41 protein-coding genes and 1 pseudogene (1 of these 42 running past the window's edge) are annotated in these 40,389 nt (G+C 67.9%); 13 read left to right on the forward strand and 29 right to left on the reverse strand.

Going from position 1 to position 40,389, the window contains the following annotated elements; all coding sequences use genetic code 11:
- From ASC67_RS04620 to fba, 12 genes and pseudogenes are all read left to right on the forward strand, one after another.
- Positions 1-229 carry the final stretch of a form I ribulose bisphosphate carboxylase large subunit gene (locus ASC67_RS04620; RefSeq protein ID WP_056315792.1) on the forward strand. It extends 1,238 nt beyond the left edge of the window, so only the last 229 of its 1,467 coding nucleotides appear in the window; the start codon falls outside the window, past its left edge; it ends in the stop codon at positions 227-229.
- A gap of 32 nt (positions 230-261) precedes the next feature.
- Positions 262-681 carry a ribulose bisphosphate carboxylase small subunit gene (locus ASC67_RS04625; protein ID WP_056315643.1) on the forward strand — a complete coding sequence of 140 codons (420 nt, stop codon included), beginning with the start codon at positions 262-264 and terminating at the stop codon, positions 679-681.
- A gap of 26 nt (positions 682-707) precedes the next feature.
- A pseudogene (locus ASC67_RS04630) lies at positions 708-1,542 on the forward strand (AAA family ATPase).
- A gap of 1 nt (position 1,543) precedes the next feature.
- Positions 1,544-2,347, forward strand: a complete 804-nt coding sequence (locus tag ASC67_RS04635; RefSeq protein WP_056315648.1) for an HAD-IA family hydrolase — start codon at positions 1,544-1,546, stop codon at positions 2,345-2,347.
- The gene (gene rpe / locus ASC67_RS04640; RefSeq protein ID WP_056315652.1) at positions 2,347-3,051 is read left to right on the forward strand and encodes a ribulose-phosphate 3-epimerase; all 705 of its coding nucleotides are present in this window, start codon (positions 2,347-2,349) and stop codon (positions 3,049-3,051) included. The genes ASC67_RS04635 and rpe overlap by 1 nt, the downstream gene beginning before the upstream one ends.
- Positions 3,048-3,740 (forward strand): HAD-IA family hydrolase, encoded by a 693-nt coding sequence (locus ASC67_RS04645; protein ID WP_056315655.1) that lies wholly within the window; start codon positions 3,048-3,050, stop codon positions 3,738-3,740. The genes rpe and ASC67_RS04645 overlap by 4 nt, the downstream gene beginning before the upstream one ends.
- A 10-nt stretch (positions 3,741-3,750) precedes the next feature.
- Complete coding sequence (locus ASC67_RS04650; protein WP_056315657.1) at positions 3,751-4,824, forward strand: class 1 fructose-bisphosphatase; 1,074 nt, start codon at positions 3,751-3,753, stop codon at positions 4,822-4,824.
- Positions 4,825-4,870: 46 nt separating this feature from the next.
- Complete coding sequence (locus ASC67_RS04655) at positions 4,871-5,749, forward strand: phosphoribulokinase (RefSeq protein ID WP_056315661.1); 879 nt, start codon at positions 4,871-4,873, stop codon at positions 5,747-5,749.
- Positions 5,750-5,816: 67 nt separating this feature from the next.
- Positions 5,817-7,895: a transketolase gene (gene tkt, locus ASC67_RS04660; RefSeq protein WP_056315666.1), complete on the forward strand. Its 2,079-nt coding sequence runs from the start codon at positions 5,817-5,819 to the stop codon at positions 7,893-7,895.
- 51 nt (positions 7,896-7,946) lie between these two features.
- The gene (gap, locus tag ASC67_RS04665) at positions 7,947-8,966 is read left to right on the forward strand and encodes a type I glyceraldehyde-3-phosphate dehydrogenase (RefSeq protein ID WP_056315668.1); all 1,020 of its coding nucleotides are present in this window, start codon (positions 7,947-7,949) and stop codon (positions 8,964-8,966) included.
- 20 nt (positions 8,967-8,986) lie between these two features.
- Positions 8,987-10,168 carry a phosphoglycerate kinase gene (locus tag ASC67_RS04670; protein WP_056315671.1) on the forward strand — a complete coding sequence of 394 codons (1,182 nt, stop codon included), beginning with the start codon at positions 8,987-8,989 and terminating at the stop codon, positions 10,166-10,168.
- A 54-nt stretch (positions 10,169-10,222) separates the two neighbouring features.
- Positions 10,223-11,260: a class II fructose-bisphosphate aldolase gene (gene fba / locus ASC67_RS04675; protein WP_056315674.1), complete on the forward strand. Its 1,038-nt coding sequence runs from the start codon at positions 10,223-10,225 to the stop codon at positions 11,258-11,260.
- A 46-nt stretch (positions 11,261-11,306) separates the two neighbouring features.
- On the opposite strand, the gene ASC67_RS04680 is transcribed toward fba, so the two are convergent.
- The 29 genes from ASC67_RS04680 to ASC67_RS04820 all read right to left on the reverse strand — a co-directional run bounded on the left by ASC67_RS04680 (position 11,307) and on the right by ASC67_RS04820 (position 38,928).
- Complete coding sequence (locus tag ASC67_RS04680; protein WP_056315678.1) at positions 11,307-11,780, reverse strand: CreA family protein; 474 nt, start codon at positions 11,778-11,780, stop codon at positions 11,307-11,309.
- Positions 11,781-11,815: 35 nt separating this feature from the next.
- Entirely contained in the window at positions 11,816-12,811 is a 996-nt protein-coding gene (locus tag ASC67_RS04685) for an HD-GYP domain-containing protein (RefSeq protein ID WP_156466658.1), read from the reverse strand.
- Between the two features lie 80 nt (positions 12,812-12,891).
- A complete protein-coding gene (asd, locus tag ASC67_RS04690) occupies positions 12,892-13,752 on the reverse strand; it encodes an archaetidylserine decarboxylase (RefSeq protein ID WP_056315796.1) in 861 nt (286 codons plus the stop codon).
- Between the two features lie 71 nt (positions 13,753-13,823).
- A complete protein-coding gene (locus ASC67_RS04695) occupies positions 13,824-15,200 on the reverse strand; it encodes a sensor histidine kinase (protein WP_404932832.1) in 1,377 nt (458 codons plus the stop codon).
- Positions 15,201-15,288: 88 nt separating this feature from the next.
- Positions 15,289-17,379, reverse strand: coding sequence for a TonB-dependent receptor (locus ASC67_RS04700; RefSeq protein WP_235566222.1), 2,091 nt, complete (start codon positions 17,377-17,379; stop codon positions 15,289-15,291).
- Between the two features lie 373 nt (positions 17,380-17,752).
- The gene (nikR, locus tag ASC67_RS04705; RefSeq protein ID WP_056315690.1) at positions 17,753-18,223 is read right to left on the reverse strand and encodes a nickel-responsive transcriptional regulator NikR; all 471 of its coding nucleotides are present in this window, start codon (positions 18,221-18,223) and stop codon (positions 17,753-17,755) included.
- 35 nt (positions 18,224-18,258) lie between these two features.
- Positions 18,259-19,716, reverse strand: coding sequence for a nickel-dependent hydrogenase large subunit (locus ASC67_RS04710; protein WP_056315693.1), 1,458 nt, complete (start codon positions 19,714-19,716; stop codon positions 18,259-18,261).
- Between the two features lie 48 nt (positions 19,717-19,764).
- On the reverse strand, positions 19,765-20,784 hold the full coding sequence (locus tag ASC67_RS04715) for a HupU protein (RefSeq protein WP_056315696.1): 1,020 nt from the start codon (positions 20,782-20,784) through the stop codon (positions 19,765-19,767).
- On the reverse strand, positions 20,781-22,229 hold the full coding sequence (locus ASC67_RS04720) for a sigma-54 dependent transcriptional regulator (RefSeq protein ID WP_056315699.1): 1,449 nt from the start codon (positions 22,227-22,229) through the stop codon (positions 20,781-20,783). Before ASC67_RS04720 ends, ASC67_RS04715 begins: the two co-directional genes overlap by 4 nt.
- Entirely contained in the window at positions 22,226-24,007 is a 1,782-nt protein-coding gene (locus tag ASC67_RS04725) for an enoyl-CoA hydratase-related protein (RefSeq protein WP_056315702.1), read from the reverse strand. Before ASC67_RS04725 ends, ASC67_RS04720 begins: the two co-directional genes overlap by 4 nt.
- A gap of 21 nt (positions 24,008-24,028) precedes the next feature.
- Positions 24,029-24,559, reverse strand: a complete 531-nt coding sequence (locus tag ASC67_RS04730) for a hypothetical protein (protein ID WP_056315706.1) — start codon at positions 24,557-24,559, stop codon at positions 24,029-24,031.
- Between the two features lie 23 nt (positions 24,560-24,582).
- Positions 24,583-25,638: a hydrogenase expression/formation protein HypE gene (hypE, locus tag ASC67_RS04735; RefSeq protein WP_056315709.1), complete on the reverse strand. Its 1,056-nt coding sequence runs from the start codon at positions 25,636-25,638 to the stop codon at positions 24,583-24,585.
- A complete protein-coding gene (gene hypD, locus ASC67_RS04740; RefSeq protein ID WP_056315712.1) occupies positions 25,635-26,777 on the reverse strand; it encodes a hydrogenase formation protein HypD in 1,143 nt (380 codons plus the stop codon). Before hypD ends, hypE begins: the two co-directional genes overlap by 4 nt.
- Entirely contained in the window at positions 26,774-27,019 is a 246-nt protein-coding gene (locus ASC67_RS04745) for a HypC/HybG/HupF family hydrogenase formation chaperone (protein ID WP_056315715.1), read from the reverse strand. The genes hypD and ASC67_RS04745 overlap by 4 nt, the downstream gene beginning before the upstream one ends.
- Positions 27,010-28,170 (reverse strand): hypothetical protein, encoded by a 1,161-nt coding sequence (locus ASC67_RS04750; RefSeq protein WP_056315718.1) that lies wholly within the window; start codon positions 28,168-28,170, stop codon positions 27,010-27,012. The genes ASC67_RS04745 and ASC67_RS04750 overlap by 10 nt, the downstream gene beginning before the upstream one ends.
- 11 nt (positions 28,171-28,181) lie before the next feature.
- Positions 28,182-29,216, reverse strand: a complete 1,035-nt coding sequence (hypB, locus tag ASC67_RS04755; protein WP_082535831.1) for a hydrogenase nickel incorporation protein HypB — start codon at positions 29,214-29,216, stop codon at positions 28,182-28,184.
- A 15-nt stretch (positions 29,217-29,231) separates the two neighbouring features.
- Complete coding sequence (locus ASC67_RS04760; protein ID WP_056315725.1) at positions 29,232-29,576, reverse strand: hydrogenase maturation nickel metallochaperone HypA; 345 nt, start codon at positions 29,574-29,576, stop codon at positions 29,232-29,234.
- A complete protein-coding gene (locus tag ASC67_RS04765; RefSeq protein WP_056315729.1) occupies positions 29,569-30,735 on the reverse strand; it encodes a hypothetical protein in 1,167 nt (388 codons plus the stop codon). Before ASC67_RS04765 ends, ASC67_RS04760 begins: the two co-directional genes overlap by 8 nt.
- The gene (gene hybE / locus ASC67_RS04770; protein WP_056315732.1) at positions 30,732-31,265 is read right to left on the reverse strand and encodes a [NiFe]-hydrogenase assembly chaperone HybE; all 534 of its coding nucleotides are present in this window, start codon (positions 31,263-31,265) and stop codon (positions 30,732-30,734) included. The genes ASC67_RS04765 and hybE overlap by 4 nt, the downstream gene beginning before the upstream one ends.
- 2 nt (positions 31,266-31,267) lie before the next feature.
- Positions 31,268-31,504, reverse strand: a complete 237-nt coding sequence (locus tag ASC67_RS04775; RefSeq protein ID WP_056315736.1) for a rubredoxin — start codon at positions 31,502-31,504, stop codon at positions 31,268-31,270.
- 73 nt (positions 31,505-31,577) lie between these two features.
- Entirely contained in the window at positions 31,578-32,453 is an 876-nt protein-coding gene (locus ASC67_RS04780) for a hydrogenase expression/formation protein (protein ID WP_056315740.1), read from the reverse strand.
- A gap of 25 nt (positions 32,454-32,478) precedes the next feature.
- Entirely contained in the window at positions 32,479-32,991 is a 513-nt protein-coding gene (locus ASC67_RS04785; RefSeq protein ID WP_056315742.1) for a hydrogenase, read from the reverse strand.
- On the reverse strand, positions 32,988-33,320 hold the full coding sequence (locus ASC67_RS04790) for a HypC/HybG/HupF family hydrogenase formation chaperone (RefSeq protein ID WP_056315745.1): 333 nt from the start codon (positions 33,318-33,320) through the stop codon (positions 32,988-32,990). Before ASC67_RS04790 ends, ASC67_RS04785 begins: the two co-directional genes overlap by 4 nt.
- A gap of 9 nt (positions 33,321-33,329) precedes the next feature.
- Positions 33,330-34,004: a HyaD/HybD family hydrogenase maturation endopeptidase gene (locus ASC67_RS04795; protein WP_056315748.1), complete on the reverse strand. Its 675-nt coding sequence runs from the start codon at positions 34,002-34,004 to the stop codon at positions 33,330-33,332.
- A gap of 23 nt (positions 34,005-34,027) precedes the next feature.
- Positions 34,028-34,525 carry a HigA family addiction module antitoxin gene (locus ASC67_RS20950; protein ID WP_235566223.1) on the reverse strand — a complete coding sequence of 166 codons (498 nt, stop codon included), beginning with the start codon at positions 34,523-34,525 and terminating at the stop codon, positions 34,028-34,030.
- 5 nt (positions 34,526-34,530) lie between these two features.
- Positions 34,531-35,265, reverse strand: coding sequence for a Ni/Fe-hydrogenase, b-type cytochrome subunit (cybH, locus tag ASC67_RS04805; protein WP_056315751.1), 735 nt, complete (start codon positions 35,263-35,265; stop codon positions 34,531-34,533).
- A 48-nt stretch (positions 35,266-35,313) separates the two neighbouring features.
- Positions 35,314-35,904: a HupE/UreJ family protein gene (locus tag ASC67_RS04810; RefSeq protein ID WP_056315754.1), complete on the reverse strand. Its 591-nt coding sequence runs from the start codon at positions 35,902-35,904 to the stop codon at positions 35,314-35,316.
- A gap of 43 nt (positions 35,905-35,947) precedes the next feature.
- Positions 35,948-37,804, reverse strand: a complete 1,857-nt coding sequence (locus ASC67_RS04815) for a nickel-dependent hydrogenase large subunit (protein WP_056315759.1) — start codon at positions 37,802-37,804, stop codon at positions 35,948-35,950.
- 29 nt (positions 37,805-37,833) lie between these two features.
- Positions 37,834-38,928 (reverse strand): hydrogenase small subunit, encoded by a 1,095-nt coding sequence (locus ASC67_RS04820; protein ID WP_056315763.1) that lies wholly within the window; start codon positions 38,926-38,928, stop codon positions 37,834-37,836.
- Between the two features lie 445 nt (positions 38,929-39,373).
- Between ASC67_RS04820 and ASC67_RS04825 the strand changes: the two genes are divergently transcribed.
- A partial coding sequence (locus tag ASC67_RS04825) for an alpha-hydroxy acid oxidase (protein ID WP_056315804.1) occupies positions 39,374-40,389 on the forward strand: 1,016 nt, incomplete at its 3' end.

Consider the following 40,389-nt stretch of genomic DNA (forward strand, 5'->3'; position numbering starts at 1 on the left):
CCCGCAGGGCATCCAGGCCGGCGCCACCGCCAACCGCGTCGCGCTCGAAGCCATGGTGCTGGCGCGCAACGAAGGTCGCGACATCAAGAACGAAGGCCCGCAGATCCTGCGCGATGCCGCCAAGAGCTGCACCCCACTGGCCGCCGCGCTCGATACCTGGGGTGACATCACCTTCAACTACACGTCCACCGACACGTCGGACTACGTGCCCACGCCGTCGGTCGCCTGAGCACGAACTTCCCGCACACCACGGAGCACCGCATGCGCATCACACAAGGCACCTTCTCCTTCCTGCCAGACCTGAGCGACGAGCAGATCAGCCGCCAGGTCAGCTATTGCCTCGACAAGGGCTGGGCCATCGGTCTCGAGTACACCGACGACCCTCATCCCCGCAACACCTACTGGGAGATGTTCGGCAACCCGATGTTCGACGTGCAGGACGCCGCCGGCGTGATGCTCGAAGTCACGAACTGCCGCAAGACCTTCCCGAACCATTACATCCGACTCACCGCGTTCGACTCCACGCACGGCACCGAGTCGGTGGTGCTGTCCTTCATCATCAACCGCCCCAACGAGGAGCCGGGCTTCCGCCTGATCCGTACCGAGGAGCCGGGCCGCACCTTGCGGTACAGCATCGAGAGCTACGCCGTCCAGGCCGCCCCGGAAGGCGCCCGCTACTGAACGCGCTGCGCATCGAGCTCGCTGCCATGGACGAGACCTCCTCTTCCGCCCCTTCCCCACGTGCGCTGTTCGAAGCCTCGGGCGTGCGCACGCTGCTCGAGCAGCTCGACGCCGAGCTGGTCGGCCTGGCGCCGGTCAAGGGGCGCATCCGCGACATCGCCGCGCTGCTGGTGATCGACAAGCTGCGGCAGCAGCAGGGGCTGCAATCGCAGCCCCCCTCGCTGCACATGTGCTTCACCGGCAACCCCGGCACCGGCAAGACCACGGTGGCGATGCGCATGGCCGCGGTGCTCAAGCAACTGGGCTAYGTGCGCAARGGCCAYCTSGTCGCGGTGACGCGCGACGACCTGGTGGGTCAATTCATCGGCCACACCGCACCCAAGACCAAGGAAGTGCTGAAGAAGGCGATGGGCGGCGTGCTGTTCATCGACGAGGCCTACTACCTCTACCGCCCCGAGAACGAGCGCGACTACGGCCATCGCTGGCTACAAGGACCGGATGGACACCTTCTTCGGCAGCAATCCGGGGATGGCCTCGCGCATCGCGCACCACATCGACTTCCCCGACTACAGCGAGTCGGAGCTCATGCAGATCGCGACGCTGATGCTGCAGGGTCTGAACTACCGCTTCGACGACGAGGCCGAGCCGGCCTTCGCGCGCTACGTCGGCCTGCGGCGTCAGCAGCCGCATTTCGCCAACGCCCGCTCGGTGCGCAATGCGCTCGACCGCATCCGGCTGCGCCACGCGACCCGCCTGTTCGACGACGACAGCGCGCTGACACGCGAGCAGCTCTGCACGCTGCAGGCGCAAGACATCCTGGCCAGCCGCGTGTTCGAAACATCCAGCCCCGCGGGAGACTGACATGGGCATCGACGCGCTCATCTTCGACGTGGACGGCACCCTCGCCGACACCGAGGAGGCCCACCGCGTGGCCTTCAATCTGGCATTCGATCGCTACGGCCTGGGCTGGAGCTGGAGTCGCACCGAATACCGCGGCCTGCTCGACGTCACCGGTGGCAAGGAGCGCATCACCAGCTACATCCAGTCGCTGCCGATCGCGCCGACCGACCGGCGTCGCCTGCTGGAACTGGTGCCGCATCTCCACCGTGAGAAGACTCGCTTCTACAGCTCGATGGTGAACGACGGCGGTATCGTGCTGCGCGACGGCATCGCGCGCCTGCTCGATGAAGCCCTGCATGCCGGGCGGCGTCTCGCCATCGCCAGCACCACCAGCGCGGTCAACGTCGACGCCCTGCTGCAGTCGACCCTCGGCGCTCGAGGCCTCGAGATGTTCAGCGTCATTGCCTGTGGCGACCAGGTGAAGCAGAAGAAGCCTGCTCCCGACATCTACCAACTGGCGCTGCGGACGCTCGGCCTCACAGCCGACCGCGCCGTGGCCTTCGAGGATTCGTCCAACGGCCTGCGTTCGGCCGTCGCGGCTGGCTTGTGGACTGTCATCACGCCGACGTTCTGGACCGAAGGCAGCGACTTCACGAAGGCCGGCCTGGTATTGCCGCGCCTCGGGGACCCCGAGAAACCCCTCAGCGACGAGCCCGGGCGCCAGCTGAAGCAATCCGCGTGGCTGAGCTTCGACGAATTGTGCGCGCTGGCCCGTCCCCCCGCACCCCTGGACGCCGTCCAGGCCCTGTACCGGGGGATCGCCTGATGAGCAGCATCCGCATCGCGCCCAGCCTGCTGTCGGCCGACTTCGCCCGCCTCGGAGAGGAAGTCCGCGACGTGATCACGGCCGGTGCCGACCTGATCCATTTCGATGTGATGGACAACCATTACGTCCCGAACCTGACCATCGGCCCGCTGGTGTGCCAGGCCATCAAGCCGCACGCCACGGTGCCGATCGACGTGCACCTGATGGTCAAGCCGGTCGATGCACTGATCCCGATGTTCGCGCAGGCCGGAGCCGACATCATCTCCTTTCATCCAGAGGCCAGCGATCACGTCGACCGCACGATCCAGCTGATCCGCTCGCACGGCATCAAGGCCGGGCTGGTGCTGAACCCGGCCACGCCCTTGTACGTGCTGGATCACGTGCTGGACCAACTCGACCTGGTGCTGCTGATGTCGGTCAACCCAGGCTTCGGCGGTCAGAGCTTCATCGAGAGCACGCTGCCGAAGATCGAGTCGGTGCGCCGGCTGATCGATCGCAGCGGCCGCGACGTGTGGCTCGAGGTGGACGGTGGCGTGAAGGTCGACAACGCCCAGCGCGTGGGCGCCGCCGGCGCCGACACACTGGTGGCCGGCTCGGCGGTGTTCAACAGCGCCAGCTACGCCCAGGCGATCGCCGGCATCCGCGACAACGCCCGCCTGGGCCAGCGTGCATCGAACCGCATGACGGGTGCCGGAGCAGCATGACGAATTTCGACGCCATCGCCTTCGATCTCGACGGCACGCTGGTCGACAGCGCGCCCGACATCGCGCACGCGCTGAATGCCGGCCTGGACGAGGCCCACCTGCGACGCTTCGACCTCGACCGCGTGCGCAGCTGGATCGGTGACGGCCCGGACGCCCTCATCGCACGCGCGATGAACGCGCAGGATCTCGACGCGTTCAGCACCGCCCTCCTGACGCCTCTGGTGCGCTCCGCCTTCGACAGCGCCACGCTCGCGGCGCCCTTGAAAGACGGACGGGTCTACGACGGTGTCGCGGAACTGCTCGCACAGCTGAAGCCGCAGCGACCGCTCGTCGTCGTGACCAACAAGCCGACCCGCCTCGCCCGCGCCGTGCTGGAGGCTGCCGGACTGCTGGACTGCTTCGCCGCCGTCCATGGCGCCGACACGAAGGCGCAGCGCAAACCTTCGCCATTGCTGCTGGAGAACGCGGCTGACGGACTCGGGATCTCGACGGACCGACTGCTGATGGTGGGCGACAGCATCCTCGACCTGCGGGCGGCTCACGCGGCGGGCGCGCAGGCGGCGCTGGTCCAGTGGGGCTACGGCCACGACGCGGTACCCGAGAGCCTCGAAGCCTGGCGCGTGGCAACGCCCGCGCACCTGGCGGCCCGGCTGCGCGTGCAGACCGACCCTTGCGATCAGAACACCTAAGGAGACCGTCATGCCCACTGGAGGAAAGTCCACCCTCACGCAGTTCCTCATCGAGGAACGCCGCAAGCACCCCGGCGCGACCGGCGAGCTCAATGCGTTGATCTCCGACGTGGCGCTCGCCTGCAAGGCGATCTCGCGCAAGGTGGCCTTCGGCGGCCTCGCCGGCGTGCTGGGCAGCGCCGGCTCCGGCAACGTGCAGGGCGAAGAGCAGAAGACGCTCGACGTGCTGAGCAACACCATGTTCCTGCGCGCCACCGAATGGAGCGGTCACGTGGCCGGCATGGTGTCCGAGGAGATGGAGGCGCCGTACACGCTGCCGCCGCAGTACGCCCGCGGCAAGTACCTGCTGATGTTCGACCCTCTCGACGGTTCGTCGAACATCGACGTCAACGTCACCGTCGGCAGCATCTTCGCGATCCATCGCGCACCGCAGCCGCGCCAGGATCCGCAGCCGCAGGACTACCTGCAACCGGGCACGACGATGGTCTGCGGCGGCTACGCGATCTACGGTCCGTCGACGATGCTGGTGCTGACGCTGGGGAACGGCACGCATGCCTTCACGCTCGATCCGCAACTCGGCGAGTGGGTGCTGAGCCATCCGAACCTGCGCATTCCAGAGCGCACGCGCGAGTTCGCGATCAATGCCTCGAACAGCCGCTTCTGGGAGCCGGCCGTCAAGCGCTACGTCGATGAGTGCCTGGCCGGCAGCACCGGTCCGCGCGGCGACGACTTCAACATGCGATGGATCGCGTCGCTGGTCGCCGAAACCCACCGCATCCTGATGCGCGGCGGGGTCTTCCTCTACCCGCGAGATACCAAGGACCCGAACAAGGTCGGACGGCTGCGCTTGCTGTACGAGGCCAACCCGATCTCCTTCCTGATCGAGCAGGCCGGCGGCATGGCGAGCACGGGCCGCAAGCGCCTGCTGGAAGTGCAGCCGGAGGCGATCCACCAGCGCATCGGCTTCGTGTTCGGTTCGACCGAGGAGGTCGCCCGCATCGAGGGCTACCACCGCGACGAACCGCCGGCCACCTACAGCTCTCCCTTGTTCGGCAAGCGCGGCCTGTTCGCCGAAGCCAGCTGAAGCGGCGCCCGTCACCCGCCCGTCCCTACTCATCAAAGGCGCAGCCATGTCCGCCCCCCATCCCATCATCGCCATCACGGGCTCGTCGGGCGCCGGCACCACGTCGGTGACCCGCACCTTCGAGAACATCTTTCGCCGCGAGGACATTCGCTCCGTCGTCATCGAGGGCGACAGCTTCCATCGCCACGATCGCAAGTCGATGAAGCTCGCAATGGCCGAGGCCGAGGTCGCGGGCAACCTGCACTTCAGCCATTTCGGTGAAGACGCCAACCTGTTCGCCGAGCTCGAGCAGCTGTTCAGCTGCTACGGCGAGACCGGCACCGGCCAGTCCCGCAAGTACCTGCACAACGCCGAGGAAGCCGCCCCCTACAAGCAGGAACCCGGCACCTTCACACCCTGGGAGCCGCTGCCCGACAGTGAGCTGCTGTTCTACGAGGGCCTGCACGGCGGCGTGAAGACCGACAAGGTCGACATCGCGCGGCACGCCGACCTGCTGATCGGCGTGGTGCCGGTCATCAACCTCGAATGGATCCAGAAGATCCACCGCGACCGCAGTACGCGCGGCTACTCGACCGCGGCCGTCACCGACGTGATCCTGCGCCGCATGCACGAGTACGTGCACTACATCTGCCCGCAGTTCACGCGCACCCACATCAATTTCCAGCGCGTGCCGGTGGTCGATACCTCCGACCCGTTCATTGCCCGCACCATCCCGACCGCCGATGAAAGCCTGGTGGTGATCCGCTTCGCCGACCCGCGCGGCTTCGACTTCCCCTACCTGCTGAGCATGCTGCACGACTCCTTCATGTCGCGCGCCAACACGCTGGTGGTGCCGGGCGGAAAGATGGAGCTGGCGATGCAGCTGATCTTCACGCCGATGGTCATGCGACTGATCGAGCGGCGCAAGAAGCGGCTCGCGGCCTGATTGCGGCGCGGCGAGACCTGTCGCCCCACGCTCGACGCGCCCTCTGAACCTCATCACAGGTCCCACCATGAACGAGAACACCGACACCGCGGCCCTGCGCAGCCTATGCGCCAACGCCATCCGCGCCCTCGCGATGGACGCAGTGCAGGCGGCGAACTCCGGCCATCCCGGCATGCCAATGGGCATGGCCGACATCGCTGAGGCGCTGTGGCGCCACCACCTGAAGCACGACCCGGCCGATCCGAAGTGGATCGATCGCGACCGCTTCGTCGTCTCGAACGGGCATGGCTCGATGCTGCTGTACGCGCTGCTGCACCTGAGCGGCTACGAGCTGCCGATCGACGAGCTCAAGCGCTTCCGCCAACTGCATTCACGCACGCCTGGCCACCCTGAGATCGACGTCACGCCCGGCGTCGAAACCACCACCGGCCCGCTCGGCCAGGGAATCAGCAATGCCGTCGGCATGGCGCTGGCCGAGAAGCTGCTGGCCGACGAGTTCAACCGCCCCGGCCACGCGGTGATCGATCACCGCACCTATGTCTTCCTCGGCGACGGTTGCTTGATGGAAGGCATCAGCCATGAGGCCTGCTCGCTGGCCGGCACCTGGCAGCTGAACAAGCTGATCGCCTTCTACGACGACAACGGCATTTCGATCGACGGCGACGTGAAGGGCTGGTTCTCCGACGACACACCGCGCCGCTTCGAAGCCTATGGCTGGACGGTGCTGCGCGATGTCGACGGACACGACTTCGCGTCGCTGGACCGTGCCATCGCGCAGGCCCAGGCATCCGACAAGCCCGTACTGGTGTGCTGCAAGACGCGCATCGGCCAGGGCTCGCCGAACCGTGCCGGCACCGCGAAGGCCCACGGCGAGGCGCTCGGTGAGGCCGAGATCGCGCTGACGCGCCAGGCGCTGGGCTGGACGGCGGCCCCGTTCGAGATCCCCGAGGCGGTCGAGCAGGCCTGGTCGGCGCTGGAGCCTGGTGCTCGCCGACGGCGCGACTGGAGCGACCGTTTCAGCGCCTACGCCAAGGCCTATCCCGATTTGGCGTCGGAGCTGCTGCGCCGGCAGAGCGCAACGCTCTCGCCGAGCAGCGCCACGGAAGCCGCACTGACCGCCGCGATCGACAACGCCGAGACTCGGCGCGCCGCCGTGGCGACCCGCAAGGCCTCGCAGGACGTGCTGCAGGAAGTCGGTCCGGTGATGCCCGAGCTGCTCGGCGGCTCAGCCGACCTGACCGGCTCCAACCTCACCGACTGGAAGGGCCATCGCCCGCTCAAGGGCCGCGGCACCGGCAACCATGTGCACTACGGCGTGCGGGAGTTCGGCATGGCGGCCATCATGAACGGCGTGGCGCTGCACGGTGGCTACCGGCCGTTCGGCGGCACCTTCCTGACCTTTGCCGACTATGCGCGCAACGCCATCCGCATGTCGGCGCTGATGCGCTTGCCGGTCGTCTACGTGTTCACGCACGATTCCATCGGCCTCGGCGAGGATGGCCCGACCCACCAGCCGATCGAGCATGCGTCGAGCCTGCGGCTGATCCCGAACGTCGACGTCTGGCGGCCGGCCGACGCCACCGAGACAGCCGTCGCGTGGCGGCAGTCGCTGCGGCGTGCCGACGGCCCGAGTTGCCTGCTGCTGTCGCGCCAGGCCTTGCCGCATGGCGGCGACGGGCGTGAACGCATCGAGAGCATTGCACGAGGCGCCTACGTGCTGCGCCGTCCCGAGGGCGAGCGCGTTGCGCTGCTGGCCAGCGGCTCCGAAGTCGGCATCGCGTTGCAGGCCGCCGCGCTGCTGGCGGCCGATGGCATTGCCGCACGCGTCGTGTCGGTGCCCTGCCTCGACGTCTTCGATCGCCAGGACGCCACCTACCGCCACGCGGTGATACCCCGTCACCTGCCGAACCTGGCGATCGAGGCCGGCAGCACCGGCCTGTGGTGGAAGTACGTAGGCGAGCACGGCGATGTGATCGGTCTCGACCGCTTCGGCGAATCGGCGCCGGCCACGCAGCTGTTCAAGCTGTTCGGCCTCACCGCCGAGGCCGCTGCCGAGCGCGCGCGACAGCTGGTGCGGCCGCAAGGCGCTTCCGCGGCCGACAGCGAATTCGGCACCGAACCGAACGCCGTGCTGTCGTCCAACTGAGCCGCTCCCGACCTTCTCTCCACTTCACTTCCATCTCACGAAGAGGCTGCCTTGACCACACGCATCGCCATCAACGGCTACGGCCGCATCGGCCGCAACGTTCTCCGCGCGCTGTTCGAATCGCAGCACGCCGGCACGGCCCGCGACATCGAGATCGTCGCGATCAACGACCTGGGCAACGCGCAGACCAATGCTCACCTGACCCGCTTCGACACCGTGCATGGTCGCTTCGGCCTGCCGGTCAGCCACGAGGGTTCGGATCTGGTCGTCGATGGCCACCGCATCCATGTCAGCTCGACCCGCAGCCCCGCCGAGCTGCCCTGGAAGCAGCACGGCATCGACATCGTCATGGAGTGCACCGGCCTGTTCACCAGCAAGGCCAAGGCCGGGGCTCACCTGACGGCGGGCGCGAAGAAGGTGCTGATCAGCGCGCCCGGTGGCGCCGACGTGGACGCGACCGTCGTCTACGGCGTCAACCACGGCGTGCTGCAGCCCGGTCACACGGTGGTGTCCAACGCCTCCTGCACCACCAACTGCCTGGCGCCGGTGGCCAAGGTGCTCAACGACGGCATCGGCATCGCCAACGGACTGATGACGACCATCCACAGCTTCACGAACGACCAGGTGCTGACCGACGTTTACCACGAGGACCTGCGACGCGCGCGCAGCGCCACGCAGTCGATGATCCCGACCAAGACCGGCGCCGCAGCCGCGGTGGGCCTGGTGCTGCCGGAACTGGCCGGCCGCCTCGACGGCTTCGCGGTGCGCGTGCCGACCATCAACGTCTCGCTGGTCGACCTGGTGTTCACTGCGAACCGCGACACCAGCGTGGCCGAGATCAACGCCTTGCTGAAGGCCGCTGCCGCCGAAGGGCCGCTGACCGGCGTGCTGGGCTACACCGACGAGCCGCTGGTGTCGATGGATTTCAACCACGACGCACGCTCCAGCGTGTTCGACGCGAGCTGCACCAAGGTCTCGGGCCGGCTCGTCAAGGTCTGCGCCTGGTACGACAACGAGTGGGGCTTCAGCAACCGCATGCTCGATACCGCCCTGGCGATGGCCCGAGCCTGAAGCCTCACGCGGAGCGCGACATGGCCTTCAAGACCCTGGAACAGATCAACCTGCGCGGCCAGCGGGTCTTCATCCGCTGCGACTTCAACGTGCCGCTCGATGCCGCCGGCCGCATCACCGACGACACCCGCATCCGCGCCAGCATCCCGGGCATCCGTCACGCGCTGGCCCAGGGCGCGCGCGTCATGCTTGCCTCGCACCTCGGTCGACCCGGCGAGGGCGCGCTGTCGCCGGCCGACTCGCTCGCGCGGGTGGCGCGGCGTGTCGGTGAACTGCTCGACCGCGAGGTACCACTGGTCGGCGACTGGCTCGCAAGGCCTTTCGACGTGGCACCGGGGCAGGCCGTGATGCTGGAGAACTGCCGTGCCAACGTCGGCGAGAAGGCCAACTCGCGCGAGCTGGCACTGCGCATGGCCACGCTGTGCGACGTCTACGTGAACGACGCCTTCGGCAGCGCCCACCGCGCCGAGGCCACCACCGAGGCCCTGGCGCGCGTCGCGCCGGTGGCCTGCGCCGGCCCGCTGATGGCGTCAGAGCTGAACGCACTGAGCCGCGCGCTGGCCCGGCCGGCCCGGCCGCTGGCGGCCATCGTCGGCGGCTCGAAAGTGTCGACCAAGCTGTCTGTCCTGAACTCGCTGGCGGCGCAGGTCGAGCTGCTGGTGGTCGGCGGCGGCATGGCCAACACCTTCCTGCTGGCCGCCGGGCAGCAGGTCGGCAAGTCGCTGTGCGAACCGGACATGATCGAGACCGCCGCACAAGTGGCTGCGACGCTCGGCGCGCGAGGTGCCGAACTCTTCATGCCGATCGACGTGGTGACCGCCACCGAGTTCTCCGAGCGCGCCATCCCGTCGATCAAGGGGCTGAGCGAAGTCGCATCCGATGACTTGATCCTCGATTTCGGCCCGCGGTCGATGCAGGCCCTGGTCGAGCGGTTGGCGCCCTGCAAGACCATCGTGTGGAACGGCCCGCTGGGCGTGTTCGAGATCGAGCAGTTCTCCTACGGAACCCGCACGCTCGCCACCGCCATCGCCGGATCGCAGGCCTTCTCGATCGCCGGCGGCGGCGACACCGTCGCCGCGATCAACCGCTTCGACGTGGCCAAGAACATCGACTATGTCTCCACCGCGGGCGGCGCTTTCCTCGAGTTCCTCGAAGGCAAGACGCTGCCCGCCGTGAAGGCGCTCGAAGACCGCGCTGCCTGAAGCATCACACCGCCCTGCCCTGCCCCCGAAGACCCCAACAACCGGAGCTGACCCATGGCCATGATTTCCCTGAGACAACTGCTGGACCACGCGGCCGAGCACGGCTACGGCGTGCCCGCTTTCAACGTGAACAACTTGGAGCAGATCCAGGCCATCATGCAGGCCGCGCAGAAGACCGACAGCCCGGTGATCCTGCAGGCCTCGGCCGGCGCACGCAAGTACGCTGGCGAACCCTTCCTGCGCAAGATGGTCGAGGCCGCCGCCGAGATGTACCCCGACATTCCCATCGTGCTGCACCAGGACCACGGTGCCAGCCCGTCGGTGTGCATCCAGTCGATCCGCTCCGGCTTCACCAGCGTGATGATGGACGGATCGCTGCTCGAGGACGCCAAGACGCCGGCCAGCTACGAATACAACGTCGACGTGACGCGCCGCGTAGTCGATATGGCGCATGCGATCGGCGTGTCGGTGGAGGGTGAGCTCGGCTGCCTGGGGTCGCTCGAGTCCGGCATGGCCGGCGAGGAAGACGGCGTCGGTGCCGAAGGCGTTCTGACCCACGAGCAGATGTTGACCGACCCGGAGCAGGCGGCCGACTTCGTGGCCAAGACGGGTGTCGATGCCCTGGCCATCGCCATCGGCACCAGCCACGGCGCGTACAAGTTCAGCCGCAAGCCGACCGGCGACATCCTCGCGATCGACCGCATCAAGGCCATCCACGCGCGCATTCCCAACACGCACCTGGTGATGCACGGCAGCTCCTCGGTGCCGCAGGAGTGGCTGGCGATCATCCGCGAGCACGGCGGGGACATCAAGGAGACCTACGGCGTACCGGTCGAGGAGATCCAGGAAGGCATCCGCTTCGGTGTGCGCAAGGTCAATATCGACACCGACATCCGGCTGGCGATGACCGGCGCGATGCGCCGCGCGATGAGCAAGGATCGCAGCGAGTTCGATCCGCGCAAGTTCTTGAAGGACGCCACCGCCGCCGCCCGCGACGTGTGCGTCGACCGCTTCCAGGCCTTCGGTTGCGCCGGCATGGCCTCGAAGATCAGGCCGGTGTCGCTGGAAGCCGGGGCGAAACGCTACGCCTGAGCCAAACAGGCCCGCGCCATCACGGGGTGCCCAAGGCACCCCGTTTTCATTTGACCGGGATGGTCAGGGCCCGGTCGATCGGCACCGCCGTGACGCTGTTCTGCGGCGAGCCTTCGATCACGCGGTCGGAGTAGGTCAGGTACACCAGGGTGTTGCGCGCCCGATCGACCATGCGCACCACATGCAGGCGCTTGAACACCAGCGACTGGCGTTCACTGAACATCTCTTCCTGCTCCGGCAAGGGCTTCGAGAAGCCGATCGCCCCCGTCTGCCGGCACGCGATCGAGGCCTCCGACTTGTCCTCGGCCAGCCCGACGGCCCCCTTGATGCCGCCGGTCTTGGCGCGCGAGACGTAGCAGGTCACGCCGGCGACTTTCGGGTCGTCGTAGGCGTCGACGACGATCTTGTGGTCCGGCCCGATCAGCTTGAACACGGTATCGACCTCACCGACCTGCTGCGACCGCGCGATCGCCGCAATACCGAGCCCGACAACGCACAGAAGGAACGCCTTCGTTCTCATGGGTCTCCTCGGAAAGCGTGCACCGACCCCAGCGACTACAGACGGTCGGACACACCCACGCGCACCGGCGGCACCGGCCCCCGGACCTCGGCCGGCCGCACGATACCGGTGACCGCATGGCTGCGCTCGGCCGTATCGCGCGGTGTGGCAGCGGCCAGCGGCCGGCCGTCGCGGCCGACGAGGCTCGCCACGACCGGTTCGTTAGCCTTGATCCCACGCCGCGTGACGACGGCCACTTCGCCGCTGGCCAGCTTGACGTAGCTGCCGGGCGGGTACATGCCGAGCGACTTGATCACCGCCGCGCCCACCACATCGGGCCGCCCATCGGGCCCCAGGCAGGCCGCACGCGCGGCCAGGGTGGCCGGCATGCCGGCCCGGAACCGACGCGAGCTCATCTTGGCCGTGAAGACATCGACGCGGCGCACCACGCTGGCCAGGCGCTGCGTCGGACTGAGCGCCGCATAGCCCGTCTCCGGCGGCGGATCGGCATGGTGCAGTTCGACGACCTCGAGCCAGATCGGGTCCTGCACACCGACCTGTCGCAGCAACTGTGCGCTGGCTTGCGCATGACCGTCGATGACGCGCCGCTGGTCCAGGGTCGGGGTGCGCTCGCGATGGATCAACTCGTTCTGCAGTTCCATCATGCTGACGTTCATCGTCAGCGTGGCAAGCGACGCGGACTGGCGCTCGGCCTCATCCACGTTCAGGTGCTGGAGGCACAGGTCGACGACCACCGCGCAGAACAGCGCGTGCTGGCTGCTGTAGTGATCCTGCGCCCGCTGTGCGCCCTGCACCTGCAGGTACAGCGCCGTGTCGGCGTCGCGTTCGACCAGCGAGCGGATGCGCCGGCCGATGCCGTCGATCATCGACAGCCATGCCCCCTCCTGCCCGGGGGCACGCAACAGCGTGAGCAATTGGTGGTGGAGCGCGGTCAGGTCGGACGGCAGGGCGACTTGGGGAGGGGGATTCGGGTCACCGCCGGCTGCGGCACTCGGTTCCGAGTGCTCCGGGGAAGGGGTCAGCGAGTTCAATCGAGGTGTTCTCCGGCATGTCACGCACAGCGTTCCCTTGCAAATGTAACCTTGCCGATCACTTGCACATCAGTCGGGTGTCATTCCCCCGCCAGCCCGGCACCGACCGCCATGGCTTCGCCCAGACGAACCGCCCGCCCGGGCGCCCAGGCCGGATCGAAACGGACCACATCGTGCGGGAACAGGGCCACGACGGTCGACCCCAGCAGGAACTGCCCCATCTCCTCACCCTGCTTCAGCCGCAGATCGCGATCCGCGTAGCGCCACTCGCGCAGCTGCGCCGCGCGCGGCGGATTCACCTGGCCGTGCCAGACCGTGGCCATGCTGCCGACGATGGTCGCTCCCACCAGCACCAGCACGAACGGCCCCAACGGCCCTTCGAATTCGCAGACCACCCGCTCGTTGCGAGCGAACAGCCCCGGCACGCCCCGCGCGGTAACCGGGTTGACCGAGAACAGATCGCCCGGCACATGGATCATGCGCAGCAGCCGGCCGTCGCAGGGCATGTGGATGCGGTGGTAGTCGCGAGGGCTGAGATACAGCGTGGCGAACTGTCCGTCCTGGAAGCGCGCTGCCAGTTCCGCGTCGCCGCCGACCAGCGCCCGGGTCGAGTAGTGGTGCCCTTTGGCCTGGAAGATCTGGTCGCGCTCGATCGCGCCGAACTGGCTGATCGCGCCGTCGACCGGGCAGACCAGCGCGGCCGACGCCAACGGGCGAGCACCCGGGCGCAGCGCACGGGTGAAGAAGTCGTTGAAGCTCGGATACCGGGCGATGTCGGGCTCGGCCGCTTCACTCATGTCGACCCGGTACTTGCGGACGAAACGGCGGACGATGGCGGTCGTGATGCCTCCCCAGCGCCCCGAGGCCACGAAGCCGGCGAACACCGTCAGCGCGCGCTGAGGCACCAGGTACTGCAAGAGCACGGAAAGACGTTCGGACACGGGCGCAGCGCAGAGCGGAGACGCGCAGCAGTGTAGCGAGCGCGGAGCCGCCTCCGCACCCACCGTGGCGGTCATTCGGTCAGAGGCAGTTCCAGCGTGAACTCGGCACCACCGTCCGGATGGTTGCGCGCACTCAGCCTGCCGCCGTGCTGCTCGACGATGCCGTAGCTGATCGACAGGCCCAGGCCCGTACCCTTGCCCACCGGCTTGGTGGTGAAGAAAGGATCGAAGATGCGCGTCAGGTGCTCAGGCGGAACGCCGGGGCCGTTGTCGCGCAGTCGCAGCCGCGCCCAGGAGCCGTCTTGCTCGGTGTCGATCCACAGCACCGGGCTCTCGCCGGCGCGGTTGGCAGCGGCGTCGCAGGCGTTCTGCAGCAGGTTCATCAGCACCTGCTGCAGTTGCCCTGCGCTGCCGGTCACCATGCAGGCCGGACCTGGCGTCCACTTCATCTCGAAGCTCGGCGCGGTGCCCTTGCTGACCCAGTGAATCGCCCGCTCGATCACCTCGTTCAGCGGCACCGGCGCGCGGGCCTCCGGGTCCATCGCCGAGAAGCGCTTCAGGCCGTTGACGATGTCGGCGGTGCGTTGCGCGCCCTCCAGCGTGCCTTCGATCAGCGATGGCAGATCGTTCAGCAGGTGTTCGATGCGCAGCTTGCCGCGCATCTCGGCGAGCCGGGCCGGCGCCTCGCCTGCATGCACCGCCTCCAGGTAGGTGCGCAGCCGATCGCTGTAGCGGCTGAGCGCGTGCACGTTGCCGAGAACGAAGCTGATCGGGTTGTTCAGTTCATGCGCCACACCGGCCACCAGCCGACCCAGCGAGGCCATCTTCTCGGAATGGAGCAGTTGCTGCTGCGCGCGCTTGAGCGCCTCGTGGGCGGTGCGCAGCTCATGGAAGGCCCGCTTGATCTCGGCCGTGGGACGGCCGACGAATACCGTGCCGACGCGTCGACCGTTCGGCGCGATGCGCGGCGTGCAGTTGGCATCGACCGGCACGCTCTGCCCCTGTGCATCGAGCAGGTTCAGCTCGACCGCCTCGCCCTGGCGGGACGGTGTGGCGTTGGCCAGCACCTGGCGCACGCGCTCGCCGCTGGCCTCGTCGGCCAGCAGATCGTGGAACAGCATGCCGCGCAAAGCGGCGTCGCTGCGACCCACCAGCTCGCGCAAGGCCGCGTTGGTCTCCTCGATCACACCGTGTTCGTCGCACACCAGCAGCACATCCGACATCGCGGACAGCACGCTGAAGATGAACTGCTGGGACTGCTCGAGCTCGGTGTTCTTCTGCTCGAGCTCGATCTCGTCGAGCACCAGTTGCGAATACACCTCGTCCATCTTCTGGATGACGTCCATCCAGGTCGATTCATCGACCCCTTCCATCTGGCCATGCGGCCCCGCGTCGGCGGCCACCGGCGGCGCATTCAGCAAGGGGCGAGGGGGCAAGGGGCGGGCCATCGAGACAGGGGCACGAGCAATCGTCGGTCCATTTGAGCACGATGCATGCCCGGCGTCGCTCCCTACGCTCGCACCGTCGGCCGATGCGTCAGAAGTTAGCGGTCAGCGTCATGCGAAGACGGCGTGGCTCGACGGGGTGGAAATGGATGTCGTCCACGCCGCCTGCCGGTTCACCCTGCAGGCGGGACGGGTAGTAGTAGTCGATGTCGCTGGCCTCGCGATCGAACAGGTTGAAGACATCCAGCGCGAGCCTCACGTCCTGGCTCACCTTGTAGCCGACCCGCAGGTAGGCCAGGGTCGTGGCACTCGATCGCACGCTGTTGTCCTCGATCAGCGGCCGGGGACCGAAATAGCGCACCTGGAACTGCCCGAACCAGGACCCCAGATCGGTCACCGTCACACCCAGCGAAGCGACCCGGTTCACTGCGCCCGGGATGTGGTTGCCGACCGCCGGATCGGGATCGTCCTCGCTGAAGCGCGCCCGCGACGCCGCGAGATCCAGGTCGAACAGCAGCCAGGGCCGGGCCACGTAGTGGTTGTTCCACTCGATGCCGTAGCGCTTGCTGGCCCGGTTGGGCTCGGTCTCGCCGGCATCGCCGACGAACAGCAGTTCGGAGTCGAGCCTCAGGTGCCAGAGCGCCAGCGAGCTCTGCAGGCCTGGCACGAGCTCGGTCCGAAGCCCGAGCTCCCCGCCCTTGGAGCGAACCAGTGGATCGACCGCCTGGACCGCGACGGTCGGGTCCTTGGCCGCGACCTGGGCGGTCGCGCCGCGTGCATCGTTGCTGTGGTAGCCGTAGCCGTAGTTCGCGAAGTACTCGGTCTTGCTCCAGGGGCCGAAGATCAACGACAGCTTGGGCGACGCGATGCCGTCGTTCTTCTTGCCGCTGTTCTGCGGAATCGAGCTGTCCACGTCGAACGTGAAACGATCGAACCGCAAGCCCGCCACGCTGCGCAACCAGGGCAGCCACTGCGTGGCGTTCTCGCCGTAGACCCCGATGCTGGTCTCGCGAACACGCGACTCCTGCGTGGTGCTGACACGCTCCCGCGCCACGTTGCCATACAGGCCCACCGGGCCCAGCCGGTCGTGCCGCACCTGCGCCCCGAGTGTGTTGGTCATCTCACGACCACCGACGCTGGTGTTCCAACTCCGGCTGGTGGTCAGCCCCACCACCTTGCGGCGCTCCGCCTGCTCGAATTGGTCGCCGTTCGCCGCGGTCGGGTCCAGGTCCACCGGGTTCTCGAGGAAGAAGGTGAAGTTGGAGAACAGGTTCAAGCGCGACTGGATGGCATAGGCACTGAACTTGAAGGCGCCGTCGTCGAGCTGGTGCGTCAGGTCGTATGAGAGGCTGTAGCGCGATGTCTCGCCGCCGTCGGTGGGATCGAGCGCACCGAAGCGACCAATCAGGCCCTGATCGACGGCACGCTTCGGGATCTGGTCGGTGGAGTTCCACTTGGCTGAGTAGCCCATCGCCGTGATCACGGACCGCGTCTGCGCGTCGCCGAAGCTGTAGCGCAACACGCCGTTCAGGCGACGGAAGTTCTCGGGGTTGTCCCAGGGCCCGTCGTTATGCCCGGCCTCCAGCGCGTAGAGCAACTGCCCACCGCCCGCGGCGTCAGAGTTCGCCAGCAGCCCCCTGCGGTAGCCGTTCTCGCCGAAGGTGATCGAGCCGATGCCCTTGGGCAGCGTGTCGACCAGGCGGATGTGCGCGGCGCCGGCCGAGGCGAAGTCGCCTTCCTCGGCGTAATAGGGACCCTTGCGGTAGTCGATGCGGTCGACCAGCTCCGGGATCAACCAGTTGAGATCGCTGTAGCCGTGGCCGTGGGCGTGCGTGGGCATGTTGACCGGCATCGCATCGACGAAGGTCGCGAAGTCGGTGCCGTGGTCGAGGTTGAAGCCCCGCAGGTAGTACTGGTTGGCCTTGCCGTCCCCGCTGTGCTGCGACACGATCACGCCCGGCACGAACTCCAGCACCTCGGCCGGCCGCAGCGTCGGGCGGTTCTCGATCAGCTTCGAGGTGACGGTGCCCTGGCTTGCGGCATCCGAACTGCCGATCGAGTTGTTGTAGTTGCCTTGCACGACGACTGGCTCGAGTTGGGTGGTCGGCGTTGGCGTCTGTGCCGTGGCGCCGGCGCTCACTGCCGCCATCGCGATGGCCCGCAGCGCCTGATGGAACGGCATGGGCAGATTCGAGCCAACAGTCGCGCGGCAACTGCCACGATTCTCCTCAGCCTTCCTGATCTCGTACATGGTTCTGTCTCCGTTCTGATCGCTCTGGCGCCGGCGCAGTTCGCGATGTGAATGTGATGATTGTTATATTGTTCATACACATTCCGTGCCACCGCACAAGCCTCAGACACGCGCGGTCGTCGTCGAGGTCATACGGCTGCAACAATCATGTACGAGCCCTGCATCGGATCGGATGCACCGACAGCCGCGCTTTCGAACCGGTCTTCCACCCCGCTGATCAGTTGCCGGCCGGCTGTGCTCCGAGGCAAGCAGAAAAAAGGCCCTGCATCGCAGGGCCTCGGGGCTTCGCGTCAGACGCGGCGGCTCAAGAGATCGGCTTCGGATGCACGTGCGCCGCGTGGTGCGTCCCGCGCCCGTGCTTGTGGCTGTGGTGCAGTTCCACGCTGATGAGGTTGAGCTTGCCGTGGTGCACGCCGCGCTCGGCGCACACCGCGTCGGCGAACTGCCTCACTGCCAGCGTCGGGCCGCGCAGGATCACGGTCTCGAGGCAGTGGTCATGGTCCAGGTGGGCGTGCATCGTCGACACCGCGAGATCGTGGTGATCGTGCTGCAATTCGGTGAGGCGCTCGGTGAGCTCGCGCTGGTGGTGGTTGAAGATGTACGACAGGCAGGCCACGCAGTGCACCGACTCGTCCTTCTCCTGGCGCGTACGCTCCATCTCAGCACGCAACAGGTCGCGCACCGCCTCCGAGCGGTTGGCATAGCCTCGGTCGCCGATCCAGTGGTCGAATTCGTGCGCGAGCTTGTCGTCGAGCGAGATGGTGAAGCGTTCCATGCGAACCGGTCGGTGAAGGCGAGGAAGATGATCGGTCAATGCACCGTGCACACCATGCACGGGTCGAACGAGCGCACGATGTGCTGCACTGCCACCGGCGTCAGTTCGCCTTCTCGCACCGGCGCGCCCTCGAGCGCCTGCTCCAGCGCACCGGGCGTGCCGGCGGCGTCGCGCGGCGAGAAGTTCCAGGTGGTCGGTGCGACGATCTGGTAATTGGCGATGTGACCGCGGCTGGCGACGATCCAGTGGCCGAGGCTGCCGCGCGCGGCCTCGCTCAGGCCCACGCCGATGCCTTCGGTGAAATGCGGGCTCGGCACGCAGTAGGACTCGCCGCTCTGCAACTGCAGCAACCAGCGCTCCATCATCGGCACCACGCGCGCCAGCTCGATCAGGCGCGCCAGCACCCGTGTGTAGACGGTGCCACCGTGGCGGCCGACCGCATCGCGCACCAACGGCTGCGCCGATGCCAGCTGACGGGCGATGGCACCGGTCTCGATCACTTCGCCCGCGAGCCGCGGCGCCTTGTTCCAGGTGTAAGCGCCGGGCTTGTCGGCGTCGGGCAGCGTGAGGCCGTCGAGCGGATGGCGCGGCCCGGCGCTGTCGGCCAGCCAGGCGTGCGTCGCATCCTCGCGGATCGCCGCCACGTCGAGCCGCGACAGCACCGCGCTCCGTGCATGCCACACGCCGCCGCCGAGCTCGAAGCCGCCATCCGGCTGCGGGTAGGCACCGTAGCTGAGGTAGCGCCCGGGCCCCGGGCCGAGACGCTCGAGGGCGGCGTCCTTCACCATGCTCAGGAACAGGCGGAAGTCGCCGCGCCAGGGGTCCTGCGCATGCCAGGCCCACAGCTCGGTTTCGGTGGCGATCGAGCTCACCTGCTCCAGTGGCGCGGCGAACAGCTGACGTTCGAGGAAGGCCCGGAACTCGCGCACGCGCGACAACAGGCGCACTCGCTCGGCCGCCTCGATCGGCCGCGTGGAGCCGCCAGGCTCGATGCTCTGCGTGTGCGGCCACTTGCCGGCCAGGGTGCCGAGCAGCGTGAACCATCGCTGGCGCGCCGCGATGGCCGCGCGCGTCTGCTCGCCGGTCTGCGGCGCGAAGCGGCGCTCGGCCTCGGCATGCCAGGCCTGGGCCGCATAGACCGGGCGGGTGAAGTCCGGCATGAAGAAGAGGTAGAAGTGCGTCAGGTGGTCGGCCAGGTTCTCCGTCGCCAGGATCACGTTGGTCGCATGCTGGCCGTTGGGTGGCATCTCCAGGCCGCCCAGGTCGGCCAGGGCCCGCGCCGAGGCGACCGACTGCGACACCGAGCAGATGCCGCAGATGCGCGGCACGTAGACCAGCGCATCGTGCGGGTTCTTGCCGCGCAGGATCTGCTCGAAGCCGCGGTACATCGGCGCGTTGACACGCGCCGAACTCACCCGCCCGTCAGCGATATCGAGCGTGACCTCGAGATCGCCCTCGACGCGGTTGAACGGGCCGACCAGCAGGCGGGCCATCTCAGCGCCCTCGGCCTGCGCAAGGGCCCGCGGCCGCGCGGCGGTCGGTCATTTCAGCCGCGTCTTGCGCACCGCCGGCGTGACCACCAGGTGGTCGGCCACGGCATTGAGCTTCACGCGCCTGGGCGTCGCCGACTTCGACAGCGACGCGAGCGCGACGAACCAGGCCTTGGGCATGTCGGTCGGCAAGCCGATCGGGATGCCGGCCAGCTTGGGCGTCTCGTGGAAGGGATGACCCGGCTCCTGGAAGCCCGGCTCGGTGCAGGCGACGCAGGCAAAGCCGCCGCGGGTGCACGAGCCCTCGCCGTTCCACAGCCGCGTATTGCAGTCGGCATGCACCTGCGTGCCCTTGCAGCCCATGTGCTCCATCATGCAACCCAGGTCTGAGGGCTTCTCGGCGCTGGCCTTGAACTCGTAGTACTCGTTTCGGGTGCAGCCGTGATGCACCAGCTGGTCGGCGTAGAAGCGCGGACGGTTGAGAGGATCGAGATCGCTCGCCGTGAAGCTGTCGGCGGCCAGCGCCATCAGCGTGTCGATCACCCAGCTCGGGTGGGTGGGACAGCCGGCGATGTTGATCACCGGCAGACCGCTCTGCGACCGGAATTCTGCGCCGAGCAGGCCCCCGCGGCGGTCGTCCTCGAATTGCAAGCCGCAGGCATCGGTGGGGTTGTCACCTCCGGCCGTCACGCCGCCCCAGGCCGCGCAGCTGCCGATCGCGACCACGTGCCGCGCGCGCGCCGCCAGCCGTGTGACCCAGTGGATCATCGGAATGCCGGTGCCGGCCAGCACGTGGAAGCGGCCGCTGCCGTGCGGGCCACGCAGCAGGGAGCCCTCGATGCACAGCGCGTCGAGCCGCAGGCGGCCATCGACGATGCGGTCGAGCATGGCACTCAACTCATGCCCGCTCTCGATCGACAGCGAGGGGTGCCACAGCAGATCGATGCCGGCATCGCGCAGCTGGCCGTGGAAGTCGGTGGTGTCGGCGCACAGCAGCGACATGCTGCAGCCGCCGCACCCCCCCGACTGGAGCCACAGCACGTTGAAACCCGCCGCAGCGCCCATGCTCATCCTTCCAGCCCGAATCGCAGCATCTTGCCACGCAGACCGACCCGCGACAGGCCCAGTTCCTTGGCGGCGCGGGTCTTGTTCCAGCGGTGGCGCAGCAGCGTCTCGCGCAGGATCATCGCCTCGATGGCGTCGAGCCGCTCGCCCAGGGTGCCGCTGCGCGGCAGCGGCGTGGCCTGCGCCGCGGCCGACAGGCCGGCCTGGCCGTGCAGCACGCGCAGCGAGAACGCCTGGGCCTCGATGCGTTCGGTGGTGCTCAGCGCCACCGCGCGGGCAATCTCATTGCGCAGCTCGCGGATGTTGCCGGGCCAGGGATAGCCCATCAGGCAGGCCATCGCCTCATCGGCGAGTTCGGCACCGGGCCGGCCCAGCTCGGCGCTGACCTCGCGCACCAGGCGGTGTGCGATCGGCTCGATGTCACCGCCACGCTCGCGCAACGGCGGCACCGTCAGCGAGATGCCGGCGATGCGGTAGTAGAGGTCTTCGCGGAACAGGCCCTCGCGAACGCGCTGTTCCAGGTCGCGGTGCGTGGCCGCCACCACCCGCACGTTGACCGGCACGGTGCGCACGCCGCCGACCGGCCGCACCTCGCCCTCCTGCAGCACGCGCAGCAGGCGCACCTGGAAGGCCGGCGAGGTCTCGCCGATCTCGTCGAGGAAGACCGTGCCGCCGTTGGCGCGCTGGAACAAGCCCGGGTGGTCTTCGTGCGCGCCGGTGAAGGAGCCGCGCTTGTGGCCGAACAGCTCCGACTCCAGCAAGGTGTCAGGAATGGCTGCACAGTTCTCGACGACGAAGGCGCCGCTGGCGCGCGGGCTGGCGTAGTGGATGGCACGCGCCAGCAGCTCCTTGCCGGTGCCGGATTCGCCGAGCACCAGCACGCTGAGGTCATAGCGCGCCACGCGCGCGGCCATCTCGCACACACCATCGAGCGGGCTGCCTGCGGCGCGCTCGATGCGGTCGAAGTCGAAGGTGCTGCGCGCCTTCTCCAGCTTGTGCGCCGTACGCTGGCGCAGCACCGGCGTGCTGGTGCGTAGCTCGAGGTCGAGGCGGTGCATCTCGCGCTGCAGCACTCGCGCCTCCGCCGCAGTGCGGACCGTGTCGAGCAGGTGATCCGGCACCCAGGGCTTGAGGATGTACTGGTAGATGCCGGCGTCGTTGATGCCGGCGATGATGTCCTCGGAATCGGTGTAGCCGGAGATCACGATGCGCACCGTGTCTGGCCAGCGCTCGCGCACTTCCTTCAGGAACTCGACACCGGTGAGTCCCGGCATGCGCTGATCGCACAGGATCACGCTGATCTCGTGACGCTCGAGCTGCCGGCGGGCATCGTCGGCATGGCTCGCGGTGAGCACCGTGAAGTCCTCGTCGAGCGTGCGCCGCATCGCGTCCTGGGAACGCACCTCGTCGTCCACCAGCAGGACGGTCGGCAGGCTGGCGACCTCGCTCATGCGCGCTCCGGGCTGCCGACGTCGGCCTCGCGATGCACCGCGAGATGCCGGGGCGTCCAGGCATGGGGCAGCTTGTGCACGAAGTGATAGCGAGCGACGTGGTAGCTCGGGTCGAAGCCGTAGAAATTGCGGTGCATCCGGGACAGCTCTTGCTCTCTGTAGGCGGCCAGGGGCCGTCGGGCCTCGTCCATGTCGCGCACCTGCCGCTTGTGGGCGACGCGCTCAGCCAGATTGTGAGCCGACGCCAACGCCAGTGCATGCGTAGTTGCCTCGATTTCGAAGCCGCGCGCCCCAGTGTCGAAGCATCGATCGATCAGCCCCGAGCGCTGCGCCGCGGCCGCTGAGACCGGCAAGCGCTGCTGCATCAGCGCCGCGGCGCCGGCCGCTCCCAGCCGCCGCGGCAGCAGGTAGGTCCAGTACTCGGACCCATAGAGGTTGCCCATGTTCTTGTAGTGCGGATTCAGGACGACGCCCTGGTGCGTCCACACCTCGTCGGCCGCCAGCGCCAGGAAGGCGCCGCCGGCCCCGGCGTTGCCGCGCAGTGCGGCCACGGTGAGACGCTCGGTGAGCGTGATCAGCTCCAGCGCCACGTCGTCCATCGCCTCGATGTTGCGCCAGGATTCGTCGGCTGCGCTGTCGCCGGGCCGATGGGCGGCCGCCTCGATGCAGTTCAGGTGGATGCCGTTGCTGAAGAAGTCGCGCCCGCCGAGCAGCAGCAGCACCTGCGTGTCGCGCTGCTTCACGTCCTGCAACGCCGCCCGCAACCGGCGACACTGGTCGGTCGACATCGCGCCGTTGTAGAAGTCGAACGACAGGCATCCCAGGCGCGCGCCGCGCGGGCCGAGCTCGCGGTAGCGCAGTTCGCCCCATTCGTCGGCGTCGCGCTCCAGCGGCACGTCGAGCTTCGGCAGGCTGACCGTGCGCGATGCGAACGCAAGGGCCGCCGGCAGCTTGAACGACGGCCCGTCGCCGCAGGCGTGCGCGCTGCGCACCTGACCGATCCACACGCCGCCGTCGACGGTGCGGCGCAGCAAGGCCCCATCTCGGCGCGCCACCACGGTGCCCGGCACGCCCGCTGGCGCACGGGCCAGCGTCGCGGCGCTGGCGGGATGGCCCTCGTAGAGATGGCATTCGACGTCGAACAGGCGGTCGCGCACGCCAGGCTGCCCGTCGGCGCTGTGCAGCCGCGCCAGGATGTCCGCCGTGTCGTCGTGCTCCCAGTCGATGCTGCGTGCCGCCTGCGGCAGCGCCGGGCGCCAACCGGTGGCGGGTTCGGTCTCGATGTCCGCTTCCGCGCCGCCATCGAGGCCGCCGGCCTCGCCCAGTGCGGCGAAGCGCTCGACTGCCTGCAAGGACGCGGCCACCGCGGCGTCCGCCACTTCGCAGCGATAGAGGCTGCCCTTGGCGGCCGCACGCATCGGGAAATCGGCGTGCGCCCACACCGGCCCGGCATCGAACTCGTCGTTGGCCTGCAGCACCGTCACGCCCCAGCGCGGACGAGACTCGAGGATGGCCCAGTCGAGCGCCGACGGCCCGCGGTCGCCCGGCGGGCCCGGGTGCACCACCAGGCAGACCACCCGGCGCCACACCGATGCCGGGATACGCCGCTTCAGGAAGGGTGCGATCACCAGGTCGGGCCGGAACAGTGCGACCGCCTCTTCGGTGACGCTGTCGGCCACGTCGAGTTCCACCGACACGCTGTGCCCGCGCGCGCCGAGTTCGACGAACAGGCGCTGAGTGAGGCTGTTGAAACTGTGGCAGAGCAACAGGATGCGCATGATCGCTCGTCGGTATCGGAATCAGTCGGGCTTCAGTCCCGCCAGCAGCTTGACGGCCTGCTTGCGGCCCATGTAGACCGACACCTTGGTCTCGAGCGCCGCCAGCGCGGCGCAATAGGCTTCGATGTTGGCGGCCTGCAGTAGCGGACCGGCCACGACCGCGGCATCGGGGCCGTAGTGCGGCGCGAGCCGCGCCAGCGCCTGGCGCCGCAGCGGCGCCAGGCGCTCGCGCACCTCGGCGGCCGACGCCTCGAATGCGCTCGGTACGATGGATTCCACCGCGATGTCCACCGGCAGGGGCTGCGCGCCGGGGCCGTCGGCGCCCCTACGCAACGGCGGCGCAACCGGCTCTACATGACCATCGGTCGCGAGCGCTTCGACGAGCGCGTCGGCGTCGGGGCCGATCTTGGCGCGCAGTGCGGCGAGCGAGTCGACCCCATTGACGAGGATCAGCGCCGTGCGCGATCGCGCCGACAGCCCGCCCGACCGCGACTTCACTTCCCCCATGCCCCGATCGGTCTTGCGGTACACGCGGTCCCCGGGATCGTCCATCGCAGCCTCTCTACGCGGAGGTGTCAGCAAATGCGCGGCAACTGTTCTCCGCTCAACCAGTCGACGACGCGGCGCCCGCCGAAGCGGGTGTCCATCTGCACGAAACGGTGGGCGTCTTCGACGACGCTGCCGATGCGCGCGGCCTGCGCGCCCAGCGGATGCGCCCGCATCGCCGCCAGCACCGCCTCGGCCGCCTCGGGCGCGCAGGCGGCCACCAGCTTGCCTTCGTTGGCGATGTACAGCGGATCCAGCCCCAGCAGTTCGCAGGCAGCGTCGACCTGCGGCAGCACCGGAATCGCGTCCTCCTGCAGCAGCATGCCGACACCGGATTGGCGCGCGATCTCGTTGAGCGTCGTGGCCAGTCCGCCGCGCGTGGGGTCGCGCAGCACCCGCACCGCACCCGGCGCGGCCTGCAGCATCGCAGCCACCAGCGTGTGCAGCGCCGCAGTGTCGGAGCGAATCGTGGTCTCGAACTCGAGCGATTCGCGCTGCGACAGCACCGCCACGCCGTGCTCTCCGATCGTGCCCGACAGCAGCAGCAAGTCTCCGGGGCGCGCGTTCCTGCCGGAGATGTCGACACCGACCGGCACGACGCCGACGCCGGTGGTGCTGATGAAGACGCCGTCGCCCTTGCCCTGCTCGACCACCTTGGTGTCGCCGGTGATGATCGGCACGCCGGCCTCGCGCGCCGCCGCGGCCATCGAATCGACGATGCGCTTGAGGTCGACGAGCGGGAAGCCCTCCTCGAGGATGAAGCTGGCCGCTAGGTAGAGCGGACGCGCGCCGGACATCGCCACGTCGTTGATCGTGCCGTGCACGCTGAGGCAGCCGACGTCGCCGCCCGGGAAGAACAGCGGCGACACCACGTGTCCGTCGATCGCCATCACCATGCGCTCGCCCTGAGGGATGGCAAACGCCGCGCCGTCGTCGCCCTGACGCAGGTAGTCGTTGTCGAAGGACGCGAGGAAGAGTTCCTCGATCAGTTGCATCGCCGCGCGCCCACCGGCGCCATGCCCCATGTCGATGCGGCCGTTCTTGATGTCGAGCGGCCGGATGTAGTCCTTCTTGACAATGCTCATGCCGCCGCCACGATCGCAATGTCCTTGAACCGTCCGTACGAGTAGTGCGCCGCGCAGGCTCCCTCGCTGGACACCATGCAAGATCCCACCGGATTCTCCGGCGTGCACACCGTGCCGAAGATCTTGCAGTCGGTGGGCTTCTTGACGCCGCGCAGGATCGCACCGCATTCGCAGGCCTTGTTGTCCGGCACCGGCTGGTAGCGCAGCCGGAAGCGCCGCTCCGCGTCGAAGGCCACCAGACCGGGGCGAATCTTCAGCGCGCTGTACGGCACCTCGCCGAGGCCACGCCATTCGAAGCTCGGGCGCAACTCGAAGATCTCGGACACCAACGCCTGCGCGTTGAGATTGCCATCGCGGTCGACCGCCCGGGTGAACTCGTTCTCGACCTCGGCACGCCCTTCGTTGACCTGGCGCACCAGCATCAGCACCGCCTGCATCACGTCGAGCGGCTCGAAGCCGGCAATCACGACCGGCTTGCGGTACTCATGGGCGAAGTGCTCGTACGGGCCCGATCCGATGACGATGCTGACGTGTGCCGGGCCGACGAAGCCGTCGATCGGAACCGTGCCGAGCTGCCGCACTTCGGGCGATTCGAGGATGTGCGTGATCGCCGACGGCGTGAGCACGTGGCAGCACAGCACGCTGAAGTTGCCGAGGCCCTCGCGCTGGGCGTCGCGGATCGCCAGCGCGGTGGGCGGCGTCGTGGTCTCGAAGCCGATCGCAAAGAACACCACCTCGCGCAACGGGTTCTGCCGCGCGATGTGCAAGGCATCGGCGGCCGAATACACCATGCGGATGTCACCGCCGCGTGCCTTCGCGCGCACCAGCGACAGGCCGTCGGACGCCGGCACACGCATCGTGTCACCGTAGGTGCAGACGATCGCGCCATGTTCGAGCGCGAGCTGGATCGCCAGATCGATGCGCCCGATGGGCAGGACACAGACCGGACAACCCGGCCCATGCACCATGCGTACGTTGGTCGGTAGCAGCTCGCCGACGCCGTAGCGAGAGATGGCATGCGTGTGCCCGCCGCAGAACTCCATGAAGCTGTAGCTGCGGTTCGGACGAACCTCCTGACGCAGCCGCTCGGCGATCTTCTGGGCGATGGCGCCGTCGCGAAACTCGTCGATGTATTTCATGACAGTGCCGCTCCCGAGGATGCCGGCAAGCGCGCGACCTCGCCGAACATGGCGAGCGTGCGCTCGGCTTCGGCCGGATCGATCTGCCCGATGGCATGCCCGACGTGCACGATCACGTAGTCACCGACGGCCACGCCGGGCACCAGGGCCACGGAGATCTCCTTGCGAATGCCGCCGAGGTCGACCACGGCCTGGTCGGCGGGCTTGAGTTCGATCAGCTTGGCGGGGATAGCTAGGCACATGAGAGGCTCTCGTTGACTTCGATGGAAAGGGGCTGGCCGCCGGCATGCAGCTGGTGAGCGGCCACCCAAGCCTGCCCGAGCGCGAGCGCGGCGTCACCGCAGGTGTGGGCCTGCGGCTTCAGCACGCGCAGACCCCGCCGCTGCAGGCCGGCGACCACTTGTTCGGTGAGCACGGCATTGCAGAAGCAGCCGCCACCCAGACACACGGTGTGCGCGCCGCTCTCGCGGGCTGCCGCGCCGGCCCATGCGGCCAGAGCCTCGGCCAGTGCCCCATGGAACCACGCGGCCTCGTCCGCGACATCGGCGCCCGGCGCAGCGCCGTGGTCGAGCAGCCGCAGGAGCAAGGGACGCAGGTCGAGACAGTCGAGGCGAGTGGTGTCGACCACGTCGGTCCGCGACGGCCAGCCATGGACGGCGATCCACGACCGCGCCTGCTGCTCCAGCGCGACCGCTGCCTCGGCCTCGTGCGTCTGGCGCACGCTCAGGCCCAGCGCCGCCGCGGCAGCGTCGAACCAGCGCCCGGTGCTGCTGGTCGGCGGGCAGTTGAAGCCCGTGGCGAGCAGGCGCTGCACGAGGCGCGCCGCGTTCGCGCCGACCGCACCGCCGAAGCGCTCTCCGATCTCGTGTCCACGCCCCAGCGACTGGAGCGCTGCAGCGGCCATGCGCCAGGGTTCGCGGGCCGCGATGTCGCCGCCGGGCAGGGCGAGCGGCCAGAGGCTGCCGAGGCGACGCCACGCGCCAGGATCGACCCACAACAGTTCTCCGCCCCAGGCGGCACCGTCGGTGCCCAGGCCGACGCCGTCCAGCGCCAGGCCGACGACCGCCTCATGAACACCATGCTCAGCCATCACCGCCGCGATGTGGGCGTGATGGTGTTGCACACCGATCGCGGGAACGCCGAGTTCCGCCGCCAGCGACACCGCCAGACGGGTGCTGTAGAAGTCGGGGTGCAGGTCGTGCGCCACCGCCGCCACCGGTCGCCCGGATCGGTGCAGCAGCGCCTGCACCGAAGCATCGAGAGCGCGGCAGGCGCCGGGCTCGCCGAGATCGCCATGCAGCGCCGACCACGCCGGCACGCCAGCCTCGAGCAGGCACGCGGCATTCTTCAGCCACGCGCCGGCGGCCAGTACGGTGGGCAGGTCAGTGCGCACGATGGCACCAATCAGTCTGCCGTAGCCGCCCGCGCGGCAGCAGCCAGCGCAGCTTCGAGTTCAGCCACGCGTCGGCGCAACGCGGCCTCGGTATCCGGACCTGCGGAGCGCACCTGCGGCACCGGCTCGTGGTGATGATGATCGTGCGCGTCGCCTGGCGACATCGCATGCTCCAGCCAGTGCAGCCAGTCGTCCATGCCGGCTCCGGTGGTGGCCGACAGCTGAATCACCTCGATGGCCGGGTTGACGCGCCGGGCCGCCTGGATGCAGCGCTCGACGTCGAAGTGCAAGTGCGGCAGCAGGTCGATCTTGTTCAACACCATCAGCGAGGCGGCCGCGAACATGTCCGGGTACTTGAGCGGCTTGTCCTCGCCTTCGGTCACCGAGAGGATGGCCACCTTGGCGGCCTCGCCCAGGTCCCACACCGCGGGACAGACGAGGTTGCCGACGTTCTCGATGAACAGCAGGCTGTGCACCTCATGATGATGATGCGGGTGGTGGTGGTCTGCGTGATGATCGTGCGTATGCAGCCGGGAGAAGGCATCCGCCACCATCGGCGCATCGAGGTGGCAGCCCTTGCCGGTGTTGACCTGGATGGCCGGCGCGCCGGTCGCGCGGATGCGCTCGGCGTCGAAGCTGGTCTGCTGGTCGCCTTCGATGACAGAGACAGACAGCCCGGGATGTCGCTGGCGCAGCGCCCGGATGGTGGCGCACAGCAGAGTCGTCTTGCCGGAGCCCGGGCTGGACACCAGATTCAGCGCCGTCACGCCATGCGCTTCGAAGTGCTGGCGATTGCGCCGCGCGATGCGATTGTTCTCGCCGAGGATGTCGGTCTCCAGCTTGATCGCGCGCGCCTGGCTCATGCCCGGCACCGAAACACGTGCCGCGCCGGCACCGTAATGCAGGTTGCCATGGCGGGGATCGACGTGGACATGCGAGCCAGAGCGACTCGGCACGGCATCATGATGCTGCAACGCGACGGCCTCGTCAGCAGACTTCGCCGCTTTCGGATCCTCGGACCCGGTACAACCACAAACGACACACATCTTCGTTCCTTCCGTCTAATCGTCGACCAGCATGTCGAGCACCCGCAGTTCGGTGCCCCCGGTGGGCTGCACCTGGTAGCTGCCGCACCCCGGGCAGGCATCGCCGCGCTGGGCGATCTCGACCGTCTGGCTGCAGTGAAGGCACCAGGCCTGGCCGACCGGCTCCTCGATCTCGAACTGCGCGTCCTGCAAGCAGGTTCCCGGCGCGAGCGACTCCAGCGCGAACTGCAGCGCACGCACCTCGATGCCGGCCAGTCGCCCGGCTTCCATGCGCAGCACCGTCACGCGCCGAAAACCTTCGCGCTGCGCGGCGTCTTCGACGAGCTTCAGGATGCCGCCGGCCAGACTGGCTTCATGCATGAGCGACCTCCTCCAGCCAGGCCGGTTCTATCTCATAGGGCACACACGGATCGTAGGCCGCCATGAGGAGCGCGACGTCACGCTGGAGTTTCGGTGTGACCTCGGAGGACAGACACTCCAGCGCTGCAGCCAGCGCACCGGCGGGATGGAAGTTCCATTCCGTGGGCGCGAGCACACGGCAGCTCTCGACGCGGGCCGCATCGTCCTGGTTGTCGAGGCGCACATGATGGACCAGCAGGCCGCGCGCCATTTCTGCCCAGGCCAGGCCCTCCCCCGGGCCGACCGCCAAGCTGCCGCTCGCGAGCCATTGCGCGCCGCTGCGCCGCGCTTCATCGGGCAGCGCAAGGCGAGCGACTTCGGCCAGCCGTGCGCCGAGGCGCAGCCTGGGGTTGTCGAGGCGACGGCCGGCCGGCTGGTTCAGCCGGTTCCACGGCCCGGTGTCCGCACAGGCACCGTTCCAGAACGGCTGACGAACGAAGGTGGCGCTCTCGCGCAAGGTGTCGGCGAGTTCTCGGAGCGAACCCGCGCACGCATGGGGCTGCAGATCGACCGCAGGCAGCACGTGGTCTGCGACCGCGGGTGCGCCCCTGAACAGTTCGGCCACCCACCCCTCGCTGCGGCCTGCCCACTCGAGCAACCACGCCTGCGGATCGTGTTCCCACGCCAGCAGCCACTCCGATGCCGGCATCTGCAGCACGGTGCGCTGCAACCACTCGAGCAGGCCGGGCAGCGCCTCACCCGCCGACATGCCCGATTGCGGCGAGAGGACGGCGAAGGCCGGGCATTGACGGAGCTGGCTCATCGCCTGGGCAGCGAGCGCGTCACGACGGGACGCGGCCGCCAGTTGCCCGGGCCAGTCCATGCACAGACGGCGCAGATGCTCCCGCAGACTGCCGAGTTGCAGCGCGCCCACGGCATCGTGCTCGTCTGCGTCGGCCCTGCCGCGTGCCGCAGCGACGGCACGGCGTGCGCACAGCCTGTGCGCATGACCGCACAGGCTGTACAGGCTGCCCAGGATGTCGGCCAGACCGGCGGCGGGCTTGCCGCGGGTCAGCAGATCGGTCAGGTCCGGCCGGGTGCTGACCAGGTTGTGCGGCCGCGGCCGGCCGGGTCGCACCAACAGGGCGCCCCCCAGGTCGGCAAGCCGGGTGGCGCTCATCGAACCGCCCCGGCGGCCGACGAACGACCGAGCAGGAAGGAGCGGCGGGCCGGCGACGGCGCCGGCTCGGCCGCGGTCACGGGCGTCCGCAAGGTGGTGAGCACGGCGCGCGCGGTCGCCACGGCCGCCGCCTGGTCGACGAACTCGAACATCGGAGAAAACAGCGAGCAGGCGGCGTAGGCGCCGAAGGCCGGCTCGTGGCCACCGATGAAGTCGAAATTCTCGCTGCCGACGGACCGCGTCCGCGAGACACCGACGCCGGCGACGCCGTCGCGACGCTCCAGCGGCATCACGACGAGGTTCATGAACCAGGGAGTGACAAGGATGCCGATCGCCTCCACGTCGATGCGGGATGCCGGGTCGGCGACCTTCGGATCGAACGCCGGTTCGAAGCCCACCGCTTCCACCTGCAGCGCCGGATTCAGGACCGGCACGCCGGCCATGCGATCGCGCTCGATGCTGCGAAACAGCGCCACCAGATCGTGGACGCGTCGCGACAGCGCAGCAGCAGGCAGGGACGGGGCATTCATGATCACGCCGTGCCGTCGAGCACCATGAACTGTTCGGCATCCCCATCGCACTGCGGGCAACGCCAGTGCGACGGCAGATCCGAGAAGGGCGTGCCGGGGTCGATCTGCCACACCGGATCGCCGAGCGCAGGGTCGTAGACCCACCAGCAGATCTTGCATTCGAGGCGCGCACCAGCGGGCAAACGAGCACTGTTGCCCAGGTAGCTGCCCTCGAAGCGCGGTGGGCTGCTGGAGTTCACGATCGCGCTCCTCGCGCGAACGAGGCGCCATCGGCAGCCCGGCGAACCGTGGGAGCAGGTCGCGCCGACCTGTTCATGCCTGCTCCACCCACTCCAGCACCTCTCTCAAACGCTCGTGCGAATCGTCGAGGTCTTCCTTTGCGGCCTGGGCGACTTCGGGCAGTTCGACCACCTCGACGGTGTTGAGGATGACCACGTCCTGCGAGTTGTAATACACGACGCGCCAGCAATTGGGCATGCGGGTGTTGGTGATGCGGCAGTTGCCATAGCCGCGCGACAGGATCAGCACCCGGCCCGTGCCGAGATGGTGGTCCAGGAAGCCGATGTCCTCGGTCGACATCGGCAGCAGCGTGAGGTTGACGACATGCGCCGGCTGGCCCGGACGCCAGATGCGCCATTGGTCCTCGATCTCGGCCAGCAGCGACGGCGCATTCTGCACATTGGGAGGCAGATCGCCGGTCCAGCGCGGCACCTGGGTCCAAACGTCGTCACGCGCAGCGGCCTTCAGTGCCTGCGGCACCGGACCGAGTTCGATGACGTCCGACATGACCTGCCCATCCATCGAACGGACCACGCGCCACACGCCGGCAAAGACCGATTCCTGCACACGCAACTCATGGCTCGCATCGCCATCGCTCTTGACCAGCGCACTCACCTCGCCTTCGCCGAGCACCTGGTTGATGAGTTGCAGGTCCTCGGCGGGCAAGCCCAGCAGGTCGACGCTGCGGTTGCCGCCATTGCGGCGCGCGTCGTCGAGTGCGGTCAACGCATCGCGCAGCGCACGGTGTGCCTGCGCCCGAGCGGCGATCTCCTCGGGCTCGGGAAGGATCGGCGGGCGGAAGGTCTCCATGCCTTGCGGCATCGACATGTACTGGAGGCTATCGTCCTCCTCGGGCTGGCTGCCCGGGCCGACGCCTATGCCCACGACCGGGATCGGAAAGTCTTTCATGAGGTGCTTCCGTGCAAGATTTGATTCAATGACAAGATGAGCCGGCGGATCCGGCACTGACCACCGGGATGCCGATAGTCGGCGCGCGCGAGGTCGGCATGGCCAGCGCCTGCTTGACGCGTTCGACATACTCGTCCCAATCGAGCATGCCGGAGATCGTGGTCACGTACTGGCCATCCCGCAGGAACAGCAGCGTCGGCCAGCGCTGTGAGCCGTAGCGGCGAGCCACGGCTTCCTCACTTCGTCGCGGCACGACGCCAACGACGAAACGCCCCGGGAAGCTGCGTTGCAGTTCCGGCAGCACGACCGCCACGTCCAGCCCTTCGGGAAAGCGGACCGGATCACCTGCAAAGAGCACGACCCGATCGCCCCCCTGCGCGGCCCAGTCCCCGATGCTGGACTCGTCCACCCACGACGCGCCGTGGACGCTGACGAGCCGCTCGATCAGCGGCGAAGTTTCGGGGGCCGCCATCGTGGTGGTGGGGGGCTGCACGGGCAGCTTCACCAGGGTTTCGTGGCTCGACGTGTCGGTACTCATGGTGATTTCTCCAAAGTGGGGCTGGATGCCGCCCCCGCCATAGCAAGGACTTCGTCCTGGTTCATGCGCGACGGCAGGGCGAAAGAGGCGTCGCCGTTGGCGGCATCGCCGTGCATCACCGCTTCGAGCAGATCGAGCGTGGCATCGATCTCTCCCGCGCGCTCGGCTGTCAGACGCTCCTGCGCGCTGTCGATGAACACCAGCAGCCAGTCACCGGGTGCGATGTCCCCGACCAGCGCCGTCCGGACACGGCGAGCCTCACCCCGGCCGCGACACTGCGCGTGCCCGGGCTCGACGCTCAGTACCTGCATGGGAAGACCGATGCACATGGCGCGCTTTCAGTTCGGGGCGACCGGCGGAAAGAAGCGTTCGTCGCCGACACGGCACGCAAGCTCTTCCGGGGGCCGCTGCTCCTCGTAGCGACCGATATCGAGTTCGGAGAAGGTCACCGACTCGTGCTCGCTCAGCGGCGCGGTGCGCGGCACGGGCTTCGCGCCCCATTGGCGCAGCATGTCGACCCCATGCGCCAGCGCATCTTCCAGCGCCTGCTTGACGCTCGGCCGCAGACTGCCGCCGTAATCCTCGAGCTCTTGGGGCTGGCAGCCGATCAGCAGCACCTGCTTCGGGTACTGCTCCGTCAGCAGCGCCAGCATCAGCACCTCCTGAAAGCCGGTCTGGTGCAGACTCATCTTCTTCGCCCCCATGAAGCGCGGCACATCGTCGTTCTCGATCAGCTTCAACGTACCCGGAGTCAATCCGTAATCGATGGCATCGAAGATCAGCAGGTACGTAGCGGCCTGCACGTACTGGATCAGGTAGAGCCCTTGGGTGCCGCCATCGATCAATTGCACGTGCGGCGCGAACTCGTAGCGGCGCTGCAGGGCCTCGATGCAGCGGACGCCGAAGCCTTCGTCGGCCCACAGTACGTTGCCGATGCCGAGTACGCAGATCGTCTCTGTCTCAGGGTTGCCACCCAGATCGTGACAACCTCCGGCGGACGGAATGGCGCTCATTCGGGTTGACTCCAACAAGAAGATCAGTGGGTGCCGCGGGCGCGGCGGGTCTGGACGCGGAGCAGCTTCCAGGTGTGGAAGCTGTCCCACGCAGACTGCAACGCGAGCCAGAACGCCGCATCGGTTCCGAACACCAGCGCACAACGGATGGCGGTATCGGCCGTGATGCCACGCTGGCCATGCACGATCTCGTGCAGGCGCCGGCGCGATACGCCGAGCAAGCGTGCCGCCTCGGTCTGCGAGAGACCGAGCGGCGTCAGGTAATTGCGCCGGAGAAAGCGCCCCGGATGCCAGGGAGCACGACCTGGCACGCCAGGTGGCAGCAGCATCGTCGTGGTCGCAAGGGATCGCGACGAACGGTCCGATGCCCCTCGTGAAAAATAGTCGCCCGCCCCGGACGGCCCGCTCGGTGCACGCACGTGTCGCACCGGACCGATCCACGCCAGCCGCTCGCCAGCGGCCGCTCCGGCCGTCCGGGTCGCGCCCCAGCCGTTGCGCTGAACCAGATCTTGCAGGCTCATGGCGGTCAGTCCTTGAAGGTGCGGTGGCCGGAGATCATCGTGCTCACCACGCTCGATCGACCCATGATGTCTTCGCGGATCGCGGCATACACGTGCACGATGACGAACACGATCAGCCACCACATCCCGAGGTGGTGCCAGGTGTGCACGTCCTGGGACTGCCCGAACAGCGGGATCACCCATCCGAACATCACGTCAGCCCAGGAACCGGCCTGCGTTCCTTCGCCGTACAGCGCGAAACCGGTCACGACCATGAACACGGCCGTCAGGAAGAACATGAAAAACATCGCGAAGCGGGCCAGCGGGTTGTGCCCGACGTACTTGCCGGGCCGCGCGCTCACGAAGGCATACCACTTCATCATGCCCCACACCTCGAGCCAGTAGGCTCGCTGGAACACCGGCACCCAGAACAACTCGCGGGCGTGGTGGTTCCCGACCACTGCCCAGTAGAGGCGCCCGAGCAGCCCCACGGCGAGCATGTAGCCGGCAGCGAAATGGGCGAAGCGGATGTAGCCCATCACGTAGTGGTCGCTGGCCTCCCCCGGCATGGTCGGCAAGGGGGAGCCGATGAAATAGCCGGTGACGGCCAGTACCGTGATGGCCAGCGCATTGATCCAGTGCCAGATGCGCACCGGCACTTCGTAGACGTAGACCGACTTGATGGACTGCGCATGAACCAGGTCGTGCGCATCGGTGCCCTCGATCGGGGCGGTCGTGTTCTTCGCGGGTATGGCGGACATGGGTCGTCTCCTCTTCGGGCTGGCGTGATACGGCTCGGTCGGCCGCGGTCACAGACGGGCGGCGAGCATCACCACCCCGGCTCCCGAGACCACGGAGGCCGCAAGTCGGGTGACCCATCCGGGAAGCCGCTGGAGGCCGAAGCCGGCGGCAAGACCCGCGCCATGCAGCAGCATCGTCGCCCCCATGAAGCCGGCGGCATAGGCCACGGCCGAAGCACCGACCGCCAGTTCGCTGCCGTGCGCATAGCCATGGAACAGCGCCGCCGCCCCGGTCAGCGCGAGACCGAGCGAAGCCGGCAAGTGCCGCCCCGCGAACAGCACGACACCCAGCAGCATCACGCTCGCCGCCACACTCGACTCCACCGCTGGCACAGCCACACCGCCCCACGACAGCAGCGCGCCGATCAACAGCGTTGCGAGGAACACCCCTGGCCCGACCAGGCGCCGCCCGACGGGCAGCGCGATCGCCGACCACAGGCCCACGGCGACCATCGCCAGAACATGGTCCAGGCCCAGGAAAGGGTGGGCCAGACCTTCGGCCAGGCCATGCGCACCGTGACCGGTGTGCGCCTGACTGGCCGTCGCCGCTGCCAGCAGCATGCTGGTCAGCGCGAACCGCAGGGAAATGCTCTTCGACATGGGTTTCTCCTCTGGATGCGGGTGTGGTGTGGGGTCGGTGCTGTCAGCGCACCTTGACGCGGGTGAGCTCCTGACCGTCGGGGCTCATCACGTGCGTCGAGCAGGCCAGGCAGGGATCGAAGGAGTGCAGCGTGCGCAGGATTTCCACCGGTTGCTCGGGGTTGGCCATCGGCGTGTTCATCAGGCTGGCCTCGAAGGCCCCGATCTGCCCCTTGTTGTCACGCGGGCTACCGTTCCAGGTGGTCGGCACGACGCACTGATAGTTCTCGATCCGCCCGTCCTTGATGCGAATCCAGTGCCCCAGCGTCCCGCGCGGTGCCGCGACCGTGCCCACGCCCTTGGCTTCCTTGGGCCATGTGGCCGGATCCCACTTCTCTACATTGGCCGTGGTGGTGTCGCCGGCCTTGATGTTGGCGACCAGTTCCTTGAAGTCATCGAGCATCATCTCTGCGCAGTACTGCGCCTCGAGCGCCCGCGCCAGCGTGCGGCCGATCGTGGTGGGCAGCAACTGCTTGGCGCTGTACTGCGTCTCGGGCAGACCCAGCGCCTTGGGATAGACGCTGTTGATGATCATGGCCGAGGTGTCGATCTGCTCCTTCACGCGCTGGCAGTATTTGTGGCCCTGCTTCGCGTGGGCATAGCCCAGGATGTAGCGCGACAGCGGGCCGACTTCCATCGCGTGGCCACGCCAGCGCGGCGACTTGATCCAGGAGTACTTCGCGCTCTCGTCGAGCTCCTGAATATTGGTGCGCGTGCCCTTGGTGTTGGCCCCGAGCACATAGTTCGGCTCGGTGACGCCGTCCCAGGGATGCAGGCCCTTCGATTCGTCGGCGTACTTGTACCAGCTGTGCGGCACGAACTCCTGCACCTGTTCGGGGTCGCGCGGATCGACCGGGTGGATGACGTCCCAGTTGCCGTCGAGGATGGCACCGCCCGGCAGTTGCTGCGTGCTGTGGTCGCCCATCACCTTCTCGTAGGTGCCGTAGTCGAGCACGTTGGTCGCGGACAGGCCACCGCCGTACAGCCAGCCGGCCTGCTTGTAGATGGTGCCGATGGCCAACACGTCGGGGACATAGACGTTGTTGTTGAACTCGATCATCTCCTTGATGCGCGCCTCGACGAAGTTCAGGCGTTCCATGTTCACCGGAGCACCCGCCGCGCCGTCCTTGTCGATGTTGATCGCGCAGGGCACGCCACCGACCAGATAGTTGGGGTGCGGGTTCTTGCCGCCGAAGATCGTGTGGACCTTGACCCACTCCTTCTGCAGGTCCAGCGCCTCGAGGTAGTGCGTGACGGCCATCAGGTTCGCTTCGGGCGGCAGCACATAGGCCTTGTTGCCCCAGTAGCCATTCATGAACGGGCCGAGCTGGCCACTCTCGACGAACTTCTTGAGTCGGTTCTGGATGTCGCGGAAGTAGCCCGGCGACGACATCGGGTGGCTCGGCGAGACCAGGTGCTGAAGATCCGAGGTCTTCTTCGGGTCGGCCTTCAGCGCCGACACGACATCGACCCAGTCGAGTGCATGCAGGTGGTAGAAGTGGACGGCGTGATCGTGCTCCTGCAAGGTCTTCGCCATGATCTCGCGGATCAGGTAGGCGTTCTTGGGGATGACGATGCCGAGCGCATCTTCCACCGCACGCACCGAGGTCAGCGCGTGACAGCCGGTGCAGACGCCGCAGATGCGCTCGACGAAGGCCCACGCGTCGCGCGGATCACGCCCCTTGAGGATGACCTCCAGACCGCGCCACATCGTGCCGGTGGAGACGGCATTGCGGATGACGTTGTTGCTGTCGAGGTTGACCTCGCAGCGCATGTGGCCTTCGATGCGCGTCACCGGGTCCACCACCACGCGGCGGCCCGAGTTGTCCATCTTGAAGCCCTGAGTTTCGTAAGCACCCATGTGTCGTTCCTTTGTTAGTGCTCAGCGCTTCACTGCCCGCTGCGGGAGGTTTCGCTCGTCTTCGAATCGGTCTTCTGCGTCGCGCGCTTGATCGCCGATACGGCAGCATGGGCCGCGGCCGCCGCGCCCACCACACCGGCCGCAGCGCCCCCGACCTGGTCGGCGTTGGCCTCGATGCCGAACTGGTGGATGTTGGTCAGGCGGTCGTAGAACGAACCCTTGTCCCAGAAGCCGTCTTCGGAGCAGCCGATGCAACCGTGCCCGGCCTGGATCGGGAAGCTGGTGCCTTCGTTCCAGCGCGTGGTGGAGCAGGCGTTGTAGGTGGTCGGACCCTTGCAGCCGACCTTGTAGAGGCAGTAGCCGCGGCGCGCGGACTCGTCGTCCCACGCCTCCACGAACTGACCCGCATCGAAGTGCGGCCGGCGGTAGCACTTGTCGTGGATGCGCTGGCTGTAGAACATCTTCGGGCGGCCCTGACGATCGAGCTCGGGCAGCCGGTCGAAGGTCAGCATGTAGGTGATCACGCCCGTCATCACCTCGGCGATCGGCGGACAGCCCGGCACCTTGATGATGGGCTTGTCGAAGATCACCTTGTGCACTGGCGTGGCCTGCGTCGGGTTGGGCTTGGCCGCCTGCACGCAGCCCCACGAGGCGCACGAGCCCCAGGAGATGATGGCCTTGGCGTCCTTGGCCACGTGCTTGAGCTGATCGATGAAGGGCTTGCCGCCGATGATGCAGCTCATGCCATCCTGGTTCAGCGGAGGATTGCCCTCCACGGCCAGGATGTAGTTGCCCTTGTACTTGGCCATGATCTCTTCGAGGATGGCCTCGGCCTGATGGCCTGCGGCGGCCATCAGCGTGTCGTCGTAGTCGAGCGAGATCATCGACAGCACCACATCCTTCGCGAGCGGATGCGCCGAGCGGATGAAGCTCTCCGAGCAGCAGGTGCATTCCAGACCGTGCAGCCACAGCACCGGCGTGCGCGGCTTGTTTTCCATTGCGTGAGCGATCTGCGGTACGAAGGCCGGACCCAGCCCCAACGAGGTGGCAGTGAGCGAGCAGTACTTCAGGAAGCTGCGGCGCGAGATGCCTTGGCGGCGCATCACCTCATAAAAGGTTTCCATCGTGGAAGGTCTCCGGTTGCTACTGGATGTGATCGAACCGTGTGAGCGGCCCGCCGCGACAGCAGCAGACCGGCACACCGGGTGGCCAAGACAACACAAGTCGTGGGCCAACCCGGCGTGGCTCGCGGGAAAACCCCGAAGAGCCTCCGTAAGTCCTTGTCGCAACTGGGACTATTTCCAGGGACGAGGGACGATTGCTCCCAAGGCGCGGCAGCGGTGGAAGCCGCTCTTGCAGTTAAATTCCTTATCTGCAATGACAACATCCGATTCGGCGCGCGGCGACGGGAAACCGGATGCGCGGGTGGCAGAGAATCGCTTCGTCGCTCAACAAAAAGAAGACCTGCCCATGCCCGTGATCACCTGCATCGAAGACCTGAGGGTTCTGGCCCAGCGCCGGGTGCCGAGGATGTTCTACGACTACGCCGACTCGGGCTCGTGGANGCCCATGCCCGTGATCACCTGCATCGAAGACCTGAGGGTTCTGGCCCAGCGCCGGGTGCCGAGGATGTTCTACGACTACGCCGACTCGGGCTCGTGGACCGAGGGCACCTACCGCGCCAACGAGGCCGACTTCGCCCGCATCCTGCTGCGCCAGCGCGTGGCGGTGAACATGGAGGGCCGCTCCCTGCGCACCACCCTGGCCGGCCAGGAGGCCGCCATGCCGGTGGTGATCGCCCCCACCGGCCTGACGGGCATGCAGCACGCCGACGGCGAGATCCTGGGCGCCCGCGCCGCCGAGGCCTTCGGGGTGCCGTTCACGCTCTCGACGATGAGCATCTGCTCGATCGAGGACATCGCCGCGCACACGAAGGCGCCGTTCTGGTTCCAGCTGTACTGGATGCGCGACCGCGATTTCATGGAGCGGCTGATCGAGCGCGCCAAGGCGGCGCGCTGCTCGGCGCTGGTGCTGACGCTGGACCTGCAGGTGCTGGGGCAGCGCCACAAGGACCTGAAGAACGGCATGACGGCACCGCCCAAGCCGACGCTGGCGAACCTGATCAACCTGGCGATGAAGCCGCGCTGGTGCCTGGGGATGGCCGGGACGCGGCGCCACAGCTTCGGCAACCTGGTGGGGCATGCCAAGGGGGTGAGCGACATGTCYTCGCTGGGGACGTGGACGAAGGAGCAGTTCGATCCGCGGCTGAGCTGGGACGACGTGGCGTGGATCAAGCAGCGCTGGGGCGGCAAGCTGATCCTGAAGGGGATCATGGAGGTGGCCGACGCGAAGCTGGCGGCCGACAGCGGGGCCGATGCGCTGGTGGTGTCGAACCACGGCGGGCGGCAGCTGGACGGGGCGCCGTCCTCGATCGCGGCGCTGCCGGCGATCGCCGAGGCGGTGGGCGATCGGATCGAGGTGTGGATGGACGGGGGGATCCGCTCGGGGCAGGACGTGCTGAAGGCGGTCGCCCTGGGGGCGCGCGGCACGATGATCGGGCGGGCCTTCCTGTACGGGCTGGGCGC

Origin of the sequence: Methylibium sp. Root1272 (assembly GCF_001425905.1) — a bacterium.
Taxonomy (GTDB): Bacteria; Pseudomonadota; Gammaproteobacteria; order Burkholderiales; family Burkholderiaceae_C; genus Methylibium.

Bases quoted from the DNA above. Each gene is read 5' to 3' on its own strand.
- ASC67_RS04625 (WP_056315643.1), top strand. From the start codon at position 262: ATGCGCATCACACAAGGCACCTTCTCCTTCCTGCCAGACCTGAGCGAC.
- ASC67_RS04635 (WP_056315648.1), top strand. From the start codon at position 1,544: ATGGGCATCGACGCGCTCATCTTCGACGTGGACGGCACCCTCGCCGAC.
- rpe (WP_056315652.1), top strand. From the start codon at position 2,347: ATGAGCAGCATCCGCATCGCGCCCAGCCTGCTGTCGGCCGACTTCGCC.
- ASC67_RS04645 (WP_056315655.1), top strand. From the start codon at position 3,048: ATGACGAATTTCGACGCCATCGCCTTCGATCTCGACGGCACGCTGGTC.
- ASC67_RS04650 (WP_056315657.1), top strand. From the start codon at position 3,751: ATGCCCACTGGAGGAAAGTCCACCCTCACGCAGTTCCTCATCGAGGAA.
- ASC67_RS04655 (WP_056315661.1), top strand. From the start codon at position 4,871: ATGTCCGCCCCCCATCCCATCATCGCCATCACGGGCTCGTCGGGCGCC.
- tkt (WP_056315666.1), top strand. From the start codon at position 5,817: ATGAACGAGAACACCGACACCGCGGCCCTGCGCAGCCTATGCGCCAAC.
- ASC67_RS04670 (WP_056315671.1), top strand. From the start codon at position 8,987: ATGGCCTTCAAGACCCTGGAACAGATCAACCTGCGCGGCCAGCGGGTC.
- fba (WP_056315674.1), top strand. From the start codon at position 10,223: ATGGCCATGATTTCCCTGAGACAACTGCTGGACCACGCGGCCGAGCAC.
- ASC67_RS04680 (WP_056315678.1), bottom strand. From the start codon at position 11,780: ATGAGAACGAAGGCGTTCCTTCTGTGCGTTGTCGGGCTCGGTATTGCG.
- ASC67_RS04695 (WP_404932832.1), bottom strand. From the start codon at position 15,200: ATGGCCCGCCCCTTGCCCCCTCGCCCCTTGCTGAATGCGCCGCCGGTG.
- ASC67_RS04700 (WP_235566222.1), bottom strand. From the start codon at position 17,379: ATGCCGTTCCATCAGGCGCTGCGGGCCATCGCGATGGCGGCAGTGAGC.
- nikR (WP_056315690.1), bottom strand. From the start codon at position 18,223: ATGGAACGCTTCACCATCTCGCTCGACGACAAGCTCGCGCACGAATTC.
- ASC67_RS04710 (WP_056315693.1), bottom strand. From the start codon at position 19,716: ATGGCCCGCCTGCTGGTCGGCCCGTTCAACCGCGTCGAGGGCGATCTC.
- ASC67_RS04715 (WP_056315696.1), bottom strand. From the start codon at position 20,784: ATGAGCATGGGCGCTGCGGCGGGTTTCAACGTGCTGTGGCTCCAGTCG.
- ASC67_RS04720 (WP_056315699.1), bottom strand. From the start codon at position 22,229: ATGAGCGAGGTCGCCAGCCTGCCGACCGTCCTGCTGGTGGACGACGAG.
- ASC67_RS04725 (WP_056315702.1), bottom strand. From the start codon at position 24,007: ATGCGCATCCTGTTGCTCTGCCACAGTTTCAACAGCCTCACTCAGCGC.
- ASC67_RS04730 (WP_056315706.1), bottom strand. From the start codon at position 24,559: ATGGACGATCCCGGGGACCGCGTGTACCGCAAGACCGATCGGGGCATG.
- hypE (WP_056315709.1), bottom strand. From the start codon at position 25,638: ATGAGCATTGTCAAGAAGGACTACATCCGGCCGCTCGACATCAAGAAC.
- hypD (WP_056315712.1), bottom strand. From the start codon at position 26,777: ATGAAATACATCGACGAGTTTCGCGACGGCGCCATCGCCCAGAAGATC.
- ASC67_RS04745 (WP_056315715.1), bottom strand. From the start codon at position 27,019: ATGTGCCTAGCTATCCCCGCCAAGCTGATCGAACTCAAGCCCGCCGAC.
- hypB (WP_082535831.1), bottom strand. From the start codon at position 29,216: ATGTGTGTCGTTTGTGGTTGTACCGGGTCCGAGGATCCGAAAGCGGCG.
- ASC67_RS04760 (WP_056315725.1), bottom strand. From the start codon at position 29,576: ATGCATGAAGCCAGTCTGGCCGGCGGCATCCTGAAGCTCGTCGAAGAC.
- ASC67_RS04765 (WP_056315729.1), bottom strand. From the start codon at position 30,735: ATGAGCGCCACCCGGCTTGCCGACCTGGGGGGCGCCCTGTTGGTGCGA.
- hybE (WP_056315732.1), bottom strand. From the start codon at position 31,265: ATGAATGCCCCGTCCCTGCCTGCTGCTGCGCTGTCGCGACGCGTCCAC.
- ASC67_RS04780 (WP_056315740.1), bottom strand. From the start codon at position 32,453: ATGAAAGACTTTCCGATCCCGGTCGTGGGCATAGGCGTCGGCCCGGGC.
- ASC67_RS04785 (WP_056315742.1), bottom strand. From the start codon at position 32,991: ATGAGTACCGACACGTCGAGCCACGAAACCCTGGTGAAGCTGCCCGTG.
- ASC67_RS04790 (WP_056315745.1), bottom strand. From the start codon at position 33,320: ATGTGCATCGGTCTTCCCATGCAGGTACTGAGCGTCGAGCCCGGGCAC.
- ASC67_RS04795 (WP_056315748.1), bottom strand. From the start codon at position 34,004: ATGAGCGCCATTCCGTCCGCCGGAGGTTGTCACGATCTGGGTGGCAAC.
- ASC67_RS20950 (WP_235566223.1), bottom strand. From the start codon at position 34,525: ATGAGCCTGCAAGATCTGGTTCAGCGCAACGGCTGGGGCGCGACCCGG.
- cybH (WP_056315751.1), bottom strand. From the start codon at position 35,265: ATGTCCGCCATACCCGCGAAGAACACGACCGCCCCGATCGAGGGCACC.
- ASC67_RS04810 (WP_056315754.1), bottom strand. From the start codon at position 35,904: ATGTCGAAGAGCATTTCCCTGCGGTTCGCGCTGACCAGCATGCTGCTG.
- ASC67_RS04815 (WP_056315759.1), bottom strand. From the start codon at position 37,804: ATGGGTGCTTACGAAACTCAGGGCTTCAAGATGGACAACTCGGGCCGC.
- ASC67_RS04820 (WP_056315763.1), bottom strand. From the start codon at position 38,928: ATGGAAACCTTTTATGAGGTGATGCGCCGCCAAGGCATCTCGCGCCGC.